Source organism: Rhizobium leucaenae USDA 9039, assembly GCF_000426285.1.
GTDB classification, from domain to species: Bacteria; Pseudomonadota; Alphaproteobacteria; order Rhizobiales; family Rhizobiaceae; genus Rhizobium; species Rhizobium leucaenae.
The window spans coordinates 1-57,671 of the sequence record NZ_AUFB01000008.1 but is presented as its reverse complement, the minus strand read 5'-3'; the positions used below and the strand labels follow the sequence as shown (position 1 = coordinate 57,671).

Sequence of the window (57,671 nt, the reverse complement as noted above, 5' to 3'; positions counted from 1 at the left end):
ACGGCCGGATCGCGCACGATGGCGCGGCCCATGGCGACGCGCTGGCGCTGGCCGCCGGAGAGCTGTTTCGGATAGCGTTCCAACAGGCTCTCCAGGCCGAGAATGCGCGCTGCCCGATCGACCCTCGCCTTGATATCCGGCGTGGCATGCGCTTTCAGCCGCAGGGAAAACCCCATGTTCTGCGCCACAGTCATGTGCGGATAGAGCGCGTAGTTCTGGAAGACCATCGCAATGTCGCGATCCTTTGGTGGCAGGTCGTTGACGACATGCGTCCCGATCTGGATGGCTCCGGAAGTGATGCCTTCCAGGCCGGCGATCATTCGAAGCAGCGTGGACTTGCCGCAGCCGGACGGGCCGACCAGAACGACGAATTCGCCGTTCTCGATCTCCATGGACACGCCCTTGATAGCTTTGAAGGCGCCATAATCCTTGCGTGCATCGTTGACGGATACATTCGCCATTCGTTCCTCCCCTTCCCCTGCACGCGTCAGATCGATTTCAGCGCGTTGCGCAGGAAGCTCAAGCCAAGCCGCTCGCCTTCCTTGCGGGCGGAAATATCCTTGCCCGGCCAGCCGTAAGCGGCATCCTCGTGTTCGATCGAAAGCGTGCCGTCGAAGCCATAGGATTTTGCCTGGCGCAGGAACTTGTCCCAATCGAGCATGCCCTTGCCGGGCAATTTATATTGCCACCCAGCCCTTGCCATGATAGCCGACGGTCTGCAGCCGCTCGGCGTCGATGGCGGTGTCCTTTGCGTGCAGGATGGCAATGCGATCCCTGACCTGGGCAAGGGCTGCGAAGGGATCAACACCGATGCGCAGCAGATGCGACGGATCGAATTCCAGACCGAAACGCGGGCTCTTGATCCTTTCAAAAAGCTGCTGCCATCCGTGTGGCGTGGTGCCGACGAAATTATCCTTCGGGCCGGGCCAATTCTCGATCGCAAATGTCAGGCCGCTCGCCTCGGTCGCCGCAATCAGCCCGTTCACGTGGTCTGCGAAACTGTCGTAATTCCCCTCCTCGCTCGCATCATCGTTGCGGCCGGGAAAGATAACGAAGATCGGAACTTTCGCCTCACCAATCGCATGCGCGAATTGATACGGGCAAATCGACGTTGCGGGCCTGCCTCGGCGACGATGTCCATACCGCCACATGGCGCGACATCCCGTTCGACCCGGTCGAAACCAACTACCAGCGCTTCGTGCAGGCCGTCAGGGCCGGCAAGACGCAGGAGCCTTCCTACCGCCGCGCCGCCAACATTCAGAAGGTGCTCGACAAGGCGATCGCCTCCGATCTCAGCCACAGGGACGAACAGGTAGCATATCACCTAGCCCGCTAATGGCGACGGCAAAAGCGCGTCGAAGAACGGCAGCAGCGCCGCTCCGAGGGCAATGCCGCCGCCGTCGAAGCTCGCCGGCTGGATGGGCGAGATCCATGGGGTGATGAATGGGCGAATAGTCGTATTGCGGCGCTCGATCGACATTTGGTGAATCAGGGCTTCGACAAGGCCACGCGGCAGATCACCGCCGATAAGAATTGCGCCCGGAGCAAGGAACCCCGACGATAGCGTCGAGCAGGTGACCGGCCGCATTTTTCACCCAATCGGAAATTGCCGCCGACATCGGCAATTCTTCTCCGGCCAGAAGCGCCGCGTACTCCTGTAGCGACAGGCAGGCCTGTAGTGCATGCAAGCCGACGATGCTGTCGAGCCGCACATGATCCGGACCCGTCCGCATCGCGCCGATGCTGCCCGCCCGGCCATGCACTCCGGCAAAGGGCACGCCGCGTACGAGAAGCGCTGCCTCCACGGTGTGGTCAATGATGATCATCACCAGGCCGCCCTCCGGCACTGGTGCGCCAACGGTTCGCTCGGCAAGCACCGCTGTCACGCACTCGCGCTCGACCAGGACACGGAGCGGCCGAGAACCAAGCATTATCTGCCCGACGCCGATGTCGCCGGTCGAGCGGGCGGCAATGCCTATGCCAAGCACGCGATCCGATACCGTATTGCCCGACAGTAAATGACCTGCTGCCTTTTCAAGGCTGACAGGCAGCTCGACCGTCTGATCGAGCGGTGTCCGCTCCCGAACCTGGCCGCTGAGATCGACCAGCACGGCTTCGGGGCGTGCACCGCCCAGCCGAACGCCGATCGAGAAGGCGCCCTCCGGATTGAGCGCAAATTCCGTCGACGAAGCACCCTTGGCCGCATCCCTGCGCCGCCTGGATGTGACGAGCCCGTCATCCCCCAGCCGCCGTAATATGTTGGTAATGCCTGGTCCGCTGAGCCCGGTTCGCTGTGCCAGTTCAAGCCGCGTCAACGGACCGTAACGGCGAATGGCTTCGAGGATGACGCGGAAATTCCGGTCGGCGATTTCAGTCGATCGAAGGCCGACCTTTTTGGACGCCACCTCGCCAGGGCCGACACGCGCGCGCCCTTGCACATCTGACCGGAAGTGCCGCATGAACCCTCTTCTCTGTCACACTTCGACATATGATATCACCGATGCCTTTTATCATCGGAACATCTCTTGTCGAGGCGGCGCCAAAAGGCTCGCCGATGGCAGATAGCCTTGGCGGCTGAGCTGGGCATAATAGCGCCCAGCCTTGGTCGCGAAAAGATCGCTCAGCTCGCGGGCTCGAGCTTGTCCTGCGTCCTCATTTCGAAATCGCTGGCGTCGTGGCGCTCATGCAACTGGCTTGAGGGCTCACCAGATACCCGGTTGACCATCCGTCCGCGTTTCACTGCCGGCCGCTCGAAGATAGCGTCCGCCCAACGCTGAACGTTCTTGTAGTCCTGTACCTGCAGGAACTCCGCCGCACCATATTGCCAGCCTTTGGCCAGGCCGCCATACCAGGGCCAAACGGCCATGTCGGCGATCGTGTAGTCCTTGCCGCCCAGATATTCGCTTTCGGCAAGGCGGCGATCAAGTACGTCGAGCTGGCGCTTCACCTCCATGGCAAAGCGGTCGATCGCATATTCGATCTTCGTCGGCGCATAAGCATAGAAATGGCCGAAGCCGCCGCCGAGATAGGGTGCGCTTCCCATCTGCCAGAACAGCCATGACAAGCACTCGGCGCGAGCGGCGGCATCGGTCGGCAGGAAGGCGCCGAACTTTTCGGCGAGATAGACGAGAATCGACCCGGACTCGAAAACCCGAATCGGCTTCGGGCCGCTGCGGTCCATCAGAGCCGGTATCTTGGAGTTGGGATTGACCTCCACGAAGCCGCTTCCGAACTGCTCACCTTCGCCGATCCTGATCAGCCAGGCGTCATATTCCGCGCCGCTATGACCGACGGCCAGCAGCTCTTCGAGCATGATCGTGACTTTCACGCCATTCGGTGTTGCAAGCGAGTAAAGCTGGAGAGGATGGCGGCCGACCGGCAGATCCTTGTCGTGCGTCGGTCCGGCGATCGGACGGTTGATACTCGCGAACTGGCCGCCATTCGCCTTGTTCCAAGTCCAGATTTTCGGCGGCGCGTAGTCGGAAGAACCGGTCATGCTCAAACTCCTGATATTTGACAGGGACGTACAATCGATATCGTTCGATGATCGTTATGCACCTAGCAGAGGTAGCGATGTTTTGTCAGGGGCAAGGGCGCCACTTCACGCAACAGTGAGACAATTATCGAATTGAGCGTCGAGATCGAGCAATGAACTGAGCGGATTTGCGACAGGCACGAAAAAAGGCCCGGAGGGAAACCGGGCCTTTTCCCTTTTCTGATCGGAGGTCAAATTCAGATCAGATTAGAAGCTACGCTCGAAGCGGAGGATACCAGCCCACTGGTCTTCGTTGATCGAATCCCAGTTGGTGTAGGTGATTTCCGGCTCGATGAGCAGGTTCTTGACCGGCTTGAACTTGAGGTTCGTCGTTGCGGAGAAGATCTTCGAGTCGGTGTAAGCGACCTGGAAGTCCCACTTCAGCTTTTCGTTGATCGGAACGCTTGCGCCGCCCCAAACTGCCCAGTCGCCCCAGCCGATACCGGAAGCGTCGCCGCCACCGTTCGCGCCAGCGTACTTGTTCAGCTTGTCGCCGTCCGTGTTCCAGCCGCCCATCAAGAAGGCCGAGAAGACGCCGAAGTCAGCGTCGACACGAGCCTTGATGGCGCCTTCTTCGACGATGGAGTCATAACCACCGACGACCTTGAAGGACCATGCGCCAGCCTTGTAGCCAGCACCGGCAACGACGTCCGGAGCATAGTGATCCGAGCTGTCTTCGCCGTTAGAGCCGTGTGCGCCAACGCCAGAGTTGGTGTCTTCGAGCGAGATCACAGCCGTGAAGCCGTTGCCGGCGTCGTAGTTGTAGGTGATCTGGTTGAGTTCGTACGGGCCGTCATAGACCACGTCGTCGTTGATGACGTCGCCAGCGTAGCCGGTGAATACGTTGAACTGCGAATCTTCCTTACCGATGGTGAAGCCACCGAGGCTGATGCTGCCGTGCAGGAAATTGGTGCTCGTGGAGCCGCCTTCCTGCCAATCCCAGCGCAGTTCCGTGTTGGTCTTCAGCGGACCGTATTCGGTATCGGTAGCCGTCTGAAGCTGCAGTTCAGCACGAGTGTGCCAGAGCGTGCCACGAACGTTGTTCGGGTTGTAAGCGTCGTACCATTCACCTTCCGTACGAACCTTGCCGCCGATCTTGAGGCAGGTTTCGGTGCCCGGAATGAAGAAGTAGCCTGCACCGTATGCATCGCAGATACGGACGTATTCGAGCGGCTCCGGTTCAGCGGCGACGACAGCGTCAGCCGCGTGAGCACCGGAAACTGCTGCGAGCGCAGCAGCGGAGCCGAGAAGAAGGCTCTTGATATTCATTTTTTCTCCAATCGATGTGCCTGATCGGAACGACCCGGAGATTATCCGTTGCGTTCATTCATCCGGCTGTTCCCTTTTTTAGAAGCCCTTGGACTTCCGCGCGCACGATAGCGAGAGAACTACTGTATCCAACACGATATTCTGGAGAATCCCTGAAAAAAGCCGACATAAATCCGTCATAGATGCATAAATACATCAAAAACGTGAGAAAAGTCGAGTATGTAAATGCTAATACAACTTGGAAAATATTTCAAACATACAAAATATACATATAATACTGACCAATAGTGCTCATATAGTAAGTGATTATTATTATCTTCCGCCAAATTATTGCAAAGCTGCCCTCTCACCTCGGTTGAGAAGCGGCGAAGCCAGCTTTGCAAGATTGCGAACCTCCTGCTCCTGATACTTCCATCGAGGCAGGATTCGCACACCTCCGGCTTGGGGCGGTAGGCAGACGGTTTCTTCGGATGCTTCGTTCCTGCGGCGACTGACTGACAACGGCTGTGGCGGCATGCGGGGAGAGACCGCGGCTTCCGAATAGGAGTCAACGTCGGCACAGGATGTGGCTGGATGGCATCAGAACGAAAATCTGTCATTGTCGCGACCAATTTACATGCAGATATTCCGTCAGAGTTGACCGGTGCCCTTGCAAAAAGTCTGGACGTTGTCCCAACTGGGAGCGTCGACGCGTTCCGTCAATCTTCGAACCGATACATGGTTCAGCATTTGACACTGCTGGAAGGGGTGCTGCCGATCCGATTGCAACATTCTGGACTGCCGACCCGATGCCTAAGCATCTGGGAAAAATTAGCGCGGCATCGCGCTTGACGACAGCAATTGAGTTTGTCGACACCGCCGCTGCGGCAACGCCGGACGTTGACTGAACTGCGACGAATCGGATGGTCACCGATGCGGTTATCGGGGCTATCCTTGGATCCTATACTTGATCGATTGAAAGTACGGAGAACTTGCAAATGAAAATTGGCGTCGTTGGCCTCGGCTCCATGGGATACGGGATCGCAACCTCACTCGTTCGTTCGGGGCATCAAGTTTACGGGGCGGACGTAAATCCGGGCGCAGTGGAACGTCTACGCTCCGAGGGCGGATCGCATTTGGATATTGCATCGGCCGCTCCTGAGTTGGATGCGCTTGCCGTTGTCGTTCTGAACGCAGCCCAAACCGAAGACGTGCTATTCGGCAACGAAGGGCTCGTCAGCCGACTGGTGCCGGGCGCGGTGGTCCTCATGTGCGTAACCGTTGCGCCGGACTATGCGCGCAGCGCCGCCGAGCGTTGCGCATCCCGCGGCGTCCATTTGCTGGATGCGCCGATTTCAGGCGGTTCTCTCAAGGCCGCCAATGGCAAGCTCTCGATCATGGCATCGGGGACACCTGAAGCGTTTCGCAAGGCCCGCCCTGCACTTGACGCAATGGCGGAAACCGTTTTCGAACTTGGAGACAGTGCCGGAACCGGCTCGGCGATGAAAGCGGTCAATCAGATGCTCGCGGGCACGCATATCGCAGCAATGGCCGAAGCGATTACTTTCGCGATGACACAGGGCATAGACCCGGCGAGCTTTATGAAAGTCATCCCACATTGTGCAGGCACCAGTTGGATGCTGGAAAACCGCGCGCCGCACATCGTGTCAGGCGATTATACTGCCCATTCCGCCGTCGACATTTGGCCCAAGGATCTCGGCATCGTACTTGATGCCGCGCGCGCGTCCAAGTTCGCAGCCCCCATTACTGCGGCAGCTCTTCAGCAATTTCTCGCCGCTTCCGGCATGGGTCTGGGCCGCGAAGATGATGCTGCGGTGGCCAAGGTCTATGCCCGCAATGCCGGTTTGAAACTGCCAGGCACAGACACTCAATCTTGAAAAAAGACAATCGGCGAAGAGGCTTGAACCCTATGACAACTTTTTTTGGCGCGATTGCGGATGATTTCACCGGCGCGACAGACCTGGCGGGCCTGCTTGCGCGATCGGGCGTCCGTGTGTCGCTGCGCATGGGCGTGCCGAAAGACGAGCCCAGCGACACGGCGCCGCTGGAAATCATCGCCCTTAAGTGCCGCACTTCTCCCGTCAATGAAGCAGTGGATGAAACGCAGGCCGCGCTCGATTGGCTTCGCCGCGCCGGAGCCCAGAGGTTTTTCTGGAAATATTGCTCGACTTTCGATTCGACCGCACGCGGCAATATTGGCCCTGTTGCCGAAGCCTTGATGAGAGCGCTGGGCACGGATCAGACGATCTATTGCCCGGCATTTCCGGAAAATGGCCGATCGATTTTCATGGGAAATCTGTTTGTCGGCGAACAGCCGCTGGCGGAAAGCCCGATGAAGGATCATCCGCTCACCCCGATGAGGGACTCCAACCTCCTTCGTCTGCTGGGGCCTCAGGTCACATTGCCCGTCGGGCTTGCTAACCGGCATGCTGTGGCGAAGGGGGCCGGCTCCCTGCGCGATAGGCTTGTTCAACTTCGCAACGAAGGGGTGGCTCACATTATCGTCGACGCGGTAGCCAATGATGATCTCCACATTATCGCCGACGCCTGCCGCGACATGCCATTATTAACCGGCGGCAGCGCAATCGCCATGCCATTGCCGGAGATCTGGCTCAAGCAAGAGCTCCTGACCAGACACGGTACCAGCACCGCGCATCGTGCCGAATACGGCCCTGCCATCATTCTCTCCGGAAGCTGCTCTGAGATGACAAACCGTCAGGTCTCGGCCTATTTGTCTGGCGGGCGGCAGGGCTTTAGATTGAATCCGCTCGCTCTTGCGGAAAGCGGTGAAAATGCAGCCTGCGAATGGCTGTCGGCGCAGGCTCCCGATGTAACGCCCATTATTTATGCCACCGCCGAGCCGAACGACGTGCGCGCAACGCAACAGAGGCTCGGGACGGAGCGAGCAGGTATGCTCGTCGAGGCGGCACTTGCCGCTTGCGCCGTCAAGGCCCGCGATCTTGGGTACCGACGCTTTGTCGTCGCCGGCGGAGAAACGTCCGGTGCGGTGACCAAGGCCCTCGGCATTACGCAACTTGATGTCGGAGCCGAAATTGCCCCTGGCGTCCCCTGGTGTTTTGCCCGGACGGCAGGACACGACGTTGCGATCACTTTGAAATCGGGGAATTTCGGCAGCGACGACTTTTTCACCAAGGCGCTGGAGGTCCTCGACGCATGACGGAAGAAGCCCGCCTGCGCGAACTCATCTGCGAGCTCACCAAGTCATTGTTCGACCGAGGTCTGACGCACGGCTCGACCGGCAACATTTCCGCACGCACGGCCGATGGCGGATTGCTCGTCTCGCCTACCGGCACCAGTCTTGGACGGCTTGATCCGGCACAGCTCAGTCGTTTCGACGCGCGAGGACGTCATGTAAGTGGCGACCAACCGACCAAGGAAATGCCATTACACAGCGCCTTCTACGACACTCGCAGCCAAGCTGGTGCGGTCGTCCATTTGCACTGCTGCCACGCGGTGGCTTGGTCGATGATGCCCGATGTCGATGAAGACGATTTTCTGCCGCCGCTTACGCCGTACGCCATCATGCAGCTCGGGCGGGTGAAGCTCCTCCCCTTCTTTCGTCCCGGGGATCCGGCCATCGGCGACGCCGTGCGGGGGCTGGCTGGAAAGCGTTCTGCGGTAATGCTGGCCAATCACGGGCCGGTGGTTGCGGGCAAGGACGTCGAAGCTGCCTGCAATGCGATCGAAGAATTGGAGGCCAGTGCTCGGCTTGCGGTTCTGACCTGTGGCTGCCGGCCGCGTTTGCTGCGGAAAGAGCAAGTCCGCGACATTGTGACAACGTTCAATGTGGAGTGGGAAGCATGAAATTTTCGGCCAACCTCGGTTTTTTGTGGGCTGACCGACCGCTTCCAGATGCGATCCGCGCGGCCAAGGCAGCCGGGTTCGATGCAGTCGAATGCCATTGGCCCTATAATGTGCCAGTTGCCGCGACGAAGGCCGCGTTAGAGGAAACAGGGCTTCCGATGCTTGGCCTCAACACCAGCCGGGGTGACACGACGATCGGGGAAAACGGCCTTGCCGCGCTGCCGGGGCGCGAGCCCGAAGCGCGGGCGGCCATCGATGAAGCGCTTGCCTATGCAGCGGGTATTTCAGCCGCCGCCGTCCATGTCATGGCCGGAAATTCCAGCGGACCCCGCGCCCAACGGACCTTTTGCGACAATCTCGCATATGCCTGCGAAGCAGCCGGTGACGCCGTCACCATCCTCATCGAGCCGCTGAACCATTACAATGCCCCCGGCTATTTCCTGGATACCGTCGAGATGGCGGCGAACATCATACGAGAAGTCGGGAAGCCCAACCTGCGGCTGATGTTCGACTTCTACCATGTTCAGATCATGGGCGGCGATATAACGCGGCGTTTTGAAAGTCTTCTGCCGCTTATCGGCCATGTCCAAATTGCCTCGGTTCCAGATCGGGGGGAGCCGGACCACGGCGAGTTGGACTATGCATACGTACTCTCCAGGATTCGGGAACTGGGGTGGGATCGTCCAGTCGGAGCGGAATATATTCCGCACACCGTCGCGGATCCGGACATGTCCTGGCTGACCAAATACATGCGGTAGCGATCCATTCCGGCGCCGGTTGTTGCCAAACTATCGACGACTGGACAAACCGCTCGGATATGGGCAAACCCATACCATCTTCGCCCTGTCAGATGCCAGCGATCAGGCAGGATCATATGCGCCATACGGAGGAAAAAGTGACGAAACCAACCTATTTCGCGCCGGCAGGCGGCGCTCCGAAGCAGACGGACCTCCTAACCGGCCGCGCGGTCTTTACCGAAGCCTATGCTGTGATCCCGAAAGGCGTGATGATGGACATCGTCACAAGCTATCTGCCTTTCTGGGAGGGAACGCGCCTTTGGGTGCTCTCGCGCCCGCTTTCCGGCTTCGCGGAAACTTTCTCACAATACATCATGGAGGTCGCCCCAGGAGGCGGCAGTGAGCAGCCGGAACTGGATCCGCACGCCGAAGGGGTGCTTTTCATTTTAGAAGGGGAGATCACAGTCGAACTCGGGGGAGACATTCATATACTCCATCCCGGCGGTTACGCCTTCTTGCCACCCTCGTCCGGCTGGCGACTTCGCAATCGCGGATCGGGCATGGCGCGGTTCCACTGGATTCGCAAGGCCTATGAGGTCGTCCCGGGCATGGACGCGCCGGAGCCCATTTTCACCAATGAGCAGGAAATCGCGCCGACGCCGATGCCGGGAACGGATGGGAAATGGGCAACGACCCGGTTCGTCGATCCCATGGACCTGCGTCACGACATGCACGTGACGATCGTTACCTTCGAACCGGGCGCCGTCATCCCGTTTGCAGAAACACACGTCATGGAGCACGGTCTCTACGTCCTTGAGGGCAAAGCCGTTTATCGGCTGAATCAAGATTGGGTGGAAGTCGAGGCCGGCGACTTCATGTGGCTCCGCGCCTTCTGCCCTCAGGCCTGCTATGCAGGAGGGCCAGGAAAATTCCGCTACCTTCTCTACAAGGATGTCAATCGCCATATGAAACTGTCGCGATAACAGAAACGGGCATGTAGTATCCGGCCACGGCGTCTATTGCTCGAGGAGACAGTCATGAATTTGAAAGATGCAACATTGTTCCGGCAGGCGGCATTGGTCGGCGGTGACTGGATCGAGGCTGATCCATCCAATGCGATCAAGGTCGACAATCCGGCGACAGGCGAGATCATCGGCCTTGTTCCCAATCTGGGCGCTGCCGAGACCAAGACGGCGATTGCCGCCGCCGAGATTGCCCAGAAGGAATGGGCCACCCGCACCGCCAAGGAGCGCTCCGGCATCCTCCGGCGCTGGTTCGAGCTGATGATGGAAAACCAGGACGATCTCGGACGCATCCTGACGGCCGAACAGGGCAAGCCGTTGCCGGAAGCCAAGGGCGAGATCGCCTATGGTGCCAGCTTCGTCGAATGGTTCGCCGAAGAAGCCCGCCGCGTCTATGGCGACATCATCCCCGGCCACCAGAAGGACAAGCGCATTCTGGTGATGAAGCAGCCGATCGGCGTGGTTGCGGCGATCACCCCCTGGAACTTCCCGAATGCCATGATCACCCGCAAGGCCGGTCCTGCCTTTGCCGCCGGCTGCGCCATGGTCCTGAAGCCCGCCTCGCAGACGCCGTTTTCGGCGATTGCGATTGCGGTGCTGGCCGAACGCGCCGGCCTGCCGAAGGGCCTCTTCAGCGTGCTGACCGGCTCGGCCCGCGCCATCGGCGGCGAAATGACCACAAGCCCGGTCGTGCGCAAGCTGACCTTCACCGGCTCAACCGAAGTCGGCGCCGAACTCTATAAGCAGAGCGCGCCGACCATCAAGAAGCTCGGACTGGAGCTCGGTGGCAATGCGCCCTTCATCGTGTTCGACGATGCCGATCTCGATGCCGCCGTCGAAGGTGCGTTGATCGCCAAGTTCCGCAACAACGGCCAGACCTGCGTCTGCGCCAACCGTCTTTATGTGCAGGACGGCGTCTATGATGCCTTTGCCGAGAAGCTCTCCAAGGCCGTCGGTTCGCTGAAGACCGGTAACGGTTTCGACCAAGGCATCAATCTCGGCCCGCTGATCGACGAGGCGGCCCTTGCCAAGGTCGAGGAACATGTTGCCGATGCCCTTTCCAAGGGCGGCCGCGTCGTCGCCGGCGGCCATCGCCATCCGCTTGGCGGACGTTTCTACGAGGCGACGGTGCTGGCCGATGTCACGCCGGCAATGGCGGTGGCGAAGGAAGAGACCTTTGGGCCGGTCGCTCCGCTCTTCCGCTTCAAGGACGAGGCCGATGTCATCGCGCAGGCCAACGACACCGAATTCGGTCTTGCCTCCTATTTCTATGCCAAGGACCTTGCCCGCGTCTTCCGGGTCGCCGAGGCGCTGGAATACGGCATGGTCGGCGTCAATACCGGCCTGATTTCGACGGCCGAAGCGCCGTTCGGCGGCGTCAAGCTTTCCGGCCTCGGCCGCGAAGGCTCGAAATACGGCATCGAGGAGTTCACCGAAATCAAATATGTCTGCCTCGGCGGTGTCGCCTGAGGCCAAGGGAAGGCCCGAGATAAAGATGATGCCCTCTGGTAAAGGCTTGAGGTCGACGGCAGTGTCGTCGACCTCTCGGCCTGCCATAATGCAACATGGCCGCCTCGTTCAACCCGCCGAGGAAAGCGGATTTCGCGCCGGATGGGTTCCTGCCTAAAATGCTTTGATCAGTGTTCCGACCGTCACATGTGGAAAGCTCTTGCCTTTGAAATTCAGCAAGCCGGTTTGCGAATATTGCAATTGCACGAACTCGTTACCCAGCTCATCTATGACGGTTTCGATAGCAAAGACGGAGTCCAGATCGAGCGTATTTGCATTGGTGGTGATGAACGGGACATTTGCGATGCCGCCGCCGCTGGAGGTTATCAACCGTGTGATCTGTTTGAGGGTCTGACCCTGCTCGAAGACCTGACGGTTCAAGGTATCCCGCAGCACCTGATTGGGATCGTCGATCATCGCCTGAGTGATGCCCGGAGGGACCGGGCTTGTTCGGAATCCGTTCGTAATGGCAAGGTCATATTCGGGATATGGATTCTTGCTGCCGGCGGCCGGCGGCTCGCCGCCGATCGCGAAAGGTATCGTGTTGGCCGGCGGAATTTCCGGCACCTTGTCGAAGACGGCATGTTGCACGAAGCCGACGGTGCAGAACGCATTGCCGTGGGGAATGGTGCCCAACCTCGCAATGCTCGCATCGGCCTTTGGCGCGGTGGTCGCCGGGATGTTCAACCACATGCCGGGTTCTATATGCAACGCGCCGCCATTGGTGCCGTCCGTGACGCGATGCAGATAGGTGACACCATAAATGGCGATATCACCTTGCTCGCTGCCGCGATTGAAGACCGGGGATCCGATCGACGTGAATTCGATCGTTTCGTGTAGTAGATTGAGTTGCAAGAAGAAGCCGTTTTCGCTGCGACCGGAATAATCCGGACGAGCAATAAGGCTGAAACCCATCCCTTCCCAGAAGCCGGGAAGATCTGCCAGGGCGCCGAGCCGATCGGCGGTGACCCGCTGCGAAGTCGCTACGCGCCGCAATGGGGCTAAGCCTCTTACGTGAAGTGGAGAAGGCTGCATATCGTTCATCGTCGTCACCTGTCCTTTGTGTGACATGGGTCTGTGTCTGGCGGCTCGTTCAATGCGCCGAAAGATAGTCAAGCTTGGCGAATTCCTCCCGGAGGGTTTCCAAACCGTCGCGGGCAACGTCATAGGCGCTGGGTCGGCCCGCTACAGGCTGATCTTCGCCAGGAATCCAGAACTTGCGACGGGTCAGATGCAGGCCGCTAAGAAAAGCCGGGACCGCGTTGAACACCTCGATCAGGAACGGGCCGTCATAGACCGGCAGGATCGGCGCAAGGAAACTTTCCCAGGGAATCCAGCTATCCTTCAATGCGCCGCGATCGGGCGCGGAGATATGTATGTAGTTCAGACGACGCTGCGCCACGGTGTTGCGCAAGTCGGCCCGGTAAGCCGCAGGGCCGCTGCTTCCAAGCACCACATGAGCGCTGTCGATGGTCAAGCCAGCCTGGGAACTACCTACCCCTCCCAGGAAATCGAGCACATCCGAGACCATGTTCGGCGCCGGTGTTTCCCAGTGGTCCACCGGCTCGATCGCAAGCTTGACAGCCCTCTTCTCTGCATGGTTGGCGAGCTCCTCGATGATCGGCCGCGCCAGCCTGTAGCGAGGTTCAAGCCAATCCTGCAGCGCATCGCTCCAGAGCGGCGTGCCGGAATCGAGCGTCGGGAAGACACCGTAGGGAAAGACGATCGGCCCCGCCATAACGGTCTTGCCGCCCAGGATCGACGTGATGTCGACGCGGGACTTCAAATAGGCCAGTGCGCCTTCCCTCTGTTCACGGTACGGCGAGGTGGGATCGAAGGTCCGCGTCGTTCCGACGTTGGTCGTGAAGCGTACCGTTTCCAGGCCGGCCGCGTCCAAGGCCTGCCTGAAACGAGCATAACTGTCGATCTCGGCCCGATGGTCGCTAGTCTGTTGCGCGGCGATCGGCAAGTCGAAGCCGTCATACCCCATGGCAAGCAGAGCCTTGATGTGGTCGATCAGGGTTTGGCTATAGGCCCGATCATCCGGCCGCAGGTCGGCCGTAAACATGAACAGGCTGAGTAGAATCTCTTTTTTTGCGCCCCTATCCATCGCTACCACCCAAGTGTCTCGCGCAGATAGGCACGCGCCATCTTGGCGTAACGGAGCGGATTGGCCTTCGCCGGGTCCTGCTCGGCTTCGATCACCAGCCAGCCGGCGAAATCGGCTTCGGCGAGCGTCGCAAGGATTTGCGGGAAGGTCTTTATCGAGCCGTCTCCCGGAACAGTGAATATGCCGGCCTCGATGGCTGCCTCGAAGGAGAGCCCTTCGTTATGGACGCGGTGCACGACGTCGGCCCGGATATCCTTCAGATGGATGTGCTTGATCCGGCGGGCATATTTCTTGGTGACAGCCAGAGGATCGACGCCGGCGGCGGCAAGATGAGCAGTGTCCAGCAGCAGATGGATCAGGTCCGGATCGGTCCTTTCCATCAGCCTGTCGACGGCCGAAGCGATCATCACTCCGGTGCCGAGATGCGGATGATAGCAAAGGCGCCGGCCTTCTTCCCTGGCAATCCTGCCGATCTGATGCAGACCGTCCACCAAGCGGCCCCACTGTTCGTCTGTCAGCGTCGGGCAGTTCGGGAATAGCGCGAATGGCAGCGGATTGACCGCATGGCCGAACTCGGCCACCACCAGATCGGCCCTCCTCGGATCGGTGCTGCCGTGCTCCATCTCCTCCAGGAACGCAAGCTGCTGGCGGACTTTCTCGATCGTCTGCTCTTTCATCGCTTCAATCGTGAAATATGTGCTGACCCACGGTTCCGAAACGCGCAAACCACGCAGCTCGAGTGCCGCCTTCAGGACCTTGGGGTCGGTCGGATATTTATGACCGATGCTGCAGCCGACATAGCCGGCGAGCGCCATTTCGCTGATGCATTGTTCGAAGGGAATGCCGATGTCGATGTTGATGAAGTCGTCGTTCCACCAAAGTGTCGGTGTGATGCCAAGCCAGACCTTTTCGGGCGAGAGTCGGGGAGTTTGGGTGCTCATCTTGCCAATCCTTCGTTGTGGTTGATTTGGACTTCCTTGACTTGCGCAATCGCAGCCTCGCCCGCAAAGGCCGGAATTCGTGGCGGGGACGCCCACGAGCCGTAACCCGGGGCTTTCGCGCCGGCAGGGTGGGCTCCGATCGCCTTCCACATCAGACCTTCGGCATAGGCGGCGGGCGAAATCACGAAGGTCACGTCCTTTGGCCTCGCACCGAACGCCTCGCACCAGCCGGCCGGCAGCCCGTACCAAGTGCCGACGTACCAGAGTTTGATGATGTTCCGCGCGAGCGGGCCAAGTTTCTCGCTTCCAAAGATCTCTCGGCGCAGACGCGCCTTTCGCTCGGACGAAGGTTGGCCCTCTGTCTCCAGGCAGATCTTTTCATAGGTGGAAAGGAGTTCCTTCAGGATCGCGTCGCCAATCGCGCCATTGACGGTCGCGAGGTAGGCTTCGACCTGGCCTGTCGCCCACAATTCGAATGTGGCAAAGGCGGTTACCTCCGTCGAGAAGGCAAGAAAGCGGTGCGGATCTTCGATACTCATGCCCCTGCCTCCTCGACCGCCACGGTGCGCAACACCTGGTTGTAGCCAATCTCGAACGTCGCCATCGCATACTGGCCGGGGTAGTCGGGCAGGGGATTGCGGATCAGGTCTCCCATCAGATTCCTGAATTCGAACATTCTGGGCACGGCCTCCAGCAGCAACTGCGGCTGGCCGTTGAAGGCTTGCGTCAACAGTTCCAGGAACGCCGCATAGGTCTGATTGAACGAAAGCGCAGCCTCGTAGAGTTCCGGGCTCTTCTTACTGTCGATATCACCGAGTTTCAGATCGGTTTTGACCGGATAAACCGCATGCCAATCGACGCTGAAAGTAGGCCCGGTCGGATGGCCTGCCCTGTCCTCCGGCTGGTAGTAGCGCTCCCTGTCCAGCTCGTCGAAACGGTAGTAATGCGCGAGTTCTCTCTCATGGTCGTAGATGCCGCCACCGGCACCTTCGCCCTGCTCCATGACGAGCCGGATCGCCGACCTTGCACTTTCGATATCGGCAACGGGAAAGAGCTCGCCACCGCCGGAGTAATAGTAGTCCGACGTGACCTGGCGCTTCGGATCCCCAATGAAGATCGTCTTGCCGGCCGTCTTGGCTTCCCTTTCCAGACGATCGAATCCCTCTTCGATGGCGGCGTAGAAATCCCCGATGCTGTAGTATTGCATGTCGCTGGCGCCCGGATATCTCCCAAGCACAGTTACGCCTGAACGGTACATGCGCTTGACGAGCTTGTGGGATCCGGGGGCGAGACGAGGACGTTCGATCTTCTTGAAGATCGCAAGCGTCTCCTTGGTGAATGATGCCAGACTCACTTTGAAATCGGTTTCACCATCGGGAAGATGAGCGGGATAGGAAGGCACGAATCCCGGCCTCGTAAGATCAGGGATTCCGCCGATGGCGTTCAGAAGGTTTGCCGCGATCGTCAGATGCAGCATTTCCTCGACCGCGACGACCCGGATGACCTGGACGGCATCCACGTTGGTGCCCGGCTTGATCGAATAAAGCGCCGTCAGGTAGGGCGGAATCGTTGCATGTTCCAATTGCATTGCCAGGTAGAGATGCTCCTTGAGAGCATCGAGCGTCGTAATCGTATCAGACATGCTGGCTTCTCCGATTGTTGTGCGCGCGGAAGCGGTCTGGGGCTTATCGTTGCAACTGTTTCAGCATTGCTCGGGCGCTGCGGTAGCACAGTGCGGCGAGGGTCAAGGTGACATTGGCCGTGCCGATGGTGGGCATGCTGCCACCGCCGACCAGATAAAGATTGTCGTGGTCCCAGGAGCGCTGGTCGATGTTTACGGCCGACCTCTGCTTGTCCGTTCCCATGATGTGGGTGCCGGCCAGGTGGTTGCCGCCGCGGATTGCATAGCCCTCGCCTTCATAGTTCACGTAGCCATAGTCGCTGGTGTCGTAGCGGGTGTGGTCGGCAGCGCCGAGCCTGGCAAACATGGTCTTTGCGAACTCGCGCGCATAGGCGGCGCCACGCATCGTGTATTCCGGAACCGTGAACGAGACGACCGGCCGCATATTGCCGAGCCGGTCGGTATATTGCGGATCGACCGAGACGCGGTTGCTCTCGACCGGCATCACCTCGATCATGAAGGCCAGCAGCAGTTGACGCGAAATGCGGTCGATCAGGCCCTGCCGCAAGTCGCCGCCGAAGCGGTTGTGCTGGTCGACGAGTTCTGTGACGTCGGAATAGGGCGAGCCAACGGCCCAGCCCCAACCGTCATTGTGAATATCGACGCTGAAGGCCGCCTGATGCCGCCTGAAGGCGCCACCGCGTAAATCCACGATGCCGCCGGTACAGCTCGTGCCGCGCATGGTGCCGCAAACCTCCGGCATCAGTGCCCAGCTCAGCAAATAGGCGTGGTCCATCAGGTTGCGGCCGATCAAGCCGCTCGAGCTCTGCAGACCCGATGCCAGCATCAGCCGCGGCGTTTCGATGGCGCCTGCGGCCAGCACGAAGATCTTGCCCTTGACGGTGATCGTTTCGTATTCGGGCGAGGCCTCATCCTTATAGACCTTGACCTCGAGCGCTTTTGCCCGGCCCGTGTCGGATTCGATCAGAACGCGGGAGGCGACGGCCTGCGCGAGGAGATCGACTTTGCCGGTTTGGAATGCTTTCGCCAGCGTTTTCCCGGAATGGTAACGCGCCTGCACGGGACAGATCGGCACACAGTTCGTGTTGCCCTGACAGCGTCCCCCCTCCTCGACCTCATGCGTGTTGACCGCGCCGACAGGCATATACCCCTTGCCGCCGTCATAGGCGGGATTGGGGATGCCGTTACGCCCCTGCGGATAGGGCCGCACCTTGACGGGATAGTTTTGTCCGTAGAGTTCGACCGAGGTTCCGTCGATGCCCTTTGCCACCATCTGATCGAGATAGGAAAGCGGCAGCCCCCGCATGGGATAGACGTAACCCTGGGGGAAGGTGATATCGAGATAGCTCTGGTCTTCGACATCGGCCGACACGCCGATCTCACGCTCCGCGGTCTGATAGTCCGCTTCGATGTCGCGATAGTCCAGTGGCCAATCGAGCCCCTGACCGTACAAAGCGTTCGACTTGAAATCTTCTTTCAGCAATCGCGGCGTTTTGGCTTCCCAGTGCATCGTCGTGCCGCCAAAAATCCGCGTATAGGTCGTGTCAGTCACGTAGGGACCGGATTGGACCATATAGGTCGAGGCGTTGGTTTCGCCCGGTTGAAGCTTACGCAGCTCGGGGCTACGCGGCATTGGAACATTGGGATTGACCGGATAGGGCGACTGGTTGTCCTTGCTGGCGGCATTGTAGAAATTGGTCACCAGCGCGTTGTATCCGTCTAGGCTCCGGTTGGTTCCGGACGCGGCCTCCAGGACGAGGACGCGCTTGCCCGCCTTGCTGAGTTCATTGGCGATAATGGCGCCCGAGATGCCGGTGCCGACGATGACCGCATCATAATTTCCGTCCGCCGCAACGGCGCCGATGTCCGTCCTCCGCGCAGAGTCAATGGCAAACAGCATGGCGCACCTCCGTACTGTGCAATGCAAAATGAGGGTCGCTTCCTCGGACTTCTTTGGCGCGCAGCCGACATGATCGATGCATTCTGCTTGCTCCCTTTTTGCGTGGCGCGATCGAAGGACCGCTCCGATAAAATGAAGTCGTCGGCCAGCTTTCGCCGGCATGTGCAAATGGGATCAGTGTGCAAAACTCGCGATCAACCGATCCGCCGTCCGCAACGCCAGAGCCGTTAGGGTCAGCGTGGGATTGGATGTGCCAAGCGTTGGAAAGCTGCCGGAACCGACGACAAAAAGATTCCGGTGGCCCCAGGCTCGCTGGTCCCCATCGATGACTGAGGTGCTGGGGTCCAAGCCCATGGCATGCGTGCCAGCAAAATGCCCCATCCCGTGGTAGGCAAATGCACGACCCTGATAATGGGCCGTCGGAAACCAGCTTCCCTTATCCGGGTCGGTACAATCCTTGATGCCGGCTCGCCGAAATACGGCTTCGGCAACGCGCGAGGCAGCCGCCATTCCCGCCAATGTGTAGTCGTCGATCCGGTAATCGATCACCGGGCGCGGATTGCCGAGGGGATCGCGGTAGCGGGGATCGATACTGATGCTGTTGGCAGCGTCGGGCAGCTGTTCGACCGCAAGCGAGAAGCGGATCTGGCGCGGCAGCGTCGCCTCGAGTTCCCCACGCAAGGCCGAACCATACAGCCCCGCGTTCATCACCGCCTGATAGACCGCCGTGTCGGGAGCGCCGGTGCTTGCCCGCCAGCCGTCATTGCCGATGTCGAAGCGGAATGCCGCGTGTTTTGAGCGAAACGCGCCACCCCTCAAATCCTCGATGCCGGCTGTCGACTGCGGGCCTCTGTAGGCGCCGATCGAAGAGGGTGCGAGCCCCCAGGCATAAAGCGTCGGATGATCCATGAGGGTTTTGCCGACTTGACCGCGCGGACCGTCAATGCCCGAGGCCAACATCAACTTGGCATTTTCCACGGCATGCGCTGCCAAAACATAGACGCGAGCCTTTGCGACGAAGGTCTTTGCCTCCGACGAGGTCGGATCCTCGTAGCGTTGATATTCGATCCCCTTCACTTCGCCGCTTGCCGGATCGATATGGATCTTCGATGCGACCGCCTGCGTCAGGACGGTCAATCGATTCAAATCCGCCTGAGCGAGGGTTTTGCCGGCATTGTATTTCGCTTGCACCGGACAGATCGGCGTACAGGACGTATTGCCCTCGCAGCGCTCTCCGAGATAGCCAGTCCCGACAGGCCGGTAAAACTTGCGCGGCACTGAATTGCGGGCCGCCGGATAGCTTCGAACCCGGAGCTGGAACGACTCCTCCTGAAACTGAACCTCCATGCCGTCAATGGCCGCCCCGAGTACCCGATCCGAAAAACTGGGCGGGACGCGCTGCATCGGATAGTCATAACCATCCGAGAAGCCGAGCCCAAGATAGTGCTGTTCGGAGACATCGGCGGAAACGCCGATTTCGTGTTCGGCTTGATCGTAATAGGGTGCGATCGTCTCATAATCGATGGGCCAGTCCCGCCCGACCCCGTGCAGCGACCGCATGTTGAAATCTTCCGGCAGCATGCGTAGCGATACGCCAAGCCAGTGCAGGGTCGATCCGCCCAATAGCCGCGTATAGCTGCTGCCATAGAGATTAGGGCCGCGCTGGACGAAGTAGCCGTCGTTCGACCGCAAATCTGCGGTGTCCGGCTGCGGCGCGGCGACGGCCGGCGGCCACGCCGATTCCGGTCCCTTGCTGTTTGCTGCGTAAAAGTGCTCCAGATGCTGCGTGTATTCGTCGAAACTGCGCGTCGTGCCGGGGCCCGCCTCGAGCAGCAGAACCCGCATATCGGCCTTGGTCAAACGCTTCGCGATCATGGCGCCGGCTACACCCGCGCCAACGATCACCACGTCAAAGGACATCTCGTTCGCCATCTCATCCCCCCGCGGGCGCCAGGGCCCATGCACCGAAACCTTGCTGCTTGGCCCCCGGCGGATGGGCGCCCGCCGCCAGCCATTGCAGGCCGGCCTGATAGGCCGCGCCGGAGACCAGGTGAGTTTTGTCGAGTGGGGATGCTCCGAAGGCGGTGCGCCATCCCGCAGGCAATTGTTGCCAGGTGCCGCAGTACCAAAGCATAATCACATTGCGCGCGATCGGCCCAAGCTGCGGATCCCTGAGAATTGCCGGCAATGGCTCACCGTCCCGGTTCGCCGGCAATTCTTTGAAGCCGTCGATCAGATCGTTCACAATATCGATCGGAACGATCTGATCCAGCAGGCTGAGATAGGTCTCAGCCAGATCGGTAGCGTGCAGTTGCATCGCGTTGAAACCGGTCAGCGCGCTTGAGAGAGCAATGAAGCTAGTCAATCGCTCGCTCATTTCTTGCTCCCGGCCGCCCGCGCGGACTTGCCGGCGACCTTGCCGGACAGCTTGCTTCCGCTGGTTCTGGCGCGTACGGCGGACAGAAACGACGCATAGCTCCATGTCAGATTATGCACGCTCTTTTCATAGCCGGACGTGCCGTCGAACTGTTCGCTCAGTTCATAACGATCACTGTGATAGATGACGGCGCGCAGCATGGCATCGCCCGCGCTTCTGAGGGCCACTGCGGCATCGGCGATGGAGGTCGCGCTCGTCACCCCAACCTGCGCGAAGAAATCTTCGGACAGGCTATCCAAAGGAACCGTCCCGGCGTGATCGATCTCATTGGCGAGACGATAGTAAAGTTCGGCGAAGTTACATGTGCAAAGCGCCCAGGGATGCCCGCCGCTGACAGGATGGGCGACATCGCCGTCATAGGTGTCGCCGGGATAGCGGCCCAGGAGCGGACCAATCCCACGTGTCTGATCCGCGGCATTGATCGGGTAGAACGCACGGGAGTTGGGATCGGCCCACTGGCTGCGCAGGCGGGCTGCGGTCGCGAGCAATCTTGTGTCGGTTGCCGGCACCGCTCCGTAGACGCAGGCCGAAACGATGTCGATGTTTGGGTCATAGCCAAGCTCTTCGGGAACAATCGAGACGCCGGGACCGGCGTCCGGCGCCAGCATCGTCACGTAATACGAGCCGTTCCAATGGTCCTGAAGGGCGCTTTCGAGCCAGGCAATTGCCGTCGGTACATCGGCGGCAACGCCGATGCCGTGGGTGTTGGCGGCCACCGCCCTGAAACAGCGCAACTGAACCGAGCGCGCAAAGAAGGACAGACCTTCGTGCTCCTCCCAGAGGTTTGTGGTGGGCTTCTGGTAGGCACCGAGGAGATAAGACACGTTTGTTTCGATGACCTGCCTGGCAGTGGCTTGGGTCGCCGTGTCCAACTGCGGGTAGGCCTGCAAAAGGGCGAGGCTCTGAATGGCAGGTCCATCATTCTGTTCGGTCCACGGACGCGGTTGCCCGGCGACGGTGAAGCATGCATGCCCCAGCGTCGGATGGGCATTCGTCTGGCAGAGTCTTGCGAAGCTGACGTAGTCGATCAGGCTGGGCATGCCACTGCCCGGCGTCACCGGCAATCCGGCAGCGGCAATCTCGATGGCGGTGATCGCCGCATCACGCACCCAGTTGTAGACATAGTCCTGATCGACGCCGGGAGTATTCGCGGGAAAGGAGGGCGCGGCGATAACGCATCCGGGCGCCGAATATTGCCCGGAATTGGCGGGATCCTCGATGACATAGCCGTCGCTTGTGACGTTGCGCAGCATCAGCAGGATCAGATAGTTGGCGAGAGCCGCCAGCTCGGTTTGTTGATAGGCCGCTTTCGGGTGCTGCCTTCCCAGAGCAAGCGGCACTCCCGCCCGGGCACGGGCCGTATGATAGATGGTGCTGGTGATATTCATCTGTTCCTCCGCTCGAATTGCATGAAAGAGGCGCAGCAGCGCCCAGGTGAATCAGGCGTCGGCTGGTCCCTTGTCGCGGATCCAGGACATTTCGTTGACGGTGGTTACTCCCCCGCTTTCAGAAGGAGGCGTGCGCAAGATCAGCTCATCGCCGCTAAGCTCGTAGGGGCGAACCTGCTCGGTTTCCGACCAATTGGGGAAAGAGCTGCCTTCGATCCTGTGAGTGACCTTGCCGTCGGCAACCCTGTAGCTGCCGAAATAACCCAGACAGGTCGAATAGGCCGCCGCTTGCTCCTCGGCACTTCCGCCGAGCGGATTGCTTGTTTCTAAAGGCGGACGATGCGCGGCCGTCATTTGCACCATCATCTTGCCGTCCGACGTGTAGACAAGCAAACCCGACGCGTCCTCACCAAGCGGATAGGAAACATCCCCTTTGCTCGTCGTCCTGCGCCATCCTGATAGTCTCCAAGATCCCTTGAGATTGTTCATGTCCGCCTCTGTGCTTGCCGGAAACGCAATCGCTCTGCCCCCGCACGGTCATCTCCGACGGTGACGCAAGGCATTGCATGGGTTCCACTTTCGGAATTCGAGCATGGCGTTACGGCACGAGAGTGCGAACACCTCGGCGCAACGTCACATCATTGAAGCCTGAAAACTGATCGATGAGGCAGAACATCAGCCCCCTCCATCAGTCACACATCGCAACTGTCCCAAACAGGTCACACATGCTGCGCGCCTGTTGCTGGTTTTCTCCTGGCGACGGCGAAGCCATAGCTTTACCGCTCATCGACCTGCTGACGTTGAGGTCGATTCTGAAGGCTGACTATTTTTGTAGGCATCGACGGAAGCCATCGCTTCCGTCGAAATCGGACGTACGTCCAAGCGGCAGGTTGACCCTGCCTGCAAAGCTTTTTGGATTTCTTTCCCAGATGCCCAAAGACCGGCCAGGCAGTGCCCATTTCGCACGCCGCAGCCTTCCTACGAAAGACTAACTTTGGCCTTCGGTATGCCCGCACCCTGTAGCTGCAATTTCCTTCCCTTGTGTCGGATTTAACAGCTACCTTACGCAACGGTAAATAAGCAATTTTGCCTACCTTTGAGCGCATTCCTGATCGGACGAAGAACCTGCGGCATATCAGCCCGATCATGCGAGACAGCCTCTCTGCCAACGACCCTCTCGCTCGCACCCAGGTTTTATTATAAAAACATCATATAATGCCGGCAGTCACCCGAAATGGTCATGAAAATAATACTTCCTTGAGCTAATATGCGTTAGACTATGTGAAATCCTGGGGAGGGACGAGTGAACAGTGAAGCCGTGGCAACTGCTAACGTCATGTTCGACTTTTTGTCGGAAACCGCTGCGGCAAAAAGCAAGGATGAAATACTCGGCTCCCTGGATCGGTCGGCACGCCATTTTGGTTTTAGCTGTTTTGCAATTTCCGGCATACCTTTGCCCACCGAGCGCATTGATTCCTACTTTATGTTGAATGCCTGGCCGTCAGAGTGGTTCGACCACTATGTTTCGCACAACTATGTGCACGCCGATCCCGTAATCCAGCTCTCTAAAATGCAGGACGGTGCTTTCGTTTGGTCGGAGGCGCTGCGAGATCAAGAGCTTGGCCGTCACGCGCGCCGCGTCATGAACGAAGCGAGAGAATTTAAAATGAAAGACGGCTACAGCGTGCCCTTGCACTCAGCAAGCGGCTTCCAAGCGATCGTCACGTTCGGTGCTGAAAAGGTGGATCTCTCCGGCGCTGCCAGGGGGGCGCTGCATATTCTGTCGATCTATGCCCACAATGCGCTGCGCGGCCTTATGGCGAAAGAGGCGAGATCACGAGATCGGAGCCTGCTGCGGATCACGGCGCGGGAGCGTGAAATCATTCAGTGGTGCGCGGCCGGCAAGACAGCCATAGAGATTGCCGGAATTCTGGGGCGTTCGCACCGAACCATTCAGAACGAGATCTTGAATGTTCAGCGCAAGCTCAATGTCGTGAACGCGGCCCAGATGATAGCGGAAAGTTTTCGTTTCGGAATACTTCGCTAAAGCGTCTTATCGGCGGGCTGCAGACAGGTCGGCATGCTTTCGCCCCCTCTTGCCGGTTACCCGCTTCGCCTTGGAGCCGGCACGACCAACCCTCAATCCAAGCTCACGCGACGACGTCGGCCGAGAGCTGAAAGCTGGGTATTTTTACTCATTTAAATGGCAGGGACTATCATGCATTCTTGCCGCAAAATCAGGGGCAAGGATGATTAGGCTCTACGTCGGTTGCTCGGCATCAAACGGGCAAACAATGGAGAAAATTTGGCGCTTCCGGCACGAGCAATTTGTGGAAAGGCTCGGTTGGGAAGCCATTCGCCGAAGCGACGGATTGGAAATAGACCAGTTCGATCACGACCGCGCCCTGCATCTCGCACTCTTTCATGAAGATGACGTCGTGGGGTACTCGCGATTGCTCCCTACGACGGAACCGCATTTGTTGTCGGACATCTATCCTCAGATCATGAACGGCGGAACGTGGCCACGCTCGCCGGACATTTTTGAGTGGACCCGATGTGTTGTCGCGAAAGGTGAAATACTCATCAATGAGGTGCCGGCCTCACACATCCTGATGACAGGGGTGCTGGAATTCTGCCTTGTCGCCGGCATCAGTTCGCTGATCGTCGAAACGCACCCAAAGTTGGTGGACCTGTTGATTTCGACAGGTTGGCAGGTAACCAAACTCGGACTGCCCTCGCTGCTCGAGGACGGCTTGGTTATGCCAATCCAAGCAAAGCCGTCCATGGCCGGTTTGATGCGGCATCATCAACTCTACTCCATCCATGGAACAACCCTCTTGCTGGAACCGGAGCTTCACAACCCGCTGAAGCCCGAGACGACTTTGAGCCACTTGCCCTACTTGGCTCATGCAAGAGTTCGTTCAAACCACAAGAACAATGAAAACGCCTATTTGGCTAAGTGAAAGCACCGGGCCAGACCATAAGCGCGAACCGGCTTTCAGCGGGCGACATATGCGATCGGGAGGCGCTGCAAGCGCCGACTGCCGAGATGCGACTGACAGATTTCAGAAGAGATATGCCAGCTCGCTTGTTCCGGCAAAAAGCGGAAATGAGGGAGTGATGCGACTGCTGCGAGCATTGGTCGAGCAGATTAGATCCACCGAAGAGCGCGATCGCCCTCGGGACGGCGACGACGCTTACAACGAGCTGTGGGTGCAACGTTTGATCGATCAATTCGATCAGGAATTGAAGGCTGCAGAATGCCGGGAAACCGGAAAGACGCTTCAGGACAAGCTGGTGTGAGATGACAAGCGATAAACAGAATCAAACTGCGATTTTTGCGGAACCCGAAATCTATATTAAGGAACTGGTGCACGATCAGGCCAATAATTTGAGCGCAATCATCACCCAGGTATTTGAAAACCAGACGTCGACCGAGGACGTCGCATTGATACGCTATCTGCTTCAAATGCTCAGCGTGGCAACCACGGTCGAAAGAAAGTTTCATTAGATAGAAACACAGCAGCGCCTCGCCCTGGTATTGTAGCTGCCGCCGGCCGACCGGCCTCATTCGAAGCCGGTTGGGAATGGTCAATTCCTGCCGCGTATATTGCAATGGAAATTTCTTGTGAGGAGGGGCTCGCATGAATATCGCTGTAAAACTGTGCTCTTATCCCGGCCTTGACGATCGGATCACGATTGTCAGGGCTGGCGACGAAGTTGATAGCGTGTTTGTGCGCACGGAAAAATTTAACGTTCTGATCGATACCCTCGGAACGCCCGAGCTTTGTCAGACGGCTTTGAATCTGCTTGGGGAACAAGCGCGGGACCGTCCGGTGATCGTCGTCAATTCCCATATGGATTGGGATCATTTCTGGGGCAATGCAGCCATTGCCGGAAAAGCGCCGATTATCGCCCATGCGGCAGCACTCGAACGTCTGCGCGATCCATCCTGCCGGCAGACGCTGCGGGAAAAGGCAGACCAGGAGGCACGATTCCGAAGTGTCGAACTTGTCGGCCCCGACGTTACCTTTTCAGGCTCGACCATGCTTCATGGTGGCGATCTTAGCCTGGAACTCATTCACACCCCAGGACACACGCCCGACCACATCGCCGTATGGATCGCCGAAATCCGTGTCTGCCTTGCGGTCGATGCGGTAGAGCATCCGATTCCCGAGGTCTGGAGTGAGAATGCGGATGATCTTCGTTTGCTCCGTTCATCACTCCTGCGCATTCGCGATCTGAATGCGCAGTTCGTCATTCCAGCCCATGGCATGAGATGCTCTCCCTCCACCGTGGACGAGAATTTAGCCTACTTCGAAAAATTATCGGATCGTGTCGGCAGCCTCAATGAAGTCCAGTTAGCGGACCCGGCGCTGAGTAGATCGCCGGGGCTTCGGCTACAGGATTTCGTGCCGCTCCCAAACGGCATGGCCGCGCAGACCATCGAATTCTATGAGAAATGTCATCAAACGAATCTTCGAGCGACCATAGCGGCACACAAGGAGTGAAGAGGATGCGATGAGGCATCGCGTCCTCTTTGCGATTTGGATCCGTCCATGCGCGCATCCGGGACATGCGCGCGTATCAGCCCAGCAATGCCTGTTTGAGGCGATGAATGTGGCCCGCGCCAATGCCGCAGCAGCCACCGATGATGGTTGCGCCCGCTTGGACCCATGAGCAGGCGAAGCGCGAATATGCATCGTCATTCAGATCGCTGCGGGTGTCGTGCAGGCCCTCGTTGGCAGCAGAATCGCCTTGCTCGCCCTCGAAGGCATTGGCATAGACGCCGATTTCGAGCGCAACACCCCTATCCCTGAACACCCGGGCCGCGGTTTCGACGGCCGGCTGCATCACTTCCGGCTTGCTGCAATTGAACAGGAGCACGCTTGCACCCGAAGAGGCAGCCCAGATCGCCGCATCTTCGACGCTTTCACCGGAGCGGAGTTTCGGGTCGCTCCCATTTCTCTGCGCCGCATCATCCGCGAGCGTAAACGAGATCCAGAACGGCTTGCCCGTCGCGGCAACTGCGGTGCGCACAGCTTCTCCCTCCGCGATCAGGCTCAGCGTCTCGCCGAGCCAGACATCGACATAAGGATCAAGATTTTCGACCAGTACCTTGAGATAGTCCTGCACGCGCGAAGGATCGAAATTCTCCGGTTCGTAGGAGCCAAAGATCGGCGGCAACGAACCGGCGACCAGCACCTTGCGATCACTGCAGGCATCGGCCGCTTCACGCGCCAATTGGCCTGAACGCGCAATAAGCTCTGCACCTTCCTTCCAGAAGCGCTCTTCGCCGATATGGAAAGGCACGAGTGCATAGCTGTTTGTCGTGACGACTTCCGAGCCGGCGGCGATGAATTCCTCATGCACCTTTCGGACGATGTCGGGTGAATTGATCAGCGCCAGCGCCGACCATTCCGGCTGCTTCAGTTCGGCGCCGAGGCGCATGAGTTCGCGGCTCATGCCGCCGTCAAGAATGCGGAGTTTGCTCATAAACGGGTCTCCCGGAATGGATTTACGCAGCTATCAAAGTCTGGCCGCGCGATTCCTGTGTCGGCGGCCGGCGGTTCAAGATCGGACGGTCGGTCTCTGCGAGCTTGGCAGAAGCCTTCAAGCAGGCGTGAGGGCATGGCCTTCCTTTGGCATTGTGAGGTCAACGTCGGACCGGCACCTGTGCCTCCAGGAGGCGGAAGGCGCGAGCAATGACGGCGGTTAGAATGAGATAGAAGACGGTGACGACGATCAGCGGCTCATAGACGAGCAGCGTGTCTTGCCGCACCTTGCTGGCGACGGCGTAAAGATCCATGACGGTGACGGTGAAGGCCAGCGGTGTCGCCTTGAGCTGCATGACGATCTCGCCACCGATCGTCGGCAACGCAATACGAATGGCGCGTGGCAGCCAGATGCGCCGCGTCAGCGTGAAGGGGCGCATGCCGAATGCGCGGCCGGCCTCCAGCTCGCCCTTCGGAACGGCAAGCAAGGCACCGCGGAGCACTTCTGCCTCATAGGCCGCATAGTTCAGCGTGAAGCTCACAGCCGCGAAGAAGAAGCCTTCACGCAGGACCGGCCAGAACAGGCTCTGGCGGATGCCCGGGATCATCGGCAGCAGCGATCCGATGCCGTAATAGAGAAGCCAAAGCTGAATGAGCAGGGGCGTGCCGCGGAAGAAGGTACAGTAAGCACGAGCGGCATATCGCACAACTGAGCCGCCGCTGACCTGGGCGAAGGCAAGGCCGATTGCGAGGATGAAGCCGAAAACGACCGAGATCACCAGCAGCGATATCGTTTGCCCTGCGCCGTCCAACAGAAGCGGCCAGTAGGAGACGATCCATGAAAAGGTCATATCACGCGCTCCTCAGGCGAGCTTCGGCTGACCGCGCCGCAGCCGGCGCTCGATCAGGTTGAAGACGACGTTGGAGGCGAGGGTCAGGGCGAGATAAAGAAAGGCGGAGGCGAGAAAGAAGATGAAATAATGCTTGGTGCTCGCCCCGGCGAGGCGCGTGGCGAGCGCCAGCTCCTGATAGCCGACGACGGCGACCAGCGCGCTGTCCTTGGTGATCGACATCCACAGATTGGCAAGGCCCGGCAGAGCGTTCGGCAACAATGCGGGCAGCACGACACGGCGAAAACATAGCGTGGGGCTCATGCCGAACGCCTTTGCCGCCTCGATCTGGCCGACGGGGATAGCGAGGATCGCGCCTCTGAGCACTTCCGTCATGTAGGCGCCCTGCACGAAACCGAGCACGGCGACGGCAACGGCAAAGCCGTTCATCTCGAATGTGGGCAGATTGATGGTGGCCAGGAGCCGGTTGAGCCCGTCCATCCCGGCATAATAGAGACCGACGATCAGGATCAATTCCGGAATGGCGCGGATCGCTGTCGTATAGAGATCAAGTATCAGGTGGAGCGGCCTATTGCCGGAAAGCTTGCCGAGAGCGCCGCCAGTGCCGAGCACCAGGCCGATCAGAAAGGCGCCTGCAGAAATGGAGACGGTGGAGGCGGCACCCAACAACAGCACGCCTCCCCATCCCGGCGGATAGGGGGAAAGCAGCTCCAAGATCGTTTGCTGGGTGACCGCCATCGTTCGGTTCGCTTATTTTGCGCCGTAGATGTCGAAGTCGAAATACTTCTTGGTGATTTCGTCGTACTTGCCGCTGGTGCGGACTGCCGCAATCGCCGCGTTGAGCTTCGTTTTCAGCTCTGTGTCTTCCTTGCGCAGGCCACCGGAAACGCCGGCTCCAAGGATTTCCTTGTCGTCGGCCACATCACCCATCTTGGCGCAGCAATCCTTGCCGCCATCGCTTTTCAGGAAGGCATCAAGAGCAAGAGAATCGCCGAACACATAGTCGATGCGGCCGGCTGCCAGATCCTGGAACGCTTCGTCGAGGGTTTGATAGGTCTTCTGTTCCGCGACATTGGCAAAATACTTCTTGTAATAATCCGACTGGATGGTGGACACCTGAATGCCGATGGTCTTGCCTTTCACGTCATCGGCCGTTGCGCCGGGCTTTCCGTCCTTCGGGCCGATCAGCGTGCTGGGCGTGTTGTAATATTTGTCGGTGAAGTCGATGACCTTGGAACGCTCCGCGGTATTGGACATCGACGACCAGATCACGTCGAACTTCTTGCTCTGAAGGGCCGGAATGAGGCCATCCCAGGAGAGCTCCACGATCGAGCATTTCTCCTTCATCTGCTCGCAGACGGCGTCCATCAGGTCGATTTCCCAGCCTTGCCACTTGCCCGAAGCGTCTTTGGCGAAGAAGGGCGGATAGGATTCATTCATGATGCCGAAACGAACCTCGGCCTGCGCAGTGATAGCGGAAAGGGCAAGCGTGGCGCCGGCAAGAAGGATGGGCAGCAGTTTCATTGGCAGAAATCTCCAGATGAGGTTGTTTGTGATGGCGGTGTGGATCAGTGGACGAGCATGCCGGTGAATTCCCGGCACCGGGCGCTGAGGGGCGTATCGAAGATCTGTTTCGGCGGCCCCTCCTCCTCGATCCGCCCCTGATGCAGGAAAAGAACGTGGCTGGAGACATCGCGGGCAAAGCGCATCTCATGCGTGACCAGCAGCATGGTACGGCCCTCTTCGGCGAGATCGCGGATGACCTTGAGCACCTCTCCAACCAATTCCGGATCCAGCGCCGAGGTCGGTTCGTCGAAAAGCATCACGGCCGGATCGACGCAAAGCGCACGGGCAATTGCGGCTCGCTGCTGCTGGCCTCCGGAGAGGAAGGCGGGGTAAGCATGGCGCTTTTCGTAGAGGCCGACCTTGTTGAGCAGGGCTTCCGCCTTCTCGATAGCCTCGCGGCGCGGAACACCCAGGACATGCACCGGGGCTTCGATGACGTTTTCGAGCACGGTCCGATGTGCCCAAAGGTTGAAGCTTTGGAAGACCATGCCAAGACCGGTGCGCAGCCTTTCGATCTGCCGCCAGCTCTTCGGCTGCATCTGTCCGCCGCGACCAGGTTTCCAGGCAATTTCCTCGCCATTCACGACGATGCGTCCACGGTCCGGTATTTCCAACAGGTTGATGCAGCGAAGAAAGGTGCTCTTGCCGGAGCCCGACGAACCGATGATCGAAATGACATCGCCCTTGCTGGCTTTCGCCGAAACGCCTTTGAGGACTTCATGCGGGCCAAAGCTCTTGTGGAGATTATCCACCTGAAGGGCTTGGGGGGACGGTTCTGTCATATACGATTCCAGTGAAAGCAATTTGCGGAGAATATCGCTAAGACGCGCTATTTTTGCGCGCAAATTCTGATCAATTTGGGTAAATTATGCAGAAATTCGTTTCTAACGCATCAAATATGACGCAATGCCTATCTCAGAGGGCAAATTGGCCACCAGAAGGACCGAAGGAACAGACATGGAAAGACTGGATCGTTTCGATCGCGATATCCTCGACATCGTTCAGCGCGATTGCCAGCTCACGGCGGAAACCATAGCCGAAAAGGTCGGGCTTTCGACCTCGGCCGTACAGCGGCGGCTGAAACGCCTCCGCGAAGACGGCGTTATCAAAGCCGAGGTCGCCATCGTCGACCGAAAGGCAACCGGCACGCCGATGGTGTTCATCGTCGGAATGGAAATCGAGCGCGACAATTACGACGCCTTGGCGAAGTTCCGCATTTGGGCGGAAAAGCAGGATCACATTCAGCAGGTCTATTACGTGACCGGAGCGGTGGACCTGATCGCCATCGTCACCGCCTGCGACGTCGAGCATTATGACGACATCGCGGCTTTGATCATGGCGGAAAATCCGCAGATCCGTCGCATGCACACCAATGTCGTATTGCGCGATGTCAAACTCGGCATGCTCGTCCCGCTGACAGAGGACGACCGCGGCCAGTAGTCCTCTGCCATGAAAAATTGGACCGAGGCTTCGACCTGTTACTCGGTAGCGAGAACTGAGCCCGTCATCGCTGCATCAAAATATCGTACAGCCGCTTTTGCGCCTCCTTCGGGGACGCGTTCCTATCGTTGAAGAAATCGCCAACCACGCCAATCCAACCCTCCGACATCTGGCTTGGCATCGCTTGGGATTGGGCGCTCACCTCGCCCTTCTTCGCCCGGATCATTTGCAAGCCGAGCTGACCGCAACGATCGAGACCAGCCGGGTCGACGTCCGTCCGAACGGGAAGCGATCCCTTGGTCCGGCTGAAGGCGGCTTGATTGTCCCGATCGAGAACCATGCGTGCGAAGGCTCTGCCGTGCCATCGCGATTGGTAAGCGGAAAGGCGAAGGCATCGATGACCATGAAATAGGCGATGGAGGTGCCGGGAACGAGCGTGCAGTCGAAGTCCTTGTCGACGAGATAGCCCCGCGCGACAAGCTCGCCCTTTGCCCAGTCGCCCATGAACTGCATGCCAGCCTGACCAGAGCCAACCGCTGCCGTGGCGTCCGCCCAGGTTTTGTCCTTTCGCGCTGCGAACGGCTCCACATAGTCCGACAAGCGCGAAAGCATTTCCAAGGCGTCGATCATACGCGGATCCAGGACAAGTGACGCATCACCACTCATGAGGCGTGCATATCCCTCCGGCCCGAATTTGTGATAGATGATGTCATTGAAAATGAGCGACACTTCCCATCTGCTGCCGCCAAGGGCAATCGGAATATGTCCGGCGGCTTTGATCTTTTCGGCGATGGTGAAAACATCTTCCCAGGAGGCCGGCATGCTCAAGCCGGCATCGTCAAATATCTTCCTGCTTGTCCAGAGCCAATTTTCCGCATGGATATTGGTCGGCGCGAAATACACCTTTCCCTGGTAGGATATCCGGTCAAGGACCGTCGCTGGAATGACATCCCGCCAGTGATCAGTTTCCGCGACATCATTTATGTCCTGAACAATTCCCATCTCCGGCAGTTCGCGCGATCCCTCGTTGGCATTCCATTGCATCACGGCCGGCGGATATCCGTTGGCGATGCGATCGCTGACGACACGCTGCACAGCCACCTTGTTTTCGGCAGGCATATCCACCCATTGATTGCCGGCGGTCGTCCATGCTTTGCGGAACACAGCAAGTGCGGCGGACTCGCTTTTCGACACCCAGAAATGCACGACATCCACCGACATGCCCTCGCCGGCAAGAGCCGGCATCGAGGAACATGCGGCCGCCAAACAAACTGCGATCCATGCCCGCATCCTTCCATTCATCCGCTGTTCCTCCGTCGAAAAATTTATTCAATCCGCCGAGCGCCGCTCAACCCTCAGCGCGCGATCTGCATCGTTCTTCGAGACGGCCTGCGCGTTGCCAAGTAGGGGACCGCCAAGCGCTCAACCGCTGCCGAGGCGGGTTCCGGCTTGGCGTACAGATAGCCTTGGCCGACCTCGCAGCCGGCACCCAGCAGGAAATCGCGTTGCGTTTCGTTTTCGATTCCTTCGGCGACGCACCGCTTGCCAAGATTACGAGCAAGATCGATCATCGCCCGCACGATCTGCTCTGAGCGAAGATCCCTTCCCAGGTCGCTGACGAAGCTGCGGTCAATTTTCAGTTCATCGAAGGGAAAATCACGCAGATGCACGAGTGACGCGAAGCCGGTGCCGAAATCATCCAGCGACACTGACATGCCGTGTTCCCGGAAACGTGTGATAGTCTCCATGATCTGGCTGGCGCTGCGATTAAGAAATACATCCTCCGTCACTTCCACGGCAAAGTCGCGCCATTCGAGCTGATGGGCGCGGACTGCCGCAGCAATGAGATCATATCCGTCGCTGCCGACCAGCAGCACTTCGGGAAGGTTGATGGCCACCGATCCCGGGCGCAGTCCTGCAGCCTTCCAGGTCTTTAGATCACGCGCCACGCTGTTGACGACGCAGCGCGTCATGCTGCTGATGAAGTGCGATCCCTCCATGAGCGACAGGAAACGGCCCGGCGGCAGGATGCCGAGCCGCGGATGATGCCAGCGCACCAAGGCTTCGAAGCCGAGATGCGCTCCGCTTTGAAGATTGACCTTCTGCTGGTAGTAAACCAGGAATTCGTTTCGGTCGGCGGCGAAGGCAAGAGCGGCTGCGAGTTGGTTCTCCTCCAGACGTTGCGCAAGCGATGCTTCATCGAAGATGACGGCGGTATTGCGCTTGGCTTTCGCAGCATAAAGCGCGAGATCGGCAACGCGCATGAGCGTCGCTTCGTCTGCGGCATGCTGGGGAACAGCCGCTCCGCCTATGCTGGCTGAAACCGGTAGAATCCGGCCGTCGAAACAGAATTCGGTGGCAATTGCTGCAACCGCACGCTTGGCGAGGACTTCCAGCGCCGTTGCGTCGGCAATGCCCGGGAGCAGAATGGCAAATTCGTCGCCGCCGAGTCTCGCCACGATATCGGTGGAGCGAAAGGTCCCTTGCAGCATACGGGCGACGTGACGAAGAACCGCATCGCCAGCCGGATGCCCGACGCTGTCGTTGATACCCTTGAAATGGTCGAGATCGACCAGCAGCATCGAAAAGCCCGTGCCGATTTGCTCAAGCGAGGCGAAGAACCCGCTCAACGCATCGTTGAAGGATGAGCGGTTGCTGAGGCTGGTGAGCGCATCGGTATGCGCCTGATGCGTCAACTTGGTCTCGAAGTCGACGGTCCGCCGATGTTCGTTGCGAAGCTTCCTTACGAGCGGCATAAAGAGAATTGCGGTCGCCAGAATGAGCGCCGCCGCTGTCAGGCCAAGAAGCACCGCGCTGATCAGACGCGCGTGGTCAATGCTCCCGTCGCTGCGATCATGAGCGTTGTCGATCAGCGTACTGAACTGGCGCATGAGCAGGCTGTCGGAAGAAACGGCAAAGTCGATCGGTCCCCAGAAGGAATAGCGCTGGCGTCGATCCTGCGCTTTTGCCGATACGACCCTATCGGCCCGCTTCAGAAAATCCTCGAGTCGACCGGCAAGTTCGACGCGCATTTGCTCCGATGCGGTATCACGCGGATTGAGCTTTTCGAGGAGATTGCGTTCTAACTTGCCGTGCAATTCCTCGAGTTGTCCGCTCATGCTGCGGATGTCGTCAATTGCTTTGCGAACATCCTCGACCATCGGCTTTATGATATATTCCGGCATTTGCGGATCGGCGGACGCCTTCATCACAGCCCGCGTCTGATTGGTGAGCTGCTGAAAACGGATGAACTGGCGCCCCGTAAGATAGCTGATGTCCTGCTGCAGCGAATGGCGATCGAGTGCGATCTCGACTGTCTGGTAGGTCGCCCCGATAAGCATCGTCATGATGATGACTGCGGCCACATAGTGCCGCCCGATCGATCGAATGTATCCCTCCAGAGAGGAATGACGTTTATCGGTCGGAGCCAATTCATTTTCCATATAGGACCAATCCCAGTCAGACATTCAGATTCTGCTGCAGCTTCACGACTGCGTTTCTTGGCAGCGTTTTGCCGTGAATAAACCTGCGCGGCGGTGCACCGCGCTTGTCAGCTCTGTTGATGATCGGTTGGTTTCAAAGGGCCGATCGCATTCGAGCGCGTCCGAACTACCGGCCGGTCGGCCGTGAATGCGCCACTCAATTGCCAATCAACAGGGGAAGCTTTTCGCGAGAGCGGCGGCAGCTTCATGGTGATCCTCCCGGCTGCAACGGTGACCAGAAGTGTCATCCATCCGGTCATTTCTCATTGCCGCGCAAATCATTCGGGCGGATCTGGAGCCCTGCAACCTCGTCGGTACTCGATGACCGATGCTGCAAGTGCATGGCGATTAGCCGACGAAAAGTTTAATAAAATGCTGCGCATGGCGATCCGAGGCGCGCTTCATTGCGCAATACGGATTGCATATCGGAAAATGGATATTAAGCCGCGCCGATCGGCCTAATTCGATCTCGCCGAGATACGGAAGCTGCCGCGATATTTCGCCGGCGTGATAGTAAAGCGCCCTTCAAAAGCTTCGTAGAAACGCGACAATGACCCAAATCCCGATTCAAATGCGACAGCGGCTATGGGCAGATCGCTTGAAATCAGCAAAGATTGAGCAGTGTCGAGCCGGTGGCGCGTTATGGCCTGATTGACCGTAAGTCCGACGGCCTTCTTGAAGATCGACCTGGCGTAATTCGGATGCAGCCCCGCGGCCAGCGCGACGTCCGTCGCCGATATCTCGCCCAATGCCTTCTCGGCAATAAAGCGAAGCATTTTTTTCCACGCGCGGGAGGCAAATCCCCGACGATTTCCAGAGAGAATAAGGCTCCTGGATGATGCAGGAATCCGTTATTCGATGTGAATGTTGAGAAATTTCCCTGGCACCTAAATCTTTTTAGTGTCTAGGCGCCACGCCACAGAACCGGATTGGGAAGGACCTCTGACAGAGGTCCTTCCTCTCGGATCATTCGATAATTTTGACAACCTTGCGCGTCTTCGGCTGAACGATGACACGTTGGTGGTTCACGACAGCATAGGCGTAGGTTGGGTTGTCCGGAACCGGCGTTACGACAACGGTTTCGGGGAGCGGCTGACCAACGACGACCCGATCCTGCACGACGGTTTCAGCAGGAGGCAGCGGCTGCTCTTCCACGTAGGTGACGACCTTCTGCGGCGGCGGATCAATCGCCGTTCCGACGATTGCTCCCGTCACGCCGCCGACTGCGGCACCCACGGGACCACCGACAACGGCTCCGGTAACTGCGCCGCCTGCGGCGCCGGTGACCGTCGAGGACTGCGCAAAAGCTGAACCAGCGAGAAGCCCGAAGGCGGCCGCCGCGGAAACGATGAGTTTCGTATTCATAGCGTTTTCCTTTCCTTTTGTGCTCACAAGAGCTGAGAGGGGAATGGCCCTGGCATCAGAATGTTCCTCCAGACGGGTCGTCTGGAATCATCACAAGTTGCACCATCCTGACAAACTTCGTGAGACATGAGAGCTGAACCTTTGCCCGATCAGGGGGCTGCGGTGGTGCAAAGGTTGTATTTCCAGAAGTGGCTTTCTATAGCTCGTGTGATCTACACGGATCAGCGTTTGTACTCGGCAACAAGAGAGACGATATGAAGGGAAGACGATGATTTCAAAGGTCGTGACGGCAGTGTTTCGGGCATTAGTTTTCGCCGCGGCGGCAGTTTTGGGATCGCATGAATTCGTCGAAGCCGGATCGGAACATTCATGGCTGCAGGATCCTAATACCCACTGCAGATTCGTCGCGCCGGCATCCCTCACAGCCGGGCCTACGTTTTGGACAGGCACCTGCACGGATGGGAAAGCCTCCGGGAGCGGAATGCTGCGCCGCCGCGACGGCAATCGTGCAGGCGCGGCCTTCTTTGGCCAAATGAAGGACGGAATTCCCCAAATAGGTGTTGTCGACCTCGGCGACGGATACCGGGCCGGCACCTTCGATCAGGATGACATCGGCGGCCGGGCTGAATCGGAGCCGCAAGTCCGGATTGACGCTTTCCGGGCTGCTATCGAAGCTACTCGTTTTGTGAGTGCTAAATATAAGGTGGAGAATAACCCCGGCTCCGCGCAACTTTATGAGACGCTCGCGAAAACATTTGAAGCGCAGCTTGACTGATCGGGTACCCATTCGCTCCCGCCTGCAGCAACCGTCCGATCTCCTTCAGCCGAGCGTCTTGGAAGTGCTAAGCATCCCGCGATAAATTCCCGGCCACGATCCGGGAATTTCGAGCGCATCGAGGCGTTTGCGGTAGAATTCGACCGGGCCTGGATCGCCGATGATGGCGTAGGCATAGCCCGCTTCGCGAAGGCCGTGGAGGGCGGCAAACAACAGCGCCTCGCCTATTCCCTTGCCGCGCTCATCTTCCGCAACCCCCGTCGGCCCGAAAAAGCCTTTGGCGGTGGCATCGCCGCAGGCAAAGCCCAACATCTCGCCATTCCTGACCGCAATCCACCTCATGATCGGATGGCTGCCGAAACCTGTTTCACTTTCGGCTGCCCATTTCGAGCCGAAATGCGTCTCGATCCAGTCGAGCACCTGACGGCGTTCCGGCGTGAGCGCCCGGCGTATCTCAACGCCATGGGCTGCCACTTTCGCATTGTCATGGGCGGGCAGGTCGTAAAGACGGACCAGAAGATCAGGCATGCTGTGCAATGTCTCCCATTGGAGGACTCATATCGAGATGATGGTAGACGAAATGGCCGGAAGCAACTTCGGCCGGCTGTCCGACCGGCCTGCGAGACGAATTCCGCACCGTCTCGGCATGCATCGAGAATGGCTGTCCCTGTTCACCGCGACCGCCCGTGATCCTGACCGCCGGATCGGGCACGGCCGAAAGCAGGAGCTGCGTATAGGGATGCTGCGGATTGCGGATCACGCTGGCTGACGGACCATATTCGACGATCTGGCCAGCAAACATCACCGCCGTCTCCTCGGCGATATAATGCGCCGTCGCGATATCATGGGTGATGTAGAGAAAGCTGATGCCGCGCTCGAGCTTCAGCCGGCGCATGAGATCGAGCACCGAGCGGCGGATAGAAACATCGAGCATGGATGTCGGCTCGTCCGCCACGATCAGCCTTGAATCGACGGCAAGCGCGCGAGCGAGATTAACGCGCTGGCGCTGCCCACCCGAAAGCTCATGCGGATATTTATCGAGCGTCACGTCCGGATCGAGTTCGACATCGACAAGCGTTTGGCGCGTCGCCTCCTCCAAAGCATCGCCTTTCAAGCCTCGATGCAGAATGAGAGGCCGCACGAGGTGATGGCGGATCTTATGTGCCGGATTGAGAGCGGCGAACGGATCCTGGAACACCATCTGCACCATGCGAAGATAGCTCATCTGATCGGCATGTGTCGTGAGGCCGGCAATATCCCGCCCCGCAAACAGGATGCGGCCCGACGTCGGCCGGAAAAGCCGGGCGACGGCCCGTCCGACGGTCGATTTTCCGGAACCGGATTCGCCGACGATCGCCAGCGCCCTTCCTGCCTGCAATGTCAAAGACACGTTTCGAAGCGCCTCGACCCGCTTCTCCGGCCCGAAAAAGGGCTTCAGCGTGAAGATCTTGCTGACGTTCTGCAGTTCGAGCAGCGGCGGGAAATTTTCGCCCATCATACGACGACCTCCATCGCGTGACCGAGGCGCGGCATCGCCTCCCACAAGCGCCGCGTATAATCATGCCGGGGTGCGGCCACGATATCGGCGACCGGCGCGGTTTCGACGATTTCGCCTTTCAGCATGATGGCAATCCGATCTGCAAATTGTGCCATCAGCGCCAGATCGTGGGTGATGAACAGGATGGAAAAGTTGAGCCTTTCCTTGAGCGTGACGATCTCCTGCAGGATCTCCCGCTGCACCACCACGTCAAGCGCAGTCGTGGGCTCATCCATGATCACGAGCTGCGGTTCGAGCGCGAGCGCGATGGCGAGCACGACGCGCTGGCGCATGCCGCCGGACAATTGATGCGGATAATCGTCAAGCCGGCTGGCGGAAATGGAGACGAGCCGCATCAGCGTTTCCGCACGCGCCCGGGCCGCGTCCCGTCCCATTCGGTCATGCCGGGACAACACATCCCGGAATTGCTCGAAGATCGTCAGCACCGGATTGAGCGAACTCATGGCGCTTTGGAACACCATGGATGCCTTGCGCCAGCGCCATTGCTCCAAGGCGCGGGCGGAAAGCGCAAGCACATCGGTCCCGTCAATCCGGATATCGCCTCTCGAAATAATCGCCGGCGGACGATGCAGCCGCATCAGGGCGAAGGCTACGGTCGATTTTCCGCAGCCGCTTTCGCCGGCCAGTCCCATCACCTCGCCGCGCTTTATATCGAAATCCACACCTTTGACGGCGGTGAAGAGACCGTGTTGGGTCAGGAAATCCACCTGCAGCCCGCGCACTTCCACAAGATTGGAGGAGAGGTTCAATTTAGGCCTCCTGTTGGACCACGGTCCGGGCGCGGTCGAGCTTGCGCTGTTTCCGGATGGCTGCGTGGACCGTCCCGAGCGTGCGCAATCGCGGGTTGGAAATCTCATCGACGGCGAAATTGATCATCGACAAGCCTATGCCGATAATGGCGATGGTGGTTGCCGGTGCGAACACTTCCCACCAGGCGCCGACGCTCATCGCCGATGAGGTCTGCGCATTGTAAAGCATGGCGCCCCAGGAAACGGCGAGCGGATCGCCCAGCCCCAGGAACTCCAGCGTCGCTTCGGTGATGATCGTGTAGATGACCGAGCCGATGAAGTTGAAGCCGATGATCGAGAGCAGGTTGGGCATCAGTTCGACGACGATCATCCGCCATTTGGGTTCGCCGATCAGTTCGGAGGCGAGGATGAAATCCCGTTGCCGGAGCGTCATGGTCTGCGCGCGCGTGACGCGTGCCCCCCAGGCCCAGGAGGTCAACCCGATAATGAGCGCGATGACCAGCGGGCTCGCCTCGCCGACGAAAGCGGCGATGACGAGCAGCAGCGGCAACTGCGGAATAACGAGGGCGATATTGGTGACGAAGTTGATCGCTTCGTCGATCACGCCGCCAAAATAGCCGGCGGTCACGCCGAGGATCACACCGATCACGGTGACGATCGAGCCTGCGAGAAGCCCGATAAACAGCGATGTGCGCGTGCCCCAAATCAACTGCGTGAAGACGTCACGGCCCATCCGGGTGGTGCCGAGGATATGGTCCAGTGACGGCGCCTCGTGCGGCCGGCCGACCCGCTTGATTGGATCGTGGCCGGTCAGCACGGGAGCAAGCAGCGCGACGGCGACATAGAGGATGAGGACGGCAAGGCCGATGAGCGCCTTGCGGTTACCGAGAATGGGAAGAAGCATCCTTTTCATGGGTCAAGCCTTCCGCAGTCTTGGGTCAAGCAGGACGTAGATGAGGTCGACGAGCAGATTGGCCGAGAGCATGGCAAGGGTCATGATCAGCAACTGACCCTGGATCAGCGGATAGTCGCGAGCGACGATGCCGAGATAAAGGAGATGTCCGAGACCGGGGTAATTGAACACCACCTCGGTCACCAGCGAGCCGCCCATCACAGCGCCAAGCGTAATGGCAAACGCCGTCACGCTGGGCAGCAGGGCGTTGCGCGCTGCGTAGTTGAACATCACACGGCGGTCGGAAAGGCCCTTGGCCTGACCCATGACGACATAATCCTCGCCAAGCTGGCCGATCATGTTGTTGCGCATGGTGACGAGATAGCCGCCAATGTGAACGAAGGCGAGCGACACGACGGGCATGACGGCGTGGTAAAGCGCGCTTGAGAGGAAGCTCGGCGTCAGCCCCGGATCAAGCTGGGGATCGAAGGCGAAGCTTGTTGGAAACCAGGCCAGGATCAGGCCGAAGACATAGAGCACGGTCAGAGCCACGACGACCGCGGGAATGGACTGGATCGCCAGTGCACCGGGAGACGCGATCGTATCGAGGATGCCGCCGCGACGCCAGGCCGCCGATACCCCAAGCAACGAACCCGATAGGAAGGCGAGAACGGAGGCAGTGCCAGCGAGCGTGATTGTCCAGGGCAGCGCGTGGCCGAGTACCTGGCCTACCGTCAGCGGATAGAATTTGATCGATGGTCCCAGATTCCACGTGAAGACGCTTTTTATGTAGTCGAAAAACTGCAGATAGAGCGGTCCCGAGGCAAAACCGAAGGTTTCGATCAGGGCGGTTTTGGCTTCGGGCGGCAGCGAGGAATTCATCTTGGCGAACATTACGTCCACCGGATTGCCCGGCATCAGCCGCGGGATGAAAAAATTGATCGTGGCCGCGGTGAAAAAGGCGGCGATATAAAAGAACAGTCTTCGCAGAATGAACATCATCGGCTTATCTCCGGCGGTGGGTGACCGTCGCCGTTCGGTTCAGGCTTTAAGCCTGAACCGAAGGAGCGGGTCCGGGAGATGGATCGAACCGGACGCGCCGGAGCTATTGTGCGACCGGACGCAGCGCCAGAAGATGCAGGAGACGCTCCGGCACGCCGTCGTAGACAACCGGGCGAGCAACCGGATTGTCCGCGCTGAACCAGCCGGTGAACCGCTTGGTATTGTATTCGTACCAGAGCGGATTGTTGTAGACCGCGACGAAGGGCAGGTTCGCGCCGATGAACTCCTCGATCTTGTTCATGGTTTGAAGCTGCTGCCCATGATCATTGGTTGTGTAGAAGGAGTTCAAAAGCGCGTCGAGCTCAGGGTTGCTGTAGTGGGCCGATGCATAGCGCGTCTTGCCTTTGTTGCGCGAATTGAGTGCTTCGTCATACATGAAATGAGGTGTGACGCCGGTGCGGAACGAATTGATCGCCACATCGTATTTGCCGGTGGTCAGCGCATCGGTCCAGCCGGGAACATCCGGCGTTGAAACCTTTGCCTGGATACCGATCTGGGTCAATCCTTCGATCGCGAGCTGGCAGGTGTTGACCCAATCCGTCCAGCCATTCGGCACGATAATGTCGAAGCTGATCTTGCTGCCGTCTGGATTTTCCACGAAACCGTCGCCATCGATATCCTTGAAGCCGGCCTTGGCGAGCTCGGCCTTGGCGCTCTCGACATTGTATTTCGAATAGGCGCCATATTCCTCATCCACTTTCGGATTGTTCCATGAGTGGAAGGCGCGACCGAGGCCCGACGGATATTCGTTGAGCGTCGGATAGCCATAGCCTGCAATATCGACCATTGCCTGACGATCCATCGCCATGGAGAAGGCGCGGCGGAAGGCGAGATTGTTGAAGGCCTCATGATTGCCGGCATTCGCCGTTTCAAAATTCATAGTAAAGGCAACCATCGAACCGGCCGGGAACCAATAGCCATGGTTTTTAGGATCGGTACCGACATAGGTCTTTTCGATGTCTGGAAGAAAAGAACCGAACCAGTCGAGTTCGCCCTTGGCGGCAAGCGCGATCGTCTGATCATTGCCGGCGACCTGCGGGAAACGCATACAATCGACCTTCAGCGTCGCGTTGTCCCAATAATTGGGGTTCCGGCACTGGATATATTCCTGCGGCGTGAAGCGGCGGATTTCGGTGAGCGGGCCGCTGCCGACCGGGTTGGGGTTGGTGAAGGTGACGGGATCTTTAACCGAGGCCCAGATATGTTCCGGGACGATGTAGACCTGCACGATCTTGAAGATCAGGCCGCTGTCGGCATTCTTATAGTTGATCTTGACCGTATGATCGTCAACTGCCTCGATGCCATCGATCTGATCCCAAATCGCTTGCAGGTCGAGCGCCTTGTGCTCTTTGATCAGGTTGAAGGTGAAGACCACGTCCTTCGCGGTAAACGGCTTTCCGTCAGACCATTTCGCGTCCCTGAGCTTGAAGGTGACGCTTTTCAGATCGCCCGAATAGGCAAAGGATTCCGCCAGCCGATAGTTCGGCTCGCCATCCTTGAGCGCGTTGAAGATGATCAGCGGCTCGTACATGAAATCTTCTACCGACGGCACGCGGGTCGTCGTGTTGAAGGGATTGAAATTCTCGACCCATGCGGTCGATTCGTCCGGCAACGCGGTCAACATCACCTCTGCGCGCGCCGACGCCGGCGCCATGACACTGGCAATGAGCGCGGCCTTCAAAATAGTCCTGATGTTCATTTCCGTTCCCCATCTCTCAGGGCGCAGGTTCTTGCCCGGCCCGGTTTGCGCCGTCATATCAGCGCGGGACAAGCGGCAAAGTCATCCGACAATTCCGGGAAGAGTTGCGGCAAAATCGTCAAAACCGGAAATTCCGATCATATCGAAAAAACCGACTCCCCTTTTTCCGCAATTGTATAGATTGGCCGGAATTATCCGCCAGGGGAAAGCGGGAGGAGGGCATACCAGACATGATGCGGGAATACTGCCGATGCTGAGAGCGCTGTCGCCATCCGGATTTCGGGGCCGTCTTCTGCTCATCCTCCTGGCGATCAGCCTGCTGCCATTGCTGGCCACCGCTTCCGCCTTCTTCTACATCCTCAATCGCAGCGTCACGGTGGAGACTTTTGCCAAGCTCGCCTTCGTTCGAGACGCCAAGCGCAGCGAAATCGAACAATATCTGACCTTTGCCACAAGGCAGGCTGAAAGCCTCAGCCAGTCGAATGCCGTGCGCTATTCGATCGGTGACTTTTATGGTTTTGCCTATGCGTTTCGCCAGATCGATCCTTCGCCCGAGCGGGCAACCGCCATCCTGCGCCAGATGTTCGGGATCGACAGCGATGGTGGCGGCGCGGCGCTGCCGAAGGACAATGACGCCATGCTGCGTTCGGCGCTCGAATATGCCAACGCTCATCAGCAGTTCCACGATGATTTCGTCAGCTTCGTCACGACCTCCGAATTCGAGAATCTGTACCTCATCACCCCGGAACAGCGTGTCGTCTATTCGGTCGAGAAGGACCGCTATCTTGGTACGGACCTGAAGACGCTGGTGGCTCCGACGCCCCTCTCCCGCCTTGCGCGCGCCATGGCCGAAGCGCCACGGGAGCGGACCATGTTGGTGGGCGATTTCACCACCGATCCGGTCACCGGCAAATTCGGCGCCTACGTCGCCGTTCGCGTTGCCTTCTACAACAAAGTGCGCGGCATGGTCATCTTCCGCATGGGCACCAAGGGGCTCAACCGGATCGTTCAGTCGCAGCAGGGGGAAACCAGCAGTCTCTATCTCCTCAATTCCGATGGTTTCTACATCTCTGCGCCGGCGGGTCATCAGCCGGGTGCGCGTAGCAATCCCGCGGCGATCGGTGACAGCACGCCCTCCGGCACGGCGCTCGTTGAGGACGGGCTTGGCGATGTTCCGGCGCTTGCGGCAAATGTCCAATTGCATTTTGGCGGCGTTCCCTGGAGCTTGGTTGCCGAAGTGCCGGAATCTGTCGCCTTCGCCAACAGCAATTCCCTCCGGCAGATCGTCATCACGCTGGCCCTGGTTCTGCTGCCTGTGCTCGTCACCCTGGTCTTTTATCTCTCCGGCACGATGACCCGGCCCGTGCAGCGCCTGACCGATGCGGCAGGCGCGATTGCCGACGGCGATCTCGATCATGCCATGCCGACGATCAAGAACCCATCCGAACTCGGCCGGCTGACGGCGAGTTTCACGCGCATGCGCGATGCCGTGCGCGAACAGCTCAACCTTATCAATCAGAAGAACGCCGAACTGGAAACGCATGTCGGCCTGATCGAGGAGAAAAACAAGGCGCTCGAAGAGGCGGACCGGATGAAGGATGCCTTTGTCGCCAACACCTCGCATGAATTGCGCACGCCCCTCAACGGCATCATCGGCATTTCCGAAACCCTGGTGGCAGGTGTTGCCGGCGACTTGACGGCAACCCAGCGCAACCAGCTTCAACTCATCAGCTTCAGTGCGCGACGTCTTTCGCGCCTGGTGGATGATCTCCTCGATCTCTATCGTATCCGCCAGGGCCGCATGCGGCTCGACATCCACCCCGTACATATCGCGACCAGCGTCAGCAACGTGCTGAAAATGTGCGAGCCGCTGCTGCGCGGCGAGCCGGTGGCCCTCGAGGTCGATATCCCCGAAGACATTCCCTTCGTCATGGCGGACCCCGTGCGTTTCGAGCAGATCCTCTACAATCTCCTTGGAAACGCCATCAAATATGCCGGCCAGAGCACAATCCGCGTCGTGGCCATACCGGCCGGCAAGAATGTGGCGATCAGCGTCGAGGACACGGGCGTCGGCATTGCCAGCGACAGCCTGGAGCGCATCTTCCAGCCGCTGGAGCAGGCGGGTTTCGGGGATGGCACGCGAGGACCGGCCGGCACCGGTCTGGGGCTGACGATCGCCCGTCAGCTCGCCACTTTCCTGAATGGTAAGCTCACCGCCCATTCCATGCTTGGCGAAGGGTCGCGCTTCACGCTGGTGCTGCCAGCCGCCACGGTCGAGCCGTCCCATATCGATTATTTCGGGGAGGAACTCGATCAGAAGCGCCTGCACGAGACGGTCGACATGATCGCGCGCAGCCAGATCGCCGCCGATGCGCCGCTGGCTCCCGGTGCGCCGCTGATCCTTGTGGTCGACGACGAGCCGATCAACATCCAGGTGCTGCGCAATGTCCTCCAGCCGGTCGGCTATGTCGTGCGCGCGGCGGAAAGCGGTGCGGATGCGCTGGCCTTCATCAATCGCATGAAGCCCGACCTCGTCGTGCTCGATGTGATGATGCCCGGCATGAGCGGGCTGGAAGTCGCCAAGGCTATCCGCGAGCGCTACGACTTGCTCGATGTACCCATCATCATGGTAACGGCGCGCAGCCGCACGCGCGACGTGATCGCCGGCTTCGAACATGGCGCGAATGATTATGTCGTCAAACCCTTCGTCAAGGACGAGCTGCTGGCTAGGGTGGCAACGCTGCTGGAGGCCGCACGCGCACGCAGCCAGATCCGTGAAAACAGCTCGCTTAGGGCCGAGATCGAGCGACGGGTTGAAGTCGAGGACGCGCTTCGGCTGTCGCAACAGCGTATGGCCAGACTTCTCGAGATTTTCGAGGTGGCAATTCTCTGTACCGATCACCAGCACCGGATCATCTACGCAAACGAGGCTGCCCTCGGCATGTTTAACGTGCCGATCATCGCAAACGAAACAGCGCTTTCGTCGCTGACGGGTACCGAACTCGCGGAATCCATGTATCAAGCCGTGAAACGGGAGGGCGAATTTTTCCAGCCGAGCATTCGCCTCGGCGCCGATGCATTCGCTCTCAGCGCCTTCGAGTTCGATATCGGAACCGGCGGAGGACTTGCGCTCGTCGTCCAACCGATTTCGGCGAGCGATCTGCCCCGCAGAGATCGAGTGGTTCACCATCTTTTGGGAGCAATCGACAGCGCAGGCGCCAACTTGACCGTTTTGACGCCTGAGCCTGAGCGCCCGGATACAGCGCCCATCGAGCCGCTTGCCGAACCCAAGCAGCAACGCGCCTTTCGTTTAACCATCATCGATGTGATGAAACAGAGTGTCGAACTCTGGAAACGGATGACCGGCAAAGGCAAGATCGATTTCGCCGAGCGCAGCGGAATCTGGCGCGTGAACTTGGACCGCTCTTCGCTGCAGGCCCGCACGCTCGAAAAATATCTGTTGCTCGAAACCTTGCCCCTTCAGCCCCGATGGCGCGACGTCATACGCTCGGGGGAATTCGCATTGGCCCACGCCATGAAAACCAGCCTGGATGCAGACCTCAGCGATCTTGCCGAGACATTACGCCGGGATCTCGAGGAGTTACGGGCTATGGTTCGCGATGGCCGCAATTCGAATTGAGCAGGCACACTGCACCGCCTTGCCTGGCTTGGACAAAGGCGGTGCTGCTCGAAGTGGCGAAAGACGGGAACGACGATCGAGTCACTCCGCCTTTGTAATTTCGCAATAAAGAATGTTGCGGTTCTTTCCAAACCAAACGGATACTTTTGTCTCCGCATTAACGGCACCTGCTTCGGCAATCATTTGCATGTCGTTTTCCGAACGCAGGAGGAGAGGCCAATTCATGAACGCTTCCATGTAGCCGTCGACTTCGATTTCCTGCGAGAAATTCGCAAACAGGAAGGAACCGCCGGGCTTCAGCATTGCAACGCATTTGCGCGTCAATCTGGCAGCAACCGGGAAGGTGAGATAATCGTAGAGGCCTGCAGCGTAGATATAATCGAAATGCCCGAGGGCATGCTTGTTGGAAAGCAAGCTCTTCACCGTACCGTCCACGGCTTCGACGCATGTTCCGGCAAAGTCGCGCGCGACCGTGCCCACACTCAGCGGGTCCTGATCAAGCGCAATCCAGCGTCTGATTTTTCCTTCCCGAAGCGCCGTTGACAATGCGGCTTCGCGAAGATGGCCGGATGCCACCGCCAGGACTTCCGTCGAGCCGGGTCGATCCTTGGCGTATTCGTCCACCCGTCGTGCAAGGATATCGCGGCGCTCTCTTACGGCGACCGACGAGGAAGCGGCCTTGGTGTAGTCATAGATGCTTCTGCCCAGCTCGGTGGAGGCGGCGATTTCTTCCTCCACTTGTGCATGGCCGTAGATGAAATCGAGCAGATGCGCGTCACCCGCATAGCCGCGCGGCTTATCGAATGACCATCGCGTGAATGGATCCTGAAGCAAAAAACGAGCGACAGGATGGTTCTGCGTCAGGAGGACGATTTCATTCCAAACGTTGACGTGAAATCGACGGCGGATCTGATGCAAGGCCTGCGATAGTCGGCTCACGATGACTTGGGGATCCACTTCGGATCGAAACTGTTGAAGCGATAGATCGAGCGTGAGAGCAAGCTCCGCCTTCGCCGTTATCATCTGATCTGAGGGTGGAAGGTCGTCTAGCTCAATGGGGCGAAAAGCTTGACCGGGTGCAATGAGACTTTCGCCGTCGAACTTAAAACCTTGTGCCATAAATGAACTCCGTCCACACAATGTTAAGCATAAATATGTGGACGACAGAACGCGATTGGATTTTGCACGTCAAGAGGGTATTTCTAGCAGTACGAGCTAAATTTCGTGAGCAACACAGACGGAACTTTGGAAAGCGGTGAACTCAGGTTTATCGGCAGCAATGCTCGGGAGGCATCGCCGCATGTTCTATGAGCAAGTATCTTCAGAGCAGATCGCATCCGGAGTTCCCGCAAACGCCGCGCTTCTGGACGTAGACAGCGCTGTGCCAACGAAAGAACTTCATAACTCCACTCTGGAGATGAGGGCAGCATATGCAGCGGAAAATGACGCCGCCCGCCGGGAATGCACGCATAAGGGATTGTGGATGGCGGTGGCCGTTTATCTCGCCTTTGCCGCCCCTGACACCTGGCTCATCCCCGATGTCGCGCCGCTCACAATCGTCATGCGGTTTGCCGTCGCTGCCACTGTGCTTGTCGCCTTTGAGATTTTAAGGTTGGCGAAAGCGAAGACCGTTTGGCTGGACTGCACGTGCGCCTTGGCGCTGGTCTCCGGTTATGTCGGCTGGCTCTGCCCTGCGATCGCCACAAAATACGCGATGAGCATGTCGTACTACATGATCTTCGGCGCGATTTTCATGATGGGCGCGAATCTGTTCTTCAGCTTCTCGTTTCGCCTGTCTGTCGTGACGTCCGGCACCGTGTTGATGGTGTTTTTTGTGGCGCTATACGCTTCGTTTCCATCGACGCCGGCCTACCAACTCGCCTTCGGACTGTTTTACGTCTCGTGCTTCATATTCACATCCTTCGTGAACTGGCGTTTGAATGTCGAGCGTTACAACGTTTTCCTGAATGCAGTGGAAGCGCGCCAGCAGCATTGTGAGGCGGCGGAGCGCGGAAAAGCGTTGTTGCGTCTTTCGCACACTGATTACCTCACAGGCATCGAGAATAGGCGCGCGATTGATCGGAGGCTGAACGAGTGCTGGAGCGCGTGGAAAAATGAAGGCCGCGAATTTTCCGTCATTCTGATCGACGTCGACTTCTTCAAGCGCTTCAACGATCGGTATGGCCATCAGGAAGGCGACCGATGTCTGACCGTTATCGCCATGACGCTTCAGAAACTGGTCGAGCGCCATGGGGGCGTCATCGGCCGTTACGGCGGCGAGGAGTTCATCGTTGTCATGCCTTTGCGAGCGCAGGATGACGCAACCTATATGGCGGGGAAGATTCGGCACCAGGTCGAGGCGCTCGCCATCCAGCATGAAGAGCGGCCGGACGACACCCAGTTCGTAACTGTGAGCGTCGGTGTTGCCTTTATCAGCGAGCGATCGGGAGCAAAGGTGGAATGGCTTGTGCGTGAGGCCGACCTTGCGCTCTATAGCGCAAAAGCCTCTGGCCGCAACTGCGTGCGAATATTTGACCCGACGCTGCGGCGTCCCAACGAGGATGCCGGAAAATTGGTACCGCTGCTGGCGGCAGCTATCGAACGGAGACTGGTGTCGCTGGTCTATCAACCGATATTCGATCTCAGGGACGGCCAGATGAAGGCTGTCGAGGCTTTGATGCGACTTCGTCTGCCCGACGGAAGCTTCGTGCCGCCTGGCGTCTTTATTCCAATCGCCGAACGAACCGGATCTATTATCGAATTGGGTCGCTGGGCGATCAAGACGGCCTGTCAGGACATCCTGGCATCCGACCGCATGACCACGGTGAGCGTGAATGTCTCTCCGGTACAGCTAAGATCCCCGGGTTTCGCAACCAGCGTTGCAGCCATCCTGCGAGAAACTGGAGTATCCGGGTCCCGGCTTGCGCTGGAAGTCACAGAGGGCCTGGATATGGAGATGCAACCCGAGGTGCTGCAGTGTGTCGCCGATCTCCAGGCGCTCGGCGTCGAGATTTGGTTGGATGACTTCGGCTCCGGCTACGCCGGATTGTCGTGGCTCCGGGCGATCGAGTTCGATACCGTCAAGGTGGACCGGACCTTCCTGCATGATTGTTCCGATCAGCGCGGGCTCACCATGCTGCAGGACATGGTCGCCCTTATCCGTAACCGGGGAAATACCATTCTGGTAGAAGGTGTGGAGACCGAGGCTCAGATGTCTGTGCTCCAGAACCTCAGTATCGACCGAGTTCAAGGATTTCACCTGGGCAGACCGGTGACCGCCGACTTATTGGAAGCACACGCATAGCTCCCTCACGGACATGGATCATCGAGCCAGTCTGGCCGTCCGGCGCTTCATAGGCGCCGGACCATTGGCGGACGGTACCGAATAGCGCAATGAGGCATCTATCGGACTTGCCGAAGGATGTTCACGCTTTCTTAGTCACGCGCTTTAAATACGGATTTATAATTTAGCGATATACAGATTTTAAAACTGCCATGACGGCGGGTCGAGCGCGAATGAACTGCGTCATCTAGCCCTGGCAGTCAATTAGATGTTTCAGACACTTATTCGGTTCCTACGGAGCAAATCCGGCAATTTCGGCACGATCACCGCGCTCCTGGCCGTGCCTTTGATCGGCGCGGCGGGTTTGGCGGTCGATGTCGCGAACGCACTCAGCTTACGCAATCAACTCTATGAAGCTGCCGATGCGGCAGCGCTTGGAGCGATCTCGGAATCCTCCAGCGGCGTAGCGGCGGCCATGGCCATGTCGGGGGATGGCGTGGTGACAATCGGGCAGGACGAGGCGCGGAAACTCTTCTTCGGTCAACTTGCGAGCGACTGGAAGGATGTTCCCGTCAATGTCGACATCTCAGTGACGAAGACAGCCAATATCGTAACGTCAAACATCACTTTCCACGCAACGGTTCCGACATCGTTTCTGCAGGTCCTGGGCGACACGTCAATTCCGATCGCCGGATCGGCCACAGCGCAATACCAGACCGCCACCTTCATCGATTTCTACATGCTGCTCGACAACACGCCGTCCATGGGCGTGGGCGCGACACCGACCGACGTCGCGAAGATGCAGGAGAATACCAGCGACAAGTGCGCCTTCGCCTGCCACAACATGGATACGACGAACAACTATTACAATCTGGCGAAGAAACTTGGGGTGAGCATGCGCATCGACGTCGTGCGCCAGGCGACGCAGAAGCTGACGGAGACGGCGACCACCAGCCGTTCCACGCCCGATCAATACAGGATGGCAGTCTACACCTTCGGCACGCAGGCGGAGAAGGCGCAGCTAACGACAGTCTCCGGCCTGTCATCCGACATGGCGCAGGTCAAAAGCTATACCGACAATGTCGATCTCATGACCATTCCCTATCAAGGCTACAACAACGATCAGACGACGAGTTTCGACAACGCGCTCACCCAGATGAAGACTAACATGGGTACCGGCGGTGGCGGCACCAGCAGCGCCGATCGCGAAAAGGTTCTCTTCTTCGTGACGGATGGGGTTGGTGACAGCCAAAAGCCATACACTTGCACGAAGCCTTTGACCGGCAATCGCTGTCAGGAACCGATCGACACGTCCTTCTGTCAGCCGCTGAAGGATCAGAACGTCAAGATTGCCATTCTCTACACGACCTACCTGCCGCTGCCGGCAAACAACTGGTACAATACCTGGATCGCCCCGTTTCAATCGCAAATCCCGACACGCCTGCAGAGCTGCGCTTCGCCGGGCCTCTATTTCGAGGTCAATCCGACGCAGGGCATCACCGATGCCATGAACGCCCTCTTCCTCAAGATCATCAGAAGCCCTCGCCTGACAAGCTGAGATTTCATTCGATTTTTGTCAGCGATCGCGCAGGCACACAACTTAGCGAGAACGCTGCCGCTCAAAGACCTGGACCTTGCAGTCGGCGTCAAGGAACCAGGCTAATTCGACGAAGCCTTCAATACCCTGTGCGTACTTGAATCCATCGCCTGGCCAGTGTCCTTTGCGTCCTTGGCCATTCCCTTCACCGTGTTTGCACAGGACGATAACGTCAACAATGCCAGCATTGCAGCGGCGAGTGAGACTTTGATCATGGATAAATCTCCCCTTGGGATAGTATGGATTCAATTTATCCGCGCATCTCTTCTTTTCAAGGACGTAGATCCGAAACATTGCAGAAGAGGGATCAATTCTCGGCAGGCATTGCCGAAGGAGGGCAGCCGCTGATATTCAATGGCGATTGCCGCGACAATGGGCTCAGGCTATTTAGTTGACCAAATGTCTTGAAACAGCGGGGGCTCTCTGGATGGCTCATTCGCTTTTGAAATTGAAACGGGTGTATGACAAACCCTCGCACGAAGACGGTCGGAGGGTGCTTGTCGACCGGTTATGGCCGCGCGGCCTTTCTAAGAAAGATGCGAAACTGACCGACTGGATCAAGGATGTCGCCCCTTCGCCGCAACTCAGGACATGGTTTGGTCACAAGCCGGAACGGTTCGCGGACTTTCGCGCAAAATATCGGCAAGAACTGGCGTCGAATTCAGCGGTGCAGGTACTGCTCGATTTCGACGACGGGCCTGTGACGCTGGTGTATGGCGCGAAGGACCCAGTTCACAACCATGCGGTCGTTCTTCTGGAATTTCTGAACAGCTTGCAGAATCGAAGCTGATAATCGGCGGTCGGTGCAGGAAGCGAGTCGCGACTCATCATAGTGTCGGAGGCTCGAAGCCTAACTCGGCTGCTCGAAATGCAACCATTTCCATCTACCCAAAAGCTCTGGCCCGGATGGTGGTTTGAAGGGACAGCATCAGCTAAGTAACGGAGAAGACAAGGAAAATCGCCTCTTGTTTCTTAGCCGGAAAATGGCGTTAAGATTGCGCTAACCTTATTTTGCTGGACGTAAACGCAGAATCATGGCCTTTGTTAGCGGGTGGTGGCCGATAGAACGAGTGTAGGCCGCCAAGAGGGACAAATGACGCTAGCAGAACAAATCGAGCAGGAGAATGCTTTTTCCGAGGATGCTGCGACAAAGATCGTCCGGCATGCCGGCATGCTTTCGAACCAGCTCCAGGCTCTGCGGACCCGCATGTATCCGCCGAAGGCGCAAAAGAGCCTGCGATATTTCATGACGAATGAGGTCTCCAAGTTGACCTCGATTCCCGACTCCACCCTGAAGCTATTGTCCAATGAGGGCCGCGGACCAGTTCCCAGCCGGCTTGAAAACAATCATCGCGCCTATACGCTGCAGCAGATCAATCAGTTGCGCACCATGTTTGCCGAGCAGAAGCCCTCGGATGCGCTGCGGTTCCTTCCTTACCGGCAAGGCAATGAGCATCTTCAGGTGCTCGCTATCGCGAACTTCAAGGGCGGTAGCGCCAAGACGACGACCAGCGTCCACCTTGCACAATATCTTGCACTCCACGGCTATCGTGTTCTTGCGATCGATCTCGATCCGCAGGCCTCGCTTTCGGCGATGTTCGGTTTCCAGCCCGAGATCGACGTACAAGCCAACGAGACCATTTATGCTGCTCTGCGTTATGACGACGAACGCCGGCCGATGAAAGAGATCATCCATCGGACCTACTTCGATGGCATCGATCTCATTCCGAGCAATCTCGAGGTTATGGAATACGAGCACGAGACGCCTCGCATTTTGGCGCAGCGACAGGGCAGCCGCGAAGGCATGTTCTTCGAGCGACTGAAACTTGCATTGGACGAGGTCAAAGATCGCTACGATGTGGTGATCCTGGACACGCCCCCTTCCCTCGGTTTTCTGACGCTTGGCGCCATTCACGCCTCGACGGGGATGATTGTAACCGTACACCCTGCCATGCTGGACGTATCGTCGATGAGCCAGTTCCTGTTGATGATGGGAGACCTCATTCAAGTCTTGGGTGAGAGCGGTGCCGTGTTGAAGCAGGATTTCTTCCGCTATCTCATCACCCGCCACGATCCGAACGACCAGCCACAGTCGCAGGTGGTAGCCATGCTTCGTCACCTTTTCGGCGACGATGTCATATTGCCGACGGCGATCGAAAGCACCGCGGTCGAGGCCGCAGGCCTTGCTAAGCGAAGCTTGTACGAATTGGAAATGGGCCAGGTCGGCCGCGATACGCATCGCCGTGCCCGCGATGCGATGGATGCGGTAAACGATGCAATTCTGGCTTTGATCAAAAGCAGTTGGGGGCGTCGATGACGAAGTCCCCAAAGAGATCGTCGCTTGCCGCAAGCTTCGGACTGCTCGCGGCCGATATCAATGCGGATACGCAGAAGAGTGCCGAGCAACAGGCGCCCCCTTCGGCGTCTGCGCGCGTGGGTGCCGGCGTCATTGGCGCCACGCATAAGGCCATCAGTGATATCAGGGATGAGCGCGACCGGCTTCTTGCCATGCTCGAGGCGGGCTCGGGCGGCTCGACCGAAATCGAGACGAGCTTGATCGATCCGTCGCCCTTTCCTGACCGCCTTCCCGACGACAATGATGGCTCGTTTGCTGAATTCAAGAAGAGCATCGAGGAAGATGGGCAGAAGATTCCGATCCAGGTTCGTGTTCATCCGACGCTGACGGGCCGATATCAGGTGATCTACGGGCATCGTCGCTTGCGTGCTGCCCGTGAGCTTCAGCGCCCCGTCAAGGCGTTGATTTTGGAAATGTCCGATCGAGACCTTGTCGTCGTCCAAGGTATAGAGAATGCTGCACGGCAGGATTTGAGCTGGATCGAACGCGCGCTTTTTGCTTGGCGCATGGACGAAGCCGGCATCCGTCCGAGAGACATTTACGCAGCACTTGGGATCGACGACGCAGAGTTGGCGCGTATGCGATCCGTCTATCGGATCGTCCCTCTCGACGTGATCGAAGCCATTGGGAGGGCGCCAAAAATTGGACGCCCGCGATGGGTCGAATTCGGCGCTTCGCTAAAAGCGAAACCCGAAGCACTTAGGGCGGTCAGAGAAACCCTGTCAGATGACAGGGTTTTGCGCTTGATGTCGAATGAGCGATACAGTCAGGCCATGGGGGTGCTGAAAGCCCCTTCGGCTCGCCAGCCTGGTCGTGATCTTCGTGACGGACGTGGCAAATCCCTGGCAAGACTTCAGATTTCGAAAAAGGAATTGAAGCTTGTGCCGGAGACGGAACGCGGATTTCGGTTCGCAGCTTTCCTCGAAGGCGAAATGCCGGCGCTGATCGCGAAGTTCGACGCTGCTGACAAACAGGATGAATCATAAACCCTGTCAACTGACAGGGTCTTATCGCCGCGCCCGCGCGGATTTGGACTAAACTTATCGACGGAAGAAGCCTCACGGCGAACCATTCGAGAGCCTTTGTATTCTTGTAGCGAAGATATCATTGCTCTTTTGCCGCGACCTTCGATCTGTTGGTATCCGCTGATCAGCGGAACAACTCGGACAAAAGCCGAGAAACCATGATTGAAACGAAGAGAGAAAGGTAAGCGACGGCAAAAAGAAAAGGCCCCCAAACGGCGAACCATTCGAGAGCCTTTGCATTCTTGTAGCGAAGATATCAATAGCTCCCCCCGAATCAGTTGTCAATGCATCGAAGTCGTTTCGGTGGCCGTATTCGCTTTGCCTGCGATCAAAGGCGAAGATATGCACAATTCGAACTTCATAACGACGCCTTTTGGGCGGCGGTCGATGACGCTTGGCATGTTGTCAAATCAATATGAAGCCAAGAATATCGAAACTGGGAAATCTGTTGATAAATGGAGACTGTTTCGCGCCCTCTGCGAAGCCAGAAGCATTTACGGAATCTCCGACCGCGCCCTTGCCGTATTGAACGCACTGCTGAGCTTTTATCCGGAAAATATTCTGTCGGAAGAAAACGGCTTGGTGGTTTTTCCTTCCAATGCACAGTTGTCGTTGCGGGCGCATGGCATTGCTCCGGCGACGCTGAGGCGCCATCTCGCTGCTTTGGTAGCAGCCGGTCTGCTGATCCGGAAAGACAGTCCGAACGGCAAACGCTACGCCCGACGCGATCGGAAGGGCAAAATCGACGAGGCCTTTGGCTTCAGCGTCGCGTCTCTCATCGCACGCGCCGACGAAATCTTTGCTCATGCGGCAGTCATCGCCGCAGATCGCCAACGCTTGCGTATCACCAAGGAACGTCTGTCGATTTGCCGCCGCGACATCACAAAGCTGATCGAGATCGCCCTCCAGGAACAAGCGCCGGGCGACTGGGTGATGATCCAAACGACCTTCCAGTCGATCGTTGAAACCATGCCGCGCGCGCCGCAAATTCGCAATTTGATCGGAGTTCTCGATGAGCTGGAGATGCTGCGCAGCGAAATCCTTATCCGGTTGGAAAAGCAGCTAGAAACACAAAAACAAAGCGCCACAGAATCCCAAACTGAGCGCCATATACAGAATACAGATCTTAAAAACATTTTTGAATCTGAACCAGCCTCCAGCCTCCAGCTCGTTCAGGACCCGAAGCCGAACGAAACTCTCACTGGATGCGGCAACCAAGAAGCTTCGCAATCACTCTCGAGATCTACAGACAACAAACATCGTGTGATCATTTCGCAAAAACCCACAAATCCCTCTGCCCAGTCGCTAAAGTCTTTCCCACTCGACCTTGTGATCCAGGCTTGCCCGGAAGTCACCTCCTACGGCTACGGCGGAAGGATCGAGAGCTGGCGAGATCTCATGACCGCTGCAACCGTCATCCGTACCATGTTGAACATCAGTCCGTCCGCTTACCAGGATGCGTGCGATGTGATGGGACCTCAAAATGCAGCAACTGTCATCGCCTGCATGTTGGAGAGGGCGCAGCACATCAATTCGGCAGGCGGTTATCTGCGCAATCTGACGCGAAGAGCGCAACGCGGTGAGTTCGCTATTGGTCCAATGTTAATGGCTTTGGCACGCTCGCAAAGGTCGCCCGTGCGGGATGCCGCATGAAAACATCGTCCCGCACGCTCCAGCGAAAATTTGGCTCGACACGATCTCCCGCGACAATCTCGGACTTATGTGCTTCCTCAAAATCCTTAGCGAGAGCGTGGATATGGCCGAGCATAGCCAGGCATCAGAGCTTATTCTGCAACGAGGCCAACCGGCTTAGGCACCGATGAGAAGGGGCATTTATTTGAACCACTGCGCGCTCTCGAAGCACAGCGGATATTCGGCTTCTGACGATCATCGTTTATCTGGTTCCAGGCGATGCCGCGCCAAAAGATCCATTATGTCACCTATTTCACTTTGCGTTCGATCGTTATTATAGTAACCTCATTCTTATCAAATCGATCTCAGTTCGGCGCTTTGCGCGTCTGCGGATCGCCTTTTTCCCGGACGCTCCACCGATCGAGATTAGCCCCTAAAAAAGGGAATGTTGAGTGACGGAAATAAAGGCCAAAATTACTTCCGTTTGACAGCTTAGCTCAAATTTAACAATCATTTAGCCTTGATTAAGCTTGGTCAGTGTCGCGACGATTTAGGGTAAGTGGGGCAGATTCGGTGGCGGTGCTGGTTCGTTGGGCAACGGTGGTGCTGCAACCGGACTGAAGTGACCCCGTGTTCACGCCCTAGCGAGAATGATTGCCGGCAGGGGCGGAACCGGTTGGCCGACGTTGCCGATGCCAAGCCGGTCACCGAGATAGTGGTAAAAGGATAGCCCGAGCTTTTGGCAGGTCTTCATCAGACCGAGCATGGTATCGCGTGCAACACGACCATCGCGGCTCATCGTGCCGCCGGAGATCTTCCGCTTCGTCACAAAGCTCCGCAAAGCATTTTCGGATGCATTGGTGTGTAGCGGAATCTCGGGATGATCGAG

At 58.3% G+C, this 57,671-nt stretch carries 48 protein-coding genes and 6 pseudogenes (1 of these 54 running past the window's edge); 22 read left to right on the top strand and 32 right to left on the bottom strand.

The window, feature by feature from the left end; translation table 11 throughout:
• Together K290_RS34265 and K290_RS34260 are read right to left on the bottom strand one after the other, a co-directional pair.
• Positions 1 to 461, bottom strand: the start of a protein-coding gene (locus tag K290_RS34265; protein ID WP_051264066.1) for an ABC transporter ATP-binding protein. The gene continues 595 nt to the left of window position 1, outside the view; the window shows 461 of its 1,056 coding nt (coding positions 1-461); it begins with the start codon at positions 459 to 461; its stop codon lies off the left edge, out of view.
• A gap of 26 nt (positions 462 to 487) precedes the next feature.
• Positions 488 to 1,094, bottom strand: a pseudogene (locus tag K290_RS34260) (sugar phosphate isomerase/epimerase family protein); the annotation flags it as partial.
• Between K290_RS34260 and K290_RS36215 the strand changes: the two are divergent.
• Positions 1,094 to 1,336, top strand: a pseudogene (locus K290_RS36215) (Gfo/Idh/MocA family protein); the annotation flags it as partial. The pseudogenes K290_RS34260 and K290_RS36215 sit on opposite strands and share 1 nt — an antisense overlap.
• Here the strand turns inward: K290_RS36215 and K290_RS34255 are convergent.
• From K290_RS34255 to K290_RS0114100, 3 genes and pseudogenes are all read right to left on the bottom strand, one after another.
• A pseudogene (locus K290_RS34255) lies at positions 1,325 to 2,459 on the bottom strand (ROK family protein). The pseudogenes K290_RS36215 and K290_RS34255 sit on opposite strands and share 12 nt — an antisense overlap.
• 161 nt (positions 2,460 to 2,620) lie before the next feature.
• Positions 2,621 to 3,496, bottom strand: coding sequence for a glutathione-dependent disulfide-bond oxidoreductase (gene yghU, locus K290_RS0114105; protein ID WP_028752528.1), 876 nt, complete (start codon positions 3,494 to 3,496; stop codon positions 2,621 to 2,623).
• A 246-nt stretch (positions 3,497 to 3,742) separates the two neighbouring features.
• Positions 3,743 to 4,804, bottom strand: a complete 1,062-nt coding sequence (locus K290_RS0114100; protein ID WP_028752527.1) for a porin — start codon at positions 4,802 to 4,804, stop codon at positions 3,743 to 3,745.
• 582 nt (positions 4,805 to 5,386) lie between these two features.
• On the opposite strand from K290_RS0114100, the pseudogene K290_RS37290 reads away from it, so the two are divergent.
• From K290_RS37290 to gabD, 7 genes and pseudogenes are all read left to right on the top strand, one after another.
• Positions 5,387 to 5,688 (top strand): annotated as a pseudogene (locus K290_RS37290) (isocitrate/isopropylmalate family dehydrogenase); the annotation flags it as partial.
• Positions 5,689 to 5,781: 93 nt separating this feature from the next.
• Complete coding sequence (ltnD, locus tag K290_RS0114095) at positions 5,782 to 6,681, top strand: L-threonate dehydrogenase (protein ID WP_028752526.1); 900 nt, start codon at positions 5,782 to 5,784, stop codon at positions 6,679 to 6,681.
• Between the two features lie 32 nt (positions 6,682 to 6,713).
• Positions 6,714 to 7,982, top strand: coding sequence for a 3-oxo-tetronate kinase (otnK, locus tag K290_RS0114090; RefSeq protein WP_028752525.1), 1,269 nt, complete (start codon positions 6,714 to 6,716; stop codon positions 7,980 to 7,982).
• Positions 7,979 to 8,629: a 3-oxo-tetronate 4-phosphate decarboxylase gene (gene otnC, locus K290_RS0114085; RefSeq protein WP_028752524.1), complete on the top strand. Its 651-nt coding sequence runs from the start codon at positions 7,979 to 7,981 to the stop codon at positions 8,627 to 8,629. Before otnK ends, otnC begins: the two co-directional genes overlap by 4 nt.
• A complete protein-coding gene (locus tag K290_RS0114080; RefSeq protein WP_037135428.1) occupies positions 8,626 to 9,387 on the top strand; it encodes a hydroxypyruvate isomerase family protein in 762 nt (253 codons plus the stop codon). Before otnC ends, K290_RS0114080 begins: the two co-directional genes overlap by 4 nt.
• A 137-nt stretch (positions 9,388 to 9,524) precedes the next feature.
• On the top strand, positions 9,525 to 10,349 hold the full coding sequence (locus K290_RS0114075; protein ID WP_028752522.1) for a bifunctional allantoicase/(S)-ureidoglycine aminohydrolase: 825 nt from the start codon (positions 9,525 to 9,527) through the stop codon (positions 10,347 to 10,349).
• 54 nt (positions 10,350 to 10,403) lie between these two features.
• On the top strand, positions 10,404 to 11,858 hold the full coding sequence (gene gabD, locus K290_RS0114070; RefSeq protein ID WP_028752521.1) for an NADP-dependent succinate-semialdehyde dehydrogenase: 1,455 nt from the start codon (positions 10,404 to 10,406) through the stop codon (positions 11,856 to 11,858).
• 153 nt (positions 11,859 to 12,011) lie between these two features.
• Here the strand turns inward: gabD and K290_RS0114065 are convergent, their stop codons facing one another.
• The 10 genes from K290_RS0114065 to K290_RS34245 form a co-directional block, all read right to left on the bottom strand.
• On the bottom strand, positions 12,012 to 13,064 hold the full coding sequence (locus K290_RS0114065) for a heme-binding protein (protein WP_154668603.1): 1,053 nt from the start codon (positions 13,062 to 13,064) through the stop codon (positions 12,012 to 12,014).
• The gene (locus K290_RS0114060; RefSeq protein WP_028752519.1) at positions 12,991 to 14,007 is read right to left on the bottom strand and encodes a sugar phosphate isomerase/epimerase family protein; all 1,017 of its coding nucleotides are present in this window, start codon (positions 14,005 to 14,007) and stop codon (positions 12,991 to 12,993) included. The genes K290_RS0114065 and K290_RS0114060 overlap by 74 nt, the downstream gene beginning before the upstream one ends.
• A 2-nt stretch (positions 14,008 to 14,009) precedes the next feature.
• On the bottom strand, positions 14,010 to 14,948 hold the full coding sequence (gene iolE, locus K290_RS0114055) for a myo-inosose-2 dehydratase (protein ID WP_028752518.1): 939 nt from the start codon (positions 14,946 to 14,948) through the stop codon (positions 14,010 to 14,012).
• The gene (locus K290_RS34250; protein ID WP_051264065.1) at positions 14,945 to 15,487 is read right to left on the bottom strand and encodes a hypothetical protein; all 543 of its coding nucleotides are present in this window, start codon (positions 15,485 to 15,487) and stop codon (positions 14,945 to 14,947) included. The genes iolE and K290_RS34250 overlap by 4 nt, the downstream gene beginning before the upstream one ends.
• Entirely contained in the window at positions 15,484 to 16,590 is a 1,107-nt protein-coding gene (locus K290_RS0114045; protein WP_028752517.1) for a ferritin-like domain-containing protein, read from the bottom strand. Before K290_RS0114045 ends, K290_RS34250 begins: the two co-directional genes overlap by 4 nt.
• 43 nt (positions 16,591 to 16,633) lie before the next feature.
• A complete protein-coding gene (locus K290_RS0114040; protein WP_028752516.1) occupies positions 16,634 to 18,490 on the bottom strand; it encodes a GMC oxidoreductase in 1,857 nt (618 codons plus the stop codon).
• Positions 18,491 to 18,664: 174 nt separating this feature from the next.
• A complete protein-coding gene (locus K290_RS0114035; protein WP_037135426.1) occupies positions 18,665 to 20,422 on the bottom strand; it encodes a GMC family oxidoreductase in 1,758 nt (585 codons plus the stop codon).
• 1 nt (position 20,423) lies between these two features.
• A complete protein-coding gene (locus tag K290_RS0114030; RefSeq protein ID WP_028752514.1) occupies positions 20,424 to 20,867 on the bottom strand; it encodes a hypothetical protein in 444 nt (147 codons plus the stop codon).
• Positions 20,864 to 22,315: a glycoside hydrolase family 15 protein gene (locus K290_RS0114025; protein ID WP_154668602.1), complete on the bottom strand. Its 1,452-nt coding sequence runs from the start codon at positions 22,313 to 22,315 to the stop codon at positions 20,864 to 20,866. Before K290_RS0114025 ends, K290_RS0114030 begins: the two co-directional genes overlap by 4 nt.
• Positions 22,316 to 22,366: 51 nt before the next feature.
• Complete coding sequence (locus tag K290_RS34245) at positions 22,367 to 22,804, bottom strand: lipocalin-like domain-containing protein (protein WP_065091440.1); 438 nt, start codon at positions 22,802 to 22,804, stop codon at positions 22,367 to 22,369.
• An 814-nt stretch (positions 22,805 to 23,618) separates the two neighbouring features.
• Here K290_RS34245 and K290_RS0114015 point away from each other — a divergent pair.
• From K290_RS0114015 to K290_RS0113990, 5 genes are all read left to right on the top strand, one after another.
• Positions 23,619 to 24,362, top strand: coding sequence for a helix-turn-helix transcriptional regulator (locus K290_RS0114015; protein WP_028752512.1), 744 nt, complete (start codon positions 23,619 to 23,621; stop codon positions 24,360 to 24,362).
• Between the two features lie 247 nt (positions 24,363 to 24,609).
• The gene (locus K290_RS34240; protein WP_051264062.1) at positions 24,610 to 25,278 is read left to right on the top strand and encodes an acyl-homoserine-lactone synthase; all 669 of its coding nucleotides are present in this window, start codon (positions 24,610 to 24,612) and stop codon (positions 25,276 to 25,278) included.
• Positions 25,279 to 25,435: 157 nt separating this feature from the next.
• Positions 25,436 to 25,618: a hypothetical protein gene (locus K290_RS0114000; protein ID WP_028752511.1), complete on the top strand. Its 183-nt coding sequence runs from the start codon at positions 25,436 to 25,438 to the stop codon at positions 25,616 to 25,618.
• A 1-nt stretch (position 25,619) separates the two neighbouring features.
• A complete protein-coding gene (locus K290_RS0113995) occupies positions 25,620 to 25,826 on the top strand; it encodes a hypothetical protein (RefSeq protein WP_028752510.1) in 207 nt (68 codons plus the stop codon).
• A 133-nt stretch (positions 25,827 to 25,959) separates the two neighbouring features.
• Positions 25,960 to 26,826: an MBL fold metallo-hydrolase gene (locus tag K290_RS0113990; RefSeq protein ID WP_028752509.1), complete on the top strand. Its 867-nt coding sequence runs from the start codon at positions 25,960 to 25,962 to the stop codon at positions 26,824 to 26,826.
• A 76-nt stretch (positions 26,827 to 26,902) separates the two neighbouring features.
• Here K290_RS0113990 and K290_RS0113985 read toward each other — a convergent pair whose 3' ends face one another.
• The 5 genes from K290_RS0113985 to K290_RS0113960 form a co-directional block, all read right to left on the bottom strand.
• Positions 26,903 to 27,811 (bottom strand): homocysteine S-methyltransferase family protein, encoded by a 909-nt coding sequence (locus K290_RS0113985; protein ID WP_028752508.1) that lies wholly within the window; start codon positions 27,809 to 27,811, stop codon positions 26,903 to 26,905.
• A gap of 160 nt (positions 27,812 to 27,971) precedes the next feature.
• Complete coding sequence (locus tag K290_RS0113975; RefSeq protein ID WP_028752507.1) at positions 27,972 to 28,661, bottom strand: ABC transporter permease; 690 nt, start codon at positions 28,659 to 28,661, stop codon at positions 27,972 to 27,974.
• A gap of 12 nt (positions 28,662 to 28,673) precedes the next feature.
• Positions 28,674 to 29,399, bottom strand: coding sequence for an ABC transporter permease (locus tag K290_RS0113970; protein ID WP_028752506.1), 726 nt, complete (start codon positions 29,397 to 29,399; stop codon positions 28,674 to 28,676).
• A gap of 12 nt (positions 29,400 to 29,411) precedes the next feature.
• Positions 29,412 to 30,185, bottom strand: coding sequence for a transporter substrate-binding domain-containing protein (locus K290_RS0113965; protein ID WP_028752505.1), 774 nt, complete (start codon positions 30,183 to 30,185; stop codon positions 29,412 to 29,414).
• 44 nt (positions 30,186 to 30,229) lie between these two features.
• The gene (locus tag K290_RS0113960; protein WP_028752504.1) at positions 30,230 to 31,009 is read right to left on the bottom strand and encodes an ABC transporter ATP-binding protein; all 780 of its coding nucleotides are present in this window, start codon (positions 31,007 to 31,009) and stop codon (positions 30,230 to 30,232) included.
• Positions 31,010 to 31,184: 175 nt separating this feature from the next.
• Here K290_RS0113960 and K290_RS0113955 point away from each other — a divergent pair, with 175 nt between their 5' ends.
• Complete coding sequence (locus tag K290_RS0113955) at positions 31,185 to 31,667, top strand: Lrp/AsnC family transcriptional regulator (RefSeq protein WP_028752503.1); 483 nt, start codon at positions 31,185 to 31,187, stop codon at positions 31,665 to 31,667.
• A 64-nt stretch (positions 31,668 to 31,731) separates the two neighbouring features.
• On the opposite strand, the pseudogene K290_RS0113945 reads toward K290_RS0113955, so the two are convergent.
• From K290_RS0113945 to K290_RS0113925, 4 genes and pseudogenes are all read right to left on the bottom strand, one after another.
• Positions 31,732 to 32,969 (bottom strand): annotated as a pseudogene (locus K290_RS0113945) (ABC transporter substrate-binding protein).
• A gap of 53 nt (positions 32,970 to 33,022) precedes the next feature.
• A complete protein-coding gene (locus K290_RS0113940) occupies positions 33,023 to 35,134 on the bottom strand; it encodes a putative bifunctional diguanylate cyclase/phosphodiesterase (protein ID WP_425337595.1) in 2,112 nt (703 codons plus the stop codon).
• Between the two features lie 473 nt (positions 35,135 to 35,607).
• Positions 35,608 to 35,925: a helix-turn-helix domain-containing protein gene (locus K290_RS34235; RefSeq protein ID WP_342426145.1), complete on the bottom strand. Its 318-nt coding sequence runs from the start codon at positions 35,923 to 35,925 to the stop codon at positions 35,608 to 35,610.
• A 190-nt stretch (positions 35,926 to 36,115) separates the two neighbouring features.
• The gene (locus K290_RS0113925; RefSeq protein WP_028752498.1) at positions 36,116 to 36,514 is read right to left on the bottom strand and encodes a DUF1236 domain-containing protein; all 399 of its coding nucleotides are present in this window, start codon (positions 36,512 to 36,514) and stop codon (positions 36,116 to 36,118) included.
• Positions 36,515 to 36,782: 268 nt separating this feature from the next.
• On the opposite strand from K290_RS0113925, the gene K290_RS0113920 reads away from it, so the two are divergent.
• Complete coding sequence (locus tag K290_RS0113920; RefSeq protein WP_051264061.1) at positions 36,783 to 37,289, top strand: hypothetical protein; 507 nt, start codon at positions 36,783 to 36,785, stop codon at positions 37,287 to 37,289.
• A 45-nt stretch (positions 37,290 to 37,334) separates the two neighbouring features.
• On the opposite strand, the gene K290_RS0113915 is transcribed toward K290_RS0113920, so the two are convergent.
• From K290_RS0113915 to K290_RS0113890, 6 genes are all read right to left on the bottom strand, one after another.
• Complete coding sequence (locus K290_RS0113915) at positions 37,335 to 37,817, bottom strand: GNAT family N-acetyltransferase (RefSeq protein ID WP_028752496.1); 483 nt, start codon at positions 37,815 to 37,817, stop codon at positions 37,335 to 37,337.
• Positions 37,810 to 38,787 carry an ABC transporter ATP-binding protein gene (locus tag K290_RS0113910; RefSeq protein WP_154668601.1) on the bottom strand — a complete coding sequence of 326 codons (978 nt, stop codon included), beginning with the start codon at positions 38,785 to 38,787 and terminating at the stop codon, positions 37,810 to 37,812. The genes K290_RS0113915 and K290_RS0113910 overlap by 8 nt, the downstream gene beginning before the upstream one ends.
• A complete protein-coding gene (locus K290_RS0113905; RefSeq protein ID WP_028752494.1) occupies positions 38,784 to 39,596 on the bottom strand; it encodes an ABC transporter ATP-binding protein in 813 nt (270 codons plus the stop codon). The genes K290_RS0113910 and K290_RS0113905 overlap by 4 nt, the downstream gene beginning before the upstream one ends.
• Position 39,597: 1 nt before the next feature.
• Positions 39,598 to 40,509: an ABC transporter permease gene (locus K290_RS0113900; RefSeq protein ID WP_028752493.1), complete on the bottom strand. Its 912-nt coding sequence runs from the start codon at positions 40,507 to 40,509 to the stop codon at positions 39,598 to 39,600.
• A 3-nt stretch (positions 40,510 to 40,512) separates the two neighbouring features.
• Complete coding sequence (locus tag K290_RS0113895; RefSeq protein WP_028752492.1) at positions 40,513 to 41,490, bottom strand: ABC transporter permease; 978 nt, start codon at positions 41,488 to 41,490, stop codon at positions 40,513 to 40,515.
• A 103-nt stretch (positions 41,491 to 41,593) separates the two neighbouring features.
• Positions 41,594 to 43,249: an ABC transporter substrate-binding protein gene (locus K290_RS0113890; protein WP_028752491.1), complete on the bottom strand. Its 1,656-nt coding sequence runs from the start codon at positions 43,247 to 43,249 to the stop codon at positions 41,594 to 41,596.
• A 250-nt stretch (positions 43,250 to 43,499) separates the two neighbouring features.
• On the opposite strand from K290_RS0113890, the gene K290_RS0113885 reads away from it, so the two are divergent.
• A complete protein-coding gene (locus K290_RS0113885; protein WP_037135420.1) occupies positions 43,500 to 46,889 on the top strand; it encodes a hybrid sensor histidine kinase/response regulator in 3,390 nt (1,129 codons plus the stop codon).
• A gap of 81 nt (positions 46,890 to 46,970) precedes the next feature.
• Here the strand turns inward: K290_RS0113885 and K290_RS0113880 are convergent, their stop codons facing one another.
• Positions 46,971 to 48,008, bottom strand: a complete 1,038-nt coding sequence (locus tag K290_RS0113880) for a class I SAM-dependent methyltransferase (RefSeq protein ID WP_028752489.1) — start codon at positions 48,006 to 48,008, stop codon at positions 46,971 to 46,973.
• A 181-nt stretch (positions 48,009 to 48,189) separates the two neighbouring features.
• On the opposite strand from K290_RS0113880, the gene K290_RS34230 reads away from it, so the two are divergent.
• From K290_RS34230 to repC, 6 genes are all read left to right on the top strand, one after another.
• Complete coding sequence (locus K290_RS34230; protein WP_425337594.1) at positions 48,190 to 50,193, top strand: putative bifunctional diguanylate cyclase/phosphodiesterase; 2,004 nt, start codon at positions 48,190 to 48,192, stop codon at positions 50,191 to 50,193.
• Positions 50,194 to 50,440: 247 nt separating this feature from the next.
• On the top strand, positions 50,441 to 51,730 hold the full coding sequence (locus K290_RS0113870) for a TadE/TadG family type IV pilus assembly protein (protein WP_028752488.1): 1,290 nt from the start codon (positions 50,441 to 50,443) through the stop codon (positions 51,728 to 51,730).
• A 466-nt stretch (positions 51,731 to 52,196) separates the two neighbouring features.
• Entirely contained in the window at positions 52,197 to 52,559 is a 363-nt protein-coding gene (locus tag K290_RS0113860; RefSeq protein WP_028752486.1) for a DUF488 domain-containing protein, read from the top strand.
• Between the two features lie 303 nt (positions 52,560 to 52,862).
• Positions 52,863 to 54,086 carry a plasmid partitioning protein RepA gene (repA, locus tag K290_RS0113855; protein WP_037135418.1) on the top strand — a complete coding sequence of 408 codons (1,224 nt, stop codon included), beginning with the start codon at positions 52,863 to 52,865 and terminating at the stop codon, positions 54,084 to 54,086.
• Positions 54,083 to 55,111 carry a plasmid partitioning protein RepB gene (gene repB / locus K290_RS0113850; RefSeq protein WP_028752484.1) on the top strand — a complete coding sequence of 343 codons (1,029 nt, stop codon included), beginning with the start codon at positions 54,083 to 54,085 and terminating at the stop codon, positions 55,109 to 55,111. Before repA ends, repB begins: the two co-directional genes overlap by 4 nt.
• 381 nt (positions 55,112 to 55,492) lie before the next feature.
• Positions 55,493 to 56,803, top strand: a complete 1,311-nt coding sequence (gene repC / locus K290_RS0113845) for a plasmid replication protein RepC (protein WP_037135464.1) — start codon at positions 55,493 to 55,495, stop codon at positions 56,801 to 56,803.
• 613 nt (positions 56,804 to 57,416) lie between these two features.
• Here repC and K290_RS0113835 read toward each other — a convergent pair.
• Positions 57,417 to 57,671, bottom strand: a pseudogene (locus tag K290_RS0113835) (IS66 family transposase); the annotation flags it as partial.

Coding starts and splice junctions, on each gene's coding strand:
- yghU (WP_028752528.1), bottom strand. CDS start 3,496: ATGACCGGTTCTTCCGACTACGCGCCGCCGAAAATCTGGACTTGGAAC.
- K290_RS0114100 (WP_028752527.1), bottom strand. CDS start 4,804: ATGAATATCAAGAGCCTTCTTCTCGGCTCCGCTGCTGCGCTCGCAGCA.
- ltnD (WP_028752526.1), top strand. CDS start 5,782: ATGAAAATTGGCGTCGTTGGCCTCGGCTCCATGGGATACGGGATCGCA.
- otnK (WP_028752525.1), top strand. CDS start 6,714: ATGACAACTTTTTTTGGCGCGATTGCGGATGATTTCACCGGCGCGACA.
- otnC (WP_028752524.1), top strand. CDS start 7,979: ATGACGGAAGAAGCCCGCCTGCGCGAACTCATCTGCGAGCTCACCAAG.
- K290_RS0114080 (WP_037135428.1), top strand. CDS start 8,626: ATGAAATTTTCGGCCAACCTCGGTTTTTTGTGGGCTGACCGACCGCTT.
- gabD (WP_028752521.1), top strand. CDS start 10,404: ATGAATTTGAAAGATGCAACATTGTTCCGGCAGGCGGCATTGGTCGGC.
- K290_RS0114065 (WP_154668603.1), bottom strand. CDS start 13,064: ATGACGTTGCCCGCGACGGTTTGGAAACCCTCCGGGAGGAATTCGCCA.
- K290_RS0114060 (WP_028752519.1), bottom strand. CDS start 14,007: ATGGATAGGGGCGCAAAAAAAGAGATTCTACTCAGCCTGTTCATGTTT.
- iolE (WP_028752518.1), bottom strand. CDS start 14,948: ATGAGCACCCAAACTCCCCGACTCTCGCCCGAAAAGGTCTGGCTTGGC.
- K290_RS34250 (WP_051264065.1), bottom strand. CDS start 15,487: ATGAGTATCGAAGATCCGCACCGCTTTCTTGCCTTCTCGACGGAGGTA.
- K290_RS0114045 (WP_028752517.1), bottom strand. CDS start 16,590: ATGTCTGATACGATTACGACGCTCGATGCTCTCAAGGAGCATCTCTAC.
- K290_RS0114040 (WP_028752516.1), bottom strand. CDS start 18,490: ATGCTGTTTGCCATTGACTCTGCGCGGAGGACGGACATCGGCGCCGTT.
- K290_RS0114035 (WP_037135426.1), bottom strand. CDS start 20,422: ATGGCGAACGAGATGTCCTTTGACGTGGTGATCGTTGGCGCGGGTGTA.
- K290_RS0114030 (WP_028752514.1), bottom strand. CDS start 20,867: ATGAGCGAGCGATTGACTAGCTTCATTGCTCTCTCAAGCGCGCTGACC.
- K290_RS0114025 (WP_154668602.1), bottom strand. CDS start 22,315: ATGAATATCACCAGCACCATCTATCATACGGCCCGTGCCCGGGCGGGA.
- K290_RS34245 (WP_065091440.1), bottom strand. CDS start 22,804: ATGAACAATCTCAAGGGATCTTGGAGACTATCAGGATGGCGCAGGACG.
- K290_RS34240 (WP_051264062.1), top strand. CDS start 24,610: ATGGAGAAAATTTGGCGCTTCCGGCACGAGCAATTTGTGGAAAGGCTC.
- K290_RS0114000 (WP_028752511.1), top strand. CDS start 25,436: ATGCGACTGCTGCGAGCATTGGTCGAGCAGATTAGATCCACCGAAGAG.
- K290_RS0113995 (WP_028752510.1), top strand. CDS start 25,620: ATGACAAGCGATAAACAGAATCAAACTGCGATTTTTGCGGAACCCGAA.
- K290_RS0113990 (WP_028752509.1), top strand. CDS start 25,960: ATGAATATCGCTGTAAAACTGTGCTCTTATCCCGGCCTTGACGATCGG.
- K290_RS0113985 (WP_028752508.1), bottom strand. CDS start 27,811: ATGAGCAAACTCCGCATTCTTGACGGCGGCATGAGCCGCGAACTCATG.
- K290_RS0113975 (WP_028752507.1), bottom strand. CDS start 28,661: ATGACCTTTTCATGGATCGTCTCCTACTGGCCGCTTCTGTTGGACGGC.
- K290_RS0113970 (WP_028752506.1), bottom strand. CDS start 29,399: ATGGCGGTCACCCAGCAAACGATCTTGGAGCTGCTTTCCCCCTATCCG.
- K290_RS0113965 (WP_028752505.1), bottom strand. CDS start 30,185: ATGAAACTGCTGCCCATCCTTCTTGCCGGCGCCACGCTTGCCCTTTCC.
- K290_RS0113960 (WP_028752504.1), bottom strand. CDS start 31,009: ATGACAGAACCGTCCCCCCAAGCCCTTCAGGTGGATAATCTCCACAAG.
- K290_RS0113955 (WP_028752503.1), top strand. CDS start 31,185: ATGGAAAGACTGGATCGTTTCGATCGCGATATCCTCGACATCGTTCAG.
- K290_RS0113940 (WP_425337595.1), bottom strand. CDS start 35,134: ATGTCTGACTGGGATTGGTCCTATATGGAAAATGAATTGGCTCCGACC.
- K290_RS34235 (WP_342426145.1), bottom strand. CDS start 35,925: ATGCTTCGCTTTATTGCCGAGAAGGCATTGGGCGAGATATCGGCGACG.
- K290_RS0113925 (WP_028752498.1), bottom strand. CDS start 36,514: ATGAATACGAAACTCATCGTTTCCGCGGCGGCCGCCTTCGGGCTTCTC.
- K290_RS0113920 (WP_051264061.1), top strand. CDS start 36,783: ATGATTTCAAAGGTCGTGACGGCAGTGTTTCGGGCATTAGTTTTCGCC.
- K290_RS0113915 (WP_028752496.1), bottom strand. CDS start 37,817: ATGCCTGATCTTCTGGTCCGTCTTTACGACCTGCCCGCCCATGACAAT.
- K290_RS0113910 (WP_154668601.1), bottom strand. CDS start 38,787: ATGATGGGCGAAAATTTCCCGCCGCTGCTCGAACTGCAGAACGTCAGC.
- K290_RS0113900 (WP_028752493.1), bottom strand. CDS start 40,509: ATGAAAAGGATGCTTCTTCCCATTCTCGGTAACCGCAAGGCGCTCATC.
- K290_RS0113895 (WP_028752492.1), bottom strand. CDS start 41,490: ATGATGTTCATTCTGCGAAGACTGTTCTTTTATATCGCCGCCTTTTTC.
- K290_RS0113890 (WP_028752491.1), bottom strand. CDS start 43,249: ATGAACATCAGGACTATTTTGAAGGCCGCGCTCATTGCCAGTGTCATG.
- K290_RS0113885 (WP_037135420.1), top strand. CDS start 43,500: ATGCTGAGAGCGCTGTCGCCATCCGGATTTCGGGGCCGTCTTCTGCTC.
- K290_RS0113880 (WP_028752489.1), bottom strand. CDS start 48,008: ATGGCACAAGGTTTTAAGTTCGACGGCGAAAGTCTCATTGCACCCGGT.
- K290_RS34230 (WP_425337594.1), top strand. CDS start 48,190: ATGTTCTATGAGCAAGTATCTTCAGAGCAGATCGCATCCGGAGTTCCC.
- K290_RS0113870 (WP_028752488.1), top strand. CDS start 50,441: ATGTTTCAGACACTTATTCGGTTCCTACGGAGCAAATCCGGCAATTTC.
- K290_RS0113860 (WP_028752486.1), top strand. CDS start 52,197: ATGGCTCATTCGCTTTTGAAATTGAAACGGGTGTATGACAAACCCTCG.
- repA (WP_037135418.1), top strand. CDS start 52,863: ATGACGCTAGCAGAACAAATCGAGCAGGAGAATGCTTTTTCCGAGGAT.
- repB (WP_028752484.1), top strand. CDS start 54,083: ATGACGAAGTCCCCAAAGAGATCGTCGCTTGCCGCAAGCTTCGGACTG.
- repC (WP_037135464.1), top strand. CDS start 55,493: ATGCACAATTCGAACTTCATAACGACGCCTTTTGGGCGGCGGTCGATG.